43 protein-coding genes, 3 tRNA genes and 6 rRNA genes (2 of these 52 cut by a window edge) are annotated in these 57,671 nt (G+C 46.4%); 21 read left to right on the forward strand and 31 right to left on the reverse strand.

The window, feature by feature from the left end:
- The 7 genes from OCV52_RS15205 to lptM all read right to left on the reverse strand — a co-directional run.
- On the reverse strand, positions 1 to 1,083 hold the start of the coding sequence (locus OCV52_RS15205) for a bifunctional diguanylate cyclase/phosphodiesterase (RefSeq protein WP_137409059.1). The gene continues 1,416 nt to the left of window position 1, outside the view; only the first 1,083 of its 2,499 coding nucleotides appear in the window; it begins with the start codon at positions 1,081 to 1,083; its stop codon lies beyond the left edge, outside the window.
- A gap of 169 nt (positions 1,084 to 1,252) precedes the next feature.
- Positions 1,253 to 1,969, reverse strand: a complete 717-nt coding sequence (gene yigB / locus OCV52_RS15210) for a 5-amino-6-(5-phospho-D-ribitylamino)uracil phosphatase YigB (protein WP_137409060.1) — start codon at positions 1,967 to 1,969, stop codon at positions 1,253 to 1,255.
- Between the two features lie 10 nt (positions 1,970 to 1,979).
- Complete coding sequence (xerC, locus tag OCV52_RS15215) at positions 1,980 to 2,912, reverse strand: tyrosine recombinase XerC (RefSeq protein WP_061034253.1); 933 nt, start codon at positions 2,910 to 2,912, stop codon at positions 1,980 to 1,982.
- Positions 2,881 to 3,579, reverse strand: coding sequence for a DUF484 family protein (locus OCV52_RS15220; RefSeq protein ID WP_008221909.1), 699 nt, complete (start codon positions 3,577 to 3,579; stop codon positions 2,881 to 2,883). Before OCV52_RS15220 ends, xerC begins: the two co-directional genes overlap by 32 nt.
- A gap of 45 nt (positions 3,580 to 3,624) precedes the next feature.
- The gene (dapF, locus tag OCV52_RS15225) at positions 3,625 to 4,455 is read right to left on the reverse strand and encodes a diaminopimelate epimerase (RefSeq protein WP_008221911.1); all 831 of its coding nucleotides are present in this window, start codon (positions 4,453 to 4,455) and stop codon (positions 3,625 to 3,627) included.
- A gap of 11 nt (positions 4,456 to 4,466) precedes the next feature.
- Positions 4,467 to 5,720, reverse strand: coding sequence for a diaminopimelate decarboxylase (gene lysA / locus OCV52_RS15230; protein ID WP_137409061.1), 1,254 nt, complete (start codon positions 5,718 to 5,720; stop codon positions 4,467 to 4,469).
- A gap of 42 nt (positions 5,721 to 5,762) precedes the next feature.
- Positions 5,763 to 5,879, reverse strand: coding sequence for an LPS translocon maturation chaperone LptM (gene lptM, locus OCV52_RS25725; RefSeq protein ID WP_017068592.1), 117 nt, complete (start codon positions 5,877 to 5,879; stop codon positions 5,763 to 5,765).
- 75 nt (positions 5,880 to 5,954) lie between these two features.
- Here lptM and cyaY point away from each other — a divergent pair, with 75 nt between their 5' ends.
- Positions 5,955 to 6,269: an iron donor protein CyaY gene (cyaY, locus tag OCV52_RS15240; protein WP_008221918.1), complete on the forward strand. Its 315-nt coding sequence runs from the start codon at positions 5,955 to 5,957 to the stop codon at positions 6,267 to 6,269.
- 70 nt (positions 6,270 to 6,339) lie between these two features.
- Here the strand turns inward: cyaY and OCV52_RS15245 are convergent, their stop codons facing one another.
- Complete coding sequence (locus OCV52_RS15245; protein ID WP_061034256.1) at positions 6,340 to 8,868, reverse strand: class I adenylate cyclase; 2,529 nt, start codon at positions 8,866 to 8,868, stop codon at positions 6,340 to 6,342.
- A 344-nt stretch (positions 8,869 to 9,212) separates the two neighbouring features.
- On the opposite strand from OCV52_RS15245, the gene hemC reads away from it, so the two are divergent.
- From hemC to OCV52_RS15275, 6 genes are all read left to right on the forward strand, one after another.
- A complete protein-coding gene (gene hemC / locus OCV52_RS15250; RefSeq protein WP_017633312.1) occupies positions 9,213 to 10,151 on the forward strand; it encodes a hydroxymethylbilane synthase in 939 nt (312 codons plus the stop codon).
- Positions 10,152 to 10,153: 2 nt separating this feature from the next.
- Positions 10,154 to 10,882 carry a uroporphyrinogen-III synthase gene (locus tag OCV52_RS15255; RefSeq protein WP_137409062.1) on the forward strand — a complete coding sequence of 243 codons (729 nt, stop codon included), beginning with the start codon at positions 10,154 to 10,156 and terminating at the stop codon, positions 10,880 to 10,882.
- 19 nt (positions 10,883 to 10,901) lie between these two features.
- Positions 10,902 to 12,119, forward strand: coding sequence for a uroporphyrinogen-III C-methyltransferase (locus OCV52_RS15260; RefSeq protein ID WP_137409063.1), 1,218 nt, complete (start codon positions 10,902 to 10,904; stop codon positions 12,117 to 12,119).
- Positions 12,119 to 13,300: a heme biosynthesis protein HemY gene (locus OCV52_RS15265; protein WP_137409064.1), complete on the forward strand. Its 1,182-nt coding sequence runs from the start codon at positions 12,119 to 12,121 to the stop codon at positions 13,298 to 13,300. Before OCV52_RS15260 ends, OCV52_RS15265 begins: the two co-directional genes overlap by 1 nt.
- Before the next feature lie 78 nt (positions 13,301 to 13,378).
- Entirely contained in the window at positions 13,379 to 13,885 is a 507-nt protein-coding gene (locus OCV52_RS15270; protein WP_261900853.1) for a helix-turn-helix domain-containing protein, read from the forward strand.
- A complete protein-coding gene (locus tag OCV52_RS15275; RefSeq protein ID WP_261900854.1) occupies positions 13,882 to 14,727 on the forward strand; it encodes an IS3 family transposase in 846 nt (281 codons plus the stop codon). The genes OCV52_RS15270 and OCV52_RS15275 overlap by 4 nt, the downstream gene beginning before the upstream one ends.
- Positions 14,728 to 15,819: 1,092 nt before the next feature.
- Here OCV52_RS15275 and OCV52_RS15280 read toward each other — a convergent pair.
- From OCV52_RS15280 to OCV52_RS15340, 13 genes are all read right to left on the reverse strand, one after another.
- A tRNA-Asp gene (locus tag OCV52_RS15280) sits at positions 15,820 to 15,896 on the reverse strand.
- A gap of 70 nt (positions 15,897 to 15,966) precedes the next feature.
- Positions 15,967 to 16,082: ribosomal RNA gene (gene rrf / locus OCV52_RS15285) — 5S ribosomal RNA — on the reverse strand.
- 92 nt (positions 16,083 to 16,174) lie between these two features.
- Positions 16,175 to 19,065: ribosomal RNA gene (locus OCV52_RS15290) — 23S ribosomal RNA — on the reverse strand.
- A 321-nt stretch (positions 19,066 to 19,386) separates the two neighbouring features.
- Positions 19,387 to 19,462, reverse strand: a tRNA-Ala gene (locus tag OCV52_RS15295).
- Positions 19,463 to 19,476: 14 nt separating this feature from the next.
- Positions 19,477 to 19,553: transfer RNA gene (locus tag OCV52_RS15300), tRNA-Ile, on the reverse strand.
- Positions 19,554 to 19,619: 66 nt separating this feature from the next.
- A 16S ribosomal RNA gene (locus OCV52_RS15305) occupies positions 19,620 to 21,172 on the reverse strand.
- Between the two features lie 351 nt (positions 21,173 to 21,523).
- Positions 21,524 to 21,639 (reverse strand): 5S ribosomal RNA (gene rrf, locus OCV52_RS15310).
- A gap of 163 nt (positions 21,640 to 21,802) precedes the next feature.
- Positions 21,803 to 24,693: ribosomal RNA gene (locus tag OCV52_RS15315) — 23S ribosomal RNA — on the reverse strand.
- A gap of 347 nt (positions 24,694 to 25,040) precedes the next feature.
- Positions 25,041 to 26,593, reverse strand: a 16S ribosomal RNA gene (locus OCV52_RS15320).
- The 16S, 23S and 5S rRNA genes sit together here with 3 tRNA genes alongside, the layout of an rRNA operon.
- A gap of 489 nt (positions 26,594 to 27,082) precedes the next feature.
- Complete coding sequence (gene fre, locus OCV52_RS15325) at positions 27,083 to 27,796, reverse strand: NAD(P)H-flavin reductase (RefSeq protein ID WP_004741188.1); 714 nt, start codon at positions 27,794 to 27,796, stop codon at positions 27,083 to 27,085.
- 20 nt (positions 27,797 to 27,816) lie between these two features.
- Positions 27,817 to 28,086: a 2Fe-2S iron-sulfur cluster-binding protein gene (locus OCV52_RS15330; protein WP_137409169.1), complete on the reverse strand. Its 270-nt coding sequence runs from the start codon at positions 28,084 to 28,086 to the stop codon at positions 27,817 to 27,819.
- Positions 28,083 to 29,924 carry a 4-hydroxy-3-polyprenylbenzoate decarboxylase gene (ubiD, locus tag OCV52_RS15335; protein WP_137409170.1) on the reverse strand — a complete coding sequence of 614 codons (1,842 nt, stop codon included), beginning with the start codon at positions 29,922 to 29,924 and terminating at the stop codon, positions 28,083 to 28,085. Before ubiD ends, OCV52_RS15330 begins: the two co-directional genes overlap by 4 nt.
- 97 nt (positions 29,925 to 30,021) lie before the next feature.
- Complete coding sequence (locus OCV52_RS15340) at positions 30,022 to 31,017, reverse strand: hypothetical protein (RefSeq protein ID WP_137409171.1); 996 nt, start codon at positions 31,015 to 31,017, stop codon at positions 30,022 to 30,024.
- 158 nt (positions 31,018 to 31,175) lie between these two features.
- Here OCV52_RS15340 and OCV52_RS15345 point away from each other — a divergent pair, with 158 nt between their 5' ends.
- Positions 31,176 to 32,369, forward strand: a complete 1,194-nt coding sequence (locus OCV52_RS15345; protein ID WP_261900855.1) for an ISL3 family transposase — start codon at positions 31,176 to 31,178, stop codon at positions 32,367 to 32,369.
- Positions 32,370 to 32,427: 58 nt separating this feature from the next.
- Here OCV52_RS15345 and rho read toward each other — a convergent pair whose 3' ends face one another.
- The gene (gene rho, locus OCV52_RS15350; protein WP_004741192.1) at positions 32,428 to 33,687 is read right to left on the reverse strand and encodes a transcription termination factor Rho; all 1,260 of its coding nucleotides are present in this window, start codon (positions 33,685 to 33,687) and stop codon (positions 32,428 to 32,430) included.
- Between the two features lie 199 nt (positions 33,688 to 33,886).
- Complete coding sequence (gene trxA, locus OCV52_RS15355; RefSeq protein ID WP_004741193.1) at positions 33,887 to 34,213, reverse strand: thioredoxin TrxA; 327 nt, start codon at positions 34,211 to 34,213, stop codon at positions 33,887 to 33,889.
- A gap of 111 nt (positions 34,214 to 34,324) precedes the next feature.
- Between trxA and rhlB the strand changes: the two genes are divergently transcribed.
- Both rhlB and gppA read left to right on the forward strand, forming a co-directional pair.
- Positions 34,325 to 35,635: an ATP-dependent RNA helicase RhlB gene (gene rhlB / locus OCV52_RS15360; RefSeq protein WP_137408764.1), complete on the forward strand. Its 1,311-nt coding sequence runs from the start codon at positions 34,325 to 34,327 to the stop codon at positions 35,633 to 35,635.
- Between the two features lie 6 nt (positions 35,636 to 35,641).
- Positions 35,642 to 37,138 (forward strand): guanosine-5'-triphosphate,3'-diphosphate diphosphatase, encoded by a 1,497-nt coding sequence (gppA, locus tag OCV52_RS15365; protein ID WP_102423286.1) that lies wholly within the window; start codon positions 35,642 to 35,644, stop codon positions 37,136 to 37,138.
- Positions 37,139 to 37,230: 92 nt separating this feature from the next.
- Here gppA and OCV52_RS15370 read toward each other — a convergent pair whose 3' ends face one another.
- From OCV52_RS15370 to recQ, 3 genes are all read right to left on the reverse strand, one after another.
- On the reverse strand, positions 37,231 to 37,902 hold the full coding sequence (locus OCV52_RS15370) for a 7-cyano-7-deazaguanine/7-aminomethyl-7-deazaguanine transporter (RefSeq protein WP_061034316.1): 672 nt from the start codon (positions 37,900 to 37,902) through the stop codon (positions 37,231 to 37,233).
- 257 nt (positions 37,903 to 38,159) lie between these two features.
- Positions 38,160 to 38,459: a DUF3630 family protein gene (locus tag OCV52_RS15375; RefSeq protein ID WP_061034315.1), complete on the reverse strand. Its 300-nt coding sequence runs from the start codon at positions 38,457 to 38,459 to the stop codon at positions 38,160 to 38,162.
- Positions 38,460 to 38,474: 15 nt separating this feature from the next.
- Positions 38,475 to 40,313: an ATP-dependent DNA helicase RecQ gene (recQ, locus tag OCV52_RS15380; protein WP_137408765.1), complete on the reverse strand. Its 1,839-nt coding sequence runs from the start codon at positions 40,311 to 40,313 to the stop codon at positions 38,475 to 38,477.
- Between the two features lie 180 nt (positions 40,314 to 40,493).
- Between recQ and rarD the strand changes: the two genes are divergently transcribed.
- From rarD to tpx, 5 genes are all read left to right on the forward strand, one after another.
- Positions 40,494 to 41,402 carry an EamA family transporter RarD gene (gene rarD, locus OCV52_RS15385; protein WP_102423285.1) on the forward strand — a complete coding sequence of 303 codons (909 nt, stop codon included), beginning with the start codon at positions 40,494 to 40,496 and terminating at the stop codon, positions 41,400 to 41,402.
- 86 nt (positions 41,403 to 41,488) lie between these two features.
- Positions 41,489 to 42,283, forward strand: coding sequence for a helix-turn-helix transcriptional regulator (locus tag OCV52_RS15390; RefSeq protein WP_137408766.1), 795 nt, complete (start codon positions 41,489 to 41,491; stop codon positions 42,281 to 42,283).
- Between the two features lie 89 nt (positions 42,284 to 42,372).
- Positions 42,373 to 43,035, forward strand: coding sequence for a LysE family translocator (locus OCV52_RS15395; protein ID WP_004741201.1), 663 nt, complete (start codon positions 42,373 to 42,375; stop codon positions 43,033 to 43,035).
- 91 nt (positions 43,036 to 43,126) lie between these two features.
- Positions 43,127 to 44,884, forward strand: a complete 1,758-nt coding sequence (gene ggt / locus OCV52_RS15400; RefSeq protein ID WP_137408767.1) for a gamma-glutamyltransferase — start codon at positions 43,127 to 43,129, stop codon at positions 44,882 to 44,884.
- Between the two features lie 794 nt (positions 44,885 to 45,678).
- Positions 45,679 to 46,176 carry a thiol peroxidase gene (gene tpx, locus OCV52_RS15405; RefSeq protein WP_137408768.1) on the forward strand — a complete coding sequence of 166 codons (498 nt, stop codon included), beginning with the start codon at positions 45,679 to 45,681 and terminating at the stop codon, positions 46,174 to 46,176.
- 120 nt (positions 46,177 to 46,296) lie between these two features.
- On the opposite strand, the gene uvrD is transcribed toward tpx, so the two are convergent.
- Positions 46,297 to 48,471, reverse strand: coding sequence for a DNA helicase II (uvrD, locus tag OCV52_RS15410; RefSeq protein WP_137408769.1), 2,175 nt, complete (start codon positions 48,469 to 48,471; stop codon positions 46,297 to 46,299).
- A gap of 263 nt (positions 48,472 to 48,734) precedes the next feature.
- Here uvrD and OCV52_RS15415 point away from each other — a divergent pair, with 263 nt between their 5' ends.
- The 4 genes from OCV52_RS15415 to OCV52_RS15430 all read left to right on the forward strand — a co-directional run bounded on the left by OCV52_RS15415 (position 48,735) and on the right by OCV52_RS15430 (position 51,153).
- On the forward strand, positions 48,735 to 48,995 hold the full coding sequence (locus tag OCV52_RS15415; RefSeq protein WP_004741206.1) for a BufA1 family periplasmic bufferin-type metallophore: 261 nt from the start codon (positions 48,735 to 48,737) through the stop codon (positions 48,993 to 48,995).
- A 79-nt stretch (positions 48,996 to 49,074) separates the two neighbouring features.
- Positions 49,075 to 49,929, forward strand: a complete 855-nt coding sequence (gene bufB / locus OCV52_RS15420; RefSeq protein WP_105025931.1) for an MNIO family bufferin maturase — start codon at positions 49,075 to 49,077, stop codon at positions 49,927 to 49,929.
- The gene (locus tag OCV52_RS15425; protein ID WP_102424780.1) at positions 49,926 to 50,693 is read left to right on the forward strand and encodes an HvfC/BufC N-terminal domain-containing protein; all 768 of its coding nucleotides are present in this window, start codon (positions 49,926 to 49,928) and stop codon (positions 50,691 to 50,693) included. Before bufB ends, OCV52_RS15425 begins: the two co-directional genes overlap by 4 nt.
- Before the next feature lies 1 nt (position 50,694).
- Positions 50,695 to 51,153: a DoxX family protein gene (locus OCV52_RS15430; RefSeq protein ID WP_008221525.1), complete on the forward strand. Its 459-nt coding sequence runs from the start codon at positions 50,695 to 50,697 to the stop codon at positions 51,151 to 51,153.
- A gap of 70 nt (positions 51,154 to 51,223) precedes the next feature.
- Here OCV52_RS15430 and tsrA read toward each other — a convergent pair whose 3' ends face one another.
- Together tsrA and OCV52_RS15440 are read right to left on the reverse strand one after the other, a co-directional pair.
- Complete coding sequence (tsrA, locus tag OCV52_RS15435; RefSeq protein WP_004741210.1) at positions 51,224 to 51,505, reverse strand: H-NS-like global regulator TsrA; 282 nt, start codon at positions 51,503 to 51,505, stop codon at positions 51,224 to 51,226.
- A gap of 103 nt (positions 51,506 to 51,608) precedes the next feature.
- Positions 51,609 to 52,808, reverse strand: a complete 1,200-nt coding sequence (locus OCV52_RS15440) for a multidrug effflux MFS transporter (protein WP_198779058.1) — start codon at positions 52,806 to 52,808, stop codon at positions 51,609 to 51,611.
- 101 nt (positions 52,809 to 52,909) lie between these two features.
- On the opposite strand from OCV52_RS15440, the gene OCV52_RS15445 reads away from it, so the two are divergent.
- Together OCV52_RS15445 and OCV52_RS15450 are read left to right on the forward strand one after the other, a co-directional pair.
- The gene (locus tag OCV52_RS15445) at positions 52,910 to 53,851 is read left to right on the forward strand and encodes a LysR substrate-binding domain-containing protein (RefSeq protein WP_102424782.1); all 942 of its coding nucleotides are present in this window, start codon (positions 52,910 to 52,912) and stop codon (positions 53,849 to 53,851) included.
- Positions 53,852 to 53,973: 122 nt separating this feature from the next.
- Positions 53,974 to 55,764 carry an aminopeptidase P family protein gene (locus OCV52_RS15450; RefSeq protein WP_137408771.1) on the forward strand — a complete coding sequence of 597 codons (1,791 nt, stop codon included), beginning with the start codon at positions 53,974 to 53,976 and terminating at the stop codon, positions 55,762 to 55,764.
- A 136-nt stretch (positions 55,765 to 55,900) separates the two neighbouring features.
- Here OCV52_RS15450 and thiH read toward each other — a convergent pair whose 3' ends face one another.
- Together thiH and OCV52_RS15460 are read right to left on the reverse strand one after the other, a co-directional pair.
- Complete coding sequence (gene thiH / locus OCV52_RS15455; protein WP_137408772.1) at positions 55,901 to 57,013, reverse strand: 2-iminoacetate synthase ThiH; 1,113 nt, start codon at positions 57,011 to 57,013, stop codon at positions 55,901 to 55,903.
- Between the two features lie 7 nt (positions 57,014 to 57,020).
- Positions 57,021 to 57,671: the 3' portion of a thiazole synthase gene (locus OCV52_RS15460; protein WP_061034301.1), read on the reverse strand. 114 nt of this gene lie beyond the right edge of the window; only the last 651 of its 765 coding nucleotides appear in the window; the start codon falls outside the window, past its right edge — the gene reads right to left on this strand; the stop codon is at positions 57,021 to 57,023.

A 57,671-nucleotide genomic window follows, 5' to 3' on the forward strand; every position in this document is an offset into this window, starting at 1 on the left:
CTCTCTCATCGCGATATAAGTCAGACTGTGGTGAAGGATATCTTGTCGCTCTTCAGTTCGATAAAGCTCTCCCATGCAGTAAGCACCACATGCATTTACTATCCCTTCAAATGGCTTGAGCTCTAACTTACTGTCAATGAACTCCAATCGAGAAACGCAGTTATAGATGATCACAGACTCAGGTTGATGCATGGCAAGCATCTCAGCGCCATGACGCACCTTTTCGGCAGTCAGTGATGGGTGGTTATAGCAGAACTGAGCTTCTTCACCGATCTGCCAAGGGCTATCAAACTCGATACTGCCATCGTCATTAATACGAAGTGGTGTTGATATCCCTTTCTTCCTGCCAAGTTCGCGATAAAGCGGAAAACTCATCAGTTGACTGAAAGGAAGGTCTTTACCATCGGCAAGGTAATGTTTAAATACTTCAATCGCCGGCTTGTCATTTAATGCATACAGACGGTTCCCTATCGCATGAGTCACTCGTAGTTTCATCCCTATAGGGTTCCACTCGGAGTAAGCGTCTGACCACACCTTTAAATTAGAGTTCGTCAAGGCAACCGCTACGCAGGCATGTTGGTAAGTTTGCTCGTTGTGCATAACCCAGCGGCCGAACTCATTTTCCTGGCACAAGCCACCAGCCACTGGTAATGCGTAGGAATGATTTTCGAAAGCACCATAAATTGGGTAATCACGTCCTTCAACCTGATCACACAAGCTGATAACAGTTTTGGTGTCTTCCGATAGATCAAGTTGAGATACGAGATCTTGGCTATCTTGGTTAGGGTTACCTGTAAAAGGCTGTACCGCGGAGATTAATCGAGTTTCGTTGAATTCACTAACAATGACTAAGGTGCAAGTACTCTCAAGGCAGTTATCACAAATAACATGACGAGCACTTTGACCAATCAACGTCGCATGGCTCAAACGATTGAGCGCCACGTTAGCAAGTTGGCGAGCCACATCCGGTGATTGCGTAGAGAAAAGTTGAACTAGGTATTGTTTGCTATCACACCATTCGCGCTGAGCAAATTGAGATTCTAATTGCTCCTCTGTGTTTGCGAGAAATGTATATGTTTGCATGCCAACCCTTGTTCGAAATCTAATGGAATAGAGAACCCGCAACCACCGCTATGATTGAAATGAATCGTAATAAGTAATCGCTAATTATCCTAGCCTAAACAGGCCTTTAAACACGACTAATGTAACAATTCACTATCATAAATGCGACACAATAAGCCTGCACTGGACATTAAATTAGTCGCATAAGATCGCTGAGCTGTTCTATTTCAACATCAGGAAGCACACTCGCCTTCGAAGATAGGTATAAATTGGAACCAGTGTCATTAAACCAGCATGCTTGGAAGCCATTTTTCTTGGCTCCATAGACATCCGTCCTCAAATGATCACCCACATGAAGGATATTGCTAGCATCAAAGCCTAAATGCTGTTGTGCTTTCTCAAACATGTCTGGGTAGGGTTTGGCTCTGCCGTCTGGTCCCGCTTTAAGAATGAGTTGGAAATATTGCCCAAGGCCAATTTTGTGGGGATCAACGTTACCATTGGTTATCGCAACCAAAGGAATACGCTCGGCAAGTTCCGCCATCACACGGTGGGTTTCTTGAGGAACGTCGACTTGGTTGCGTAGCCATAAGGCATGTTCGATACCATCACGAGCAGCCTGTTCCGCTTGCTGCAGAGAGTAACCCAACTGCAGTAAACCTGTCTTAATTTGGGTTTCACGCCACAAGGTGACGTCATGCTTTAGCTCAGGGTTTTCCAATGCGACTCGTTGTTTTACAGCTTGCCACTCATCCAGCGACAAAGAAGCAGACACAGGGTGCTCTTGAAAAAGCCACTGCGCCATCTCTTTCTCAACCTTCACGATCACAGGCCAGTTGTCATATAGAGTGTCATCCAAATCAAAGGTCATGGCTTTGACAGGCTGTAACCCTCGGTAAATTCGCATAGTAAAACCTTTAGTCTTTATTTTTCTTACGGGCTCTTGGGTGAGCCTGATCGTATGCTTGTGCTAGATGCTGGAAATCTAAGTGAGTGTACACTTGGGTGGTCGAGATGTTTTCATGACCCAATAACTCTTGGACCGCACGAAGGTTTTGGCTCGACTCGAGGACATGCGTTGCAAAGGAGTGACGCAGTTTGTGCGGGCTAATATGGCTCGCTACAGATTGCTTCTTGCCCCACTCTTCCATACGTTTTTGCACACTGCGGTGTGAGATGCGTGTTCCCAGCTTGGAAACAAACAGCGCATCCTCTCCTGGAGAAGCCAATTCACCGCGGACTCGCAGCCACTTATCGACCCACTCTTTGGCTAAGCCCGAAAATGGCGCCTTGCGCTCCTTGTCACCTTTACCGATCACTCGGATTTCTCCTTGGCGGCTCAGCACGTCTTTGAGGTTGATACCAACCAGTTCAGCAAGACGCAAACCAGCACCGTACATCACCTCCATCATCGCTCGATCACGAATCGACAGCGGATCGTCTTCATTCACGTCAAGCAACTGACCGACTTCATCTACATCGAGGTTTTTTGGTAACGGGCGCTGCTTACGAGGTGCAGAGACCCCTTTTGCAGGGTTTGCAGTGATTTCGCCACGTAAGACAAGAAAATCAAAGAAGCTACGCAGTGACGATAAGCGAGTCGCAATACTGCTTGCCTTCATTCCGTCACGCATGCCTTTGCTGGCAAGTTGCCTTACCCAAGCCGCATCGACTTGGCGCCAATCCTTTAGCCCCAGTGTGACTAAGTGTTCAGCCATGGTTTCAAGTTGTTGTTTGTAGTTTCGCTGGGTGTGTAGGCTGAGTCCCTTCTCGCTTCTGAGATATTCATAGAAGCGAGAAAGAGGCTTTTGAAGGCTATTAGGAAGAGGTGTTTTGGGCTCTAGGCTCATTATTTATCTGCCAAGGTAAGGTGTCCGCCAGATGAGACACAACAAGTGCTAAGTGGCGTAAAAAGAGCGTATCCATATGAGGTTGGAAATGCCCGCCATCTTCACTAGAAAAGGCGAGTAACCCCAATGGAGACTGCTTAGCGAGCGGTAGTACTACATAAGAGCCTAGCTCTGGAACCGGGAAATCACCAAACAAATCTTGTCTGTCAGCTTTTCTTAAGCGCCCAAGGTAGGCATCTTTGCCATTAAAGTGGTTGAGTGAAAACTTCGAGTAGCCCTCTTCGCTGAGCTGATAAAAACCCGTTTGCGAAAGGATTCGCAAATGAGCCTTCAACCCTAGGTCGAGTGCCTTTTGCTCAACCGCTTTAATCACCTGCATGAAGTCACTGCATTTCAGTACTTGCGCTTGCAGGTCCATAAACTCATAGAAGGTTTTATCGTTACTCGCCGCCAAAGACATCAAGCCAGTGATCTCTTCTTCTAGCTCTTCGATTCTCTGGCGTTGACGTTTAAGCTGAATCTCCACCAGAGAAACGGCACCCTGCTCAACGTTATTAATAGCAAGGCGATCCACCAAATCTTTTCGGTCTTGGAAAAAATCTGGGTTATCACGTAAATATTCCGCGACCACTTCTGCGGTGAGAGCGTCGGCTTCAACGTTAGACAAAACCTATCCTTTATTTTTTATGTATCTATCTGTTATATGTCGAAATCAGCAAGAAAGCTGACCATCAAACACATGCGTAGCAGGGCCTGTCATATACAGAGGTTTACCCGGGCCTTGCCAACTAATGTGTAAATCACCGCCCGGTAGACGAACTTTCACATTTTCAGCCAGTAAGCCTTGAGTAATACCCACAGCAACAGCACCACACGCACCGCTACCACAAGCCTGAGTTTCGCCCGCTCCACGTTCGTAAACACGTAGACGAACTTCTTCACGATTAACCACCTGCATAAAACCAGCATTGACACGCTCAGGGAAACGCTCATGTGATTCAAGCAGTGGGCCCAAGGTATCCACATCGGCCGTATCGACATCATCAACGACAGTGACCACATGCGGGTTGCCCATGCTGACCGCGCCACAGAACAGAGTGTGTGCATCGGTTCTTAGGATGTAGGTCTTTTCAGGTTGCTTCGCTTTAAATGGGATCTTGCTTGGTTCGAACTCAGGAATGCCCATGTTCACGGTGATCAGGTCATTCTCTTCAATCTTGAGAACCATTTTACCTTTCTTGGTGCTGACGTTGATGCTGTACTTATTCGTTAAGCCTTTCATACGAACAAATCGTGCAAAACAACGAGCACCATTACCACACTGCTCCACTTCACTGCCATCTGCATTAAATATGCGGTAATGGAAATCAGTTTCTGGATCATAGGGAGCCTCAACCACAAGTAGCTGGTCAAAGCCCACACCAGTGTGACGATCCGCCAAACGACGGATCAAATCTGGAGAAAAGAAAATATTTTGAGTAATGCAGTCCACGACCATGAAATCATTGCCCAAACCATGCATTTTAGAAAAGTGGAAGTGCATAACGCTTTAAATTACTCCGGAAGAATGTTTTCAAGTTCCCACAAGCTCGTAAGCTCTTCACGCTGACGAACCAAATGAGTTTTGTTGCCATCAACCATCACTTCAGCCGCACGCGAACGAGTGTTGTAGTTTGAAGACATGACAAAACCATAAGCACCAGCTGAGCGAACAGCAAGTAAATCGCCCTCTTCAAGCACTAGCTCACGATCTTTACCTAGGAAGTCACCTGTCTCACAGATAGGACCAACCAAGTCATAAGTCACAGCTTCACCCTGACGCGGGCTTACAGGAACAATGTCTTGCCAAGCTTGGTAAAGCGCTGGACGCATCAAATCGTTCATTGCTGCATCGATAATGGCAAAGTTCTTGTGTTCCGTTGGCTTGAGGAACTCAACTTTCGTTAATAGTACACCAGCGTTAGCAGCAATCGCTCTTCCAGGTTCGAAAATCAGCTCTAGATCAGAATGATTTTCTAGACGCGCCAATAGTGCTTTTGCGTAATCTGAAGGTTGTGGTGGCAATTCATCACGATATACCACACCCAAACCACCACCAACATCAAGGTGCTTAATGTTAATACCATCAGCACGTAGTTGGTCGATCAGAGCAAGCAAACGATCAGTCGCATCAATGAAAGGCTCGATGTCAGTTAATTGAGAACCGATGTGGCAATCAATACCATGGATAGACAAGTTCTCAAGTGTTTGTGCAAAAGCGTAAACGGCAGGCGCACGGTCGAAGGCAATACCAAATTTGTTATCACGCAGACCTGTCGAGATATAAGGGTGAGTGTTTGCATCAACGTCTGGGTTGATACGCAGTGAAATCGGCGCCTTAACACCCAGTTCACCAGCGACTTTATTCAGTCTCTCTAGCTCTGGCTCAGACTCTACGTTGAAACACTTAATGTTTAACTCAAGCGCACGTTTCATTTCAGCGGCTGTTTTGCCGACACCAGAGAAAACAACCTTTGCCGGATCGCCACCTGCAGCCACAACACGCTCTAGCTCACCGCCAGAAACGATATCAAAGCCAGAACCTAATCGAGCTAGGGTATTCAATACGCCAAGGTTCGAGTTCGCCTTAACGGCATAGCACACCAAGTGTGGATGCTCACCAACCGATGAATCAAACGCATTCCAGTGGCGTTCTAATGTAGCACGAGAATATACATACAGCGGTGTACCATATTGCTCTGCTAGTTGTGAAAGTGCGACGTCCTCAGCCCAAAGCTGGCCATCTTCCTGATAGTTGAAGTAATCCAAAGTTCTTATCCCTTATAAATAACGATTTCTGCGTGTTTTCACTTATTGTGATTGTTCGGTCTGCTGAACTTCATCAGGATCGTACAAAGGACCCGTTTGACCACAACCAGAAAGTCCAATAACGGACATCATAAATAGAGCAGTAATTAATTTTTTCATTTTGCATATCGTGATTATTAACTCAATGCCCCCTATAATCGCACCACACTCAGGAAAAGCAATAGGATAGAAAGGATGAACGAGACTGAATTTCATCAGCTAGTCGATATACAGATGCAAAACATCGAAGAAGCTATCGATGAATCAGAGGCAGATATTGATTACGAAGTGACGGGCAACGTGATGACGCTGGAGTTTGAGAACCGCAGCCAAATCATAATTAACCGCCAAGAACCAATGAAAGAAATCTGGTTAGCGTCTAAATCTGGTGGCTTTCACTTCAAGCTAGTTGACGACAAGTGGACATGTTCAAAGACGGGCATGGAGCTGTTTGAGATGGTTAAAGAAGAATGCGTGAAGCACGCAGGTGAAGATATCGACTGGGTCTAACCACTGATAAGCAAAACAAAAAAAGGAGTGATTCAATCACTCCTTTTTAATATCTATCTGTCTAAATCAACTAGATGTTAACTATCTTTGAGCTCCGAGAAGCTAAAGTGGCATCATTACGGTAAGGCACAACATAAGAGTTGCCCTCTTCTGGATGAACGATTTGGTAGTACTGAGGTAAGTTAAAGTTAATCAACTTTGACGACATCTTCGACTCATCTTTTACCGAGGTGTAGAAAGAGTTTACGCTCGCGATCATCTCATCTTTTTCACCGCTGTACTGGTGATACACCTCAACCTGATTCGACTCGTCCAATACATAAATATTGAAACCTTTATCGGTATCTTCAAAGAAGAACTGAATCAAGCCCTCACTCGCAAAACCATCCACCACTTCTGGCAGTTGATACTCTTGCTCTTTATCGAGCATCAGTAAAGGAGAACCCTTCAACTTATTAGTTGAGATACTACGATAGAAGTCGACTGAGTTTTCCAACATCTGTACCGACACACCACGACGTTCGAAGAACAGGCCAAACATCTTGTTGGCTAAACGAATAGCCTTAAAGCGGCGGCGTTTCTCTGGTTCAATCGGTTTCAATCGTAAGTCGATACACTCAGCAAGCAGTTGATACACCATATTGCGCATCACACCACGCAGGTTTTTGCTGTAACAGAACACATCAACCGACTCTGGCGGCAACGCATCTTGGTGCATTTTACCAAGTACCGTCTTAAGGGCATCCAGCATTGCCGTATCACCTTGGAAATGCAGCGTACGTACTTCATGCCAAGAGTTACGATAAACCAAATCGACACTGCCGACTAAGCTCTTACCTTCTTCACCAAAGCTGAAGATATCTGCATTCTTCAGATCGACCTTCAAGGCACGACCGCTTAATTCAGAAGTCGGATCGTTTTCAAAGTTGATGAACATCGCCAGCTGGCTGATCTCACAAGGGCTCGCCAGTGCTTGCATACTCGGACGGCGTTTACGTAAAGAGAAGGTATTACGTAGGTCGCTCACCATTTGATAGAACTTATCGATATCAATGTGGGCGTCACGAACTACAGAATGCAAACGTGTCGATTCAGTAATCAAACCATTAAAGAATGACCATGCAACCAGCTTACTCAAGTACTCATGGTGCTCGAGCGAAGGCTGACCAAGAATGCGGTGCGCAATAAGCGGCTGTTTGTACAAGTACCAACCCGCTTTATTCGATTGCCCTTGGCGAACCTCTATAAAGCTCAAGTCAGGTTCATGCAGATCCGGAGAGATTTGCGGATTCAGTAGCGTCACTTTGCCCGGCAACACCTCAAACGCAGCATAAAGCTTACGCGCCAAGATACTGATATCTTGTGGGCTGATTGCCGATGTGATGTCGTTACGACGTGCAAATTGAATCAGGTTACGATAGCTCAGCATCAAGGCATCAAGCAGTGCGTGGTGCACCACTTTCACCTGCTCAACCTTCCAGTTACGTCGGTTATCGAGCTCAGCAATGGTTTCCTGTCCCCAATTCCAAGACTTAGTCATCTCGGTTAGGGCTTCACGACGCCATGCTACAGAACCGATACCGGCTTCACGCGACAACTTCTCATGGGTCTTAAGGTAGAAACAGCGTCTCACCAAATCCAAACGAGTGTGGTCGTTAATACGCTCTAGGTAGCGAGTTACCTTTTCTAGCATCAGATAGTAGCTATCCATGCCATACAGATCCGGTTCATCCGCAAAAAAGCGACGCTTGGTATCGATACTCAAGAGTTGGGTGTTTGGGTATTCCCATGAATAGGCTTCTAGCAAGATCGCCTTTAACACCGATTTATACGGTGAGTCGATACTCTTATAGAGCTGCCACAAGTTAGAACCAAAGTACTCTTCTGCAGGAATGCGATTCAGCTTACCGAAATCAATCCACTGCGAACAATCAAGATAGCCATCCTGACACAAGCCTTGAACATATTCGTCATAGCACTCTTCCATTTCTGGCGGAATGATTTGCCACAACAAACGTTGACCAGCCAAGCGAACCGCTGAGCGATAGAACTCATCAAGCAGTAATAAGTGCTGTGAAGAACCACAGTTATCACCGGTCATCTCTTCTGAATGGTTCGAACGGAAACGCTCTTCATCCATTAAGAAGAAGTTAGCTTCAACGCCTAAGGTTTCAGCCCAGTCGGTAATCAACAGACATTTATTGGTAAGGCTATCGCGAGCTGGGCCGTCCATATCCGGAGATACACACACCCAGATATCGAGGTCGCTTGACGTGCTTTGACCAATAGAAGAGGTACTGCCCATGGTGTAAAGGCCAAGAATTGCGGGCTCCGCAGACTCGGTTAGCTTGCCACCTAAAGTAAGTTCAGTATCAGAGACAAATTGCTTTTGGAATTCATTAAGCGTGAAGCTACGAATTCCAAAAGGAACTTGTTGATCATAATAACCAGGCATCATTGGATGATTGAAGTGAAGCAGTGCGGGAATAAGATTGAAAACTCGTTGACCTTGCACATTCATCAACGCCAACGCACGATCAATGCGCTGTTGATTTAGATTGTCTAATCGTTGAATCAATGTTTGAGTGTAAGCCTGCAAGGTAAGTCCTTGGTTTGAGATTAAATGCACTTCTGTTTAGTTACTGAACGAAAGCAGCAACAAAACGTGATCAATTTAACACTTTCACCCCTAATGGTAAAGCAAAGGAAGCCGCCAGACCGGCTAATTCCTTAATGACAAAAAGTTAAACTCACGGCGCCGTAGTGTCCTCGTTATTGACTATTTCTAATAATAGCCCATGTTTCAAATGAGATACCAATCACACTATTTTGGTGAACTTATGAAAATCTCTCAGCTATCAAAGCATGGAATGATCAAACAGTAAGAATTTTCGCCTCACAATGGTAGGATTAGGCTATTACAGAACCTATATCGGAAACACCATGACAAATTCAGCACCAATCCGTATCGCAACCAGAAAAAGCCCTCTTGCCCTTTGGCAGGCATACTTTGTAAGGGATGCTCTTCAAGCTGCTCACCCTGGTTTAGAGGTTGAGTTGGTAACTATGGTGACCAAAGGTGACATCATCCTAGACACTCCGCTTGCCAAAGTGGGTGGTAAAGGTCTGTTCGTAAAAGAACTTGAAGTGGCAATGCTAGAAGGTCGTGCTGACCTTGCAGTTCACTCAATGAAAGATGTCCCTGTCGACTTCCCTGAAGGTCTAGGTCTAGTGACGATTTGTGAACGTGAAGATCCTCGTGACGCATTCGTATCAAACACATACAACAACATTGATGAACTACCACAAGGTGCTGTCGTAGGTACATGTAGCCTGCGTCGTCAGTGTCAGCTTCTAGAATACCGCCCTGATTTGATCATCAAAGAGCTGCGCGGCAATGTTGGCACTCGTCTGGGTAAACTCGATGACGGCCAATACGATGCTATCGTTCTGGCAGCAGCAGGCCTTAAGCGTCTGGAACTAGAAGAGCGTATCCGTAGCTTTATCGAACCAGAGCAATCTCTACCAGCAGTAGGCCAAGGCGCTGTAGGTATCGAGTGTCGTCTTGATGATGAGCGTCTGATTAAACTTCTTGAGCCACTGAACCACCAAGACACAGCCGACCGCGTACTTTGCGAACGTGCAATGAACCTGACTCTGGAGGGTGGTTGCCAGGTGCCTATCGGTAGCTACTCACTATTAGATGGCGACAACATCTGGCTGCGCGCACTTGTAGGTGAACCTGATGGTTCTAAGATGGTTCGCGGTGAGATCTCCGGTCCTCGTAAAGATGCTGAAGCACTTGGCGTTACTCTGGCTAATCAACTGCTGGATGACGGTGCGAGAGAAATCTTAACCAAGCTATACGCAGACCAAGAATAATCATGACTGTGTTGGTAACTCGTCCCGGTGTAGAGGGACAATCGCTTTGCCAACAACTAGCGGATGAAGGGGTTCAAGCGATCCATCATCCGCTTATTCGTATCATTGATAATCCAGACACAGCCAACTTAAGCGTCCGGCTCAACAACAGCGATATCATCATCGCTGTCAGCCATCATGCCGTGACCGCGGCTCAAAATATCCTTTCTAAAACTTCGTCCGTTTGGCCTACTTCGCCGCTTTATCTTGGCGTTGGTCAAAAAACTGCGCACGTTTTAAGCAAAGTCTGTAAACAAAAAGTAAACTATCCTCAAGTTAGTGATAGTGAACATCTTCTTAAACTTGCTGAACTGAGAGACGTAAATAACACATCCATTTTGATACTACGTGGGAATGGTGGGCGAGAGCTCATTCGAGATTCTTTGCTCAACCTAGGTGCACAAGTCTCTTATTGTGAGACCTACCGTAGAGAATATATTCCAATAAACGATCACAATACCTATCAAACATGGATAAACAAAAAAACGTCCAAAGTAGTCATCACAAGTCAGGAACAACTGGAGTATCTGTGCTCCATTACCCCTGGTGAGTATTCTGCTTGGCTTTCAACGAGACATTTGTTTGTTCCAAGCAAGCGCATAGCACAACGAGCACAACAGCTCGGCTTCTCTAACGTTACGAATACTCAAAGTGCTGCGAACCAAATATTACTGGCTGCTCTCCAGCCCTAGCTAGAAACAGGAAATAAGCATGACAAGCAAAAAAAATAATGAGCATATTGAACCTGAACAGAACCAAGATACTCAGCCAGTAGCGACCAAAGACGAAAGTGCTGAATCAAAAGAAGCTGAGTCAAAGCTTGAGGCCCCAGCACCGAGTACGACTCACACTGAGCAGACTCAAGCCGACCACAAAGAACAAATTGAGAAAGCAGAAAAGCAAGGCAAGCGCGGCGTGAAATTCGGCGCTATCGCTATCGCAATTTCTATTATCTTCAGCGGTGGTATTGCCTTCCAAATGCAGCAAAAGAGTGCTGAATATTCAGATCAAATCGCAGCACTTCAAGCCCAGCTACAAAATACCCAATCTGCTGTAAATAAAGACCTGCAAGCCATCAAACAAGAGACCATCCAAGAAGCATCACATGCGGTAGAGAAAACTCAGGTTGTACAATCTCAACAACAAAAGAGCATTCAAAGCCTGCAGCTAGCGGTAGCTGATGTGAAAGGTCGTCGTCCGAATGACTGGCTGCTTGCGGAAGCCGATTACCTAGTAAAACTTGCTGGCCGCAAACTATTCCTTGAGCATGATGCTGTTAGCGCAACCAAACTTATGGAAAGTGCCGATCAGCGTATCGCCGCACTCAACGATCCAAGCCTAGTATCTCTGCGCCAGTCTATGACTAACGACATCACTAAGCTTCGTACTATTCCTCTGATCGACCGCGATGGTTTGGTGCTACGTATCACAAGCCTTCAGCAACAAGTCGATAAGCTACCTCTAGCGAATGCGATTCTTCCTGAGGCTGAAATCGTCGAGAAAAAAGCCGTATCTCAGGACATCAATGACTGGCAAAGCAACCTGATGACGTCGATGAAAGACTTCTCAGAAAACTTTATCACTTTCCGTAGTCGAGATGGCGAGGTTATCCCTCTACTATCACCAGAACAGCACTTCTACCTGCGTGAAAACATCAAGGGTAAACTGGAAACTGCAATTCGTGCAGTCTACAAAGAGCAAGGTGAAGTTTATAGCGCAGCTCTAAAGACAGCTAACGAGTGGTCTAAGTCGTACCTAAACCAAGATAACAACTCGGTCATCGAATTCGAGAAGGCAATTAAGCAATTAAGCGAACAGAACATCACTGTTAAATACCCTGTGAAGCTTGAGTCTCAGAATCAGTTATCTGATGTGATTCGTGAACGTCTACGCCGTGAGGTGACGGTAATGACCTCGGAGGAGAAATAATGATTCGTTTGATTTTTCTTTTCCTTGTACTCGGTGCGGGTCTGTTTGTCGGTACTCAGTTTTCAGGTCAACAAGGTTATGTGCTGATATCAATTGCCAATAAGACGATTGAGATGAGTGTGACAACAATGGCTATCTTTGTGACTGTCCTTTTGGCTGCACTGTTTGGCTTAGAGTACCTATTTAAGAAGCTTATTTACGCTAGCTCAACAACTTGGAACTGGTTCAGTGTTCGTAAACTTAAGCGCTCTCGCCGTTATACCAATGAAGGCATAATCAAGCTTCTTGAAGGTGACTGGAAAGGTGCTGAGAAGAAAGTGACACGTTGGGCAAATCACCACGACATGCCTCTGCTTTGTTACCTAGTGGCCTCTCAAGCAGCGCATGAGCAAGGCAATACCGCTGAACGCGATAAATACATCGAACTGGCTAGCCAACAAGACGATTCTCTATTGGCCGTTGAGCTAACTAAAGCTAAACAACAGATCAGCGAATCAAACTACGAAGCCGCTTTCGATACGCTTTCAAATATTAAAGGTTCGCACCCGAACAACACTGCAGTCCTGGGCTTACTAAAAGCGACCTACATGCAGCTTAAGTTATGGCAACCATTGCTGGAACTAACGCCTAAGCTCGCTAAAAACAAGCTCCTAACATCAGATGAGCAGCGTGAACTAGAGCAGAAAGCACAATGTGGTTTGCTTCACGACGTCGCACAACAACAAGGCAGCGAAGGCTTAATCAGCCACTGGAATAAGCTTCCAAGAAAACAGAAGCAAAGCTCACACCTTGTCTCTTGCTTTGTAAAACAACTGATCGCACGCAAAGCCGATGCAGAGGCTTTCACTGTAATCAAAGAGAACATCGCTAAAACGGGTTCAAACGAGCTCTACATGCTACTTCCAGAGCTGAATCTTGCTGATCACCATCCAGTAGTTGTGATGCTAGAGCGCGCTATCAGCAAAGATAACAATAATGCAGAAGCACACAGTGCATTAGCTCAGTTCTACCTAAGAGAGCAAAAATGGGCAGAAGCGCAAAGCCATTTCGAAAAAGCACTAGCACTTCGCTCTAATGTTTCTGATTACGGATATCTGTCTGATGCACTAGAGAAGCAGAACTTAACCAAAGCAGCCCACGAGGTTTCTCGTAAGGCACTCGCTCTAATTCAACCAGCTTAAATCTCGCTGTATAAATAAGAAGCCGATGCCCATGAACTGACCCCCAATAGTTGGACACCAATTATTGGGGGTCTTTTTATGTCCAAATATAGCCGAGAGCTAAAATGTATCATTGCTAAGCAATATTTAGATGGCACGTCATCTCGCTACTTAGCAAAACAATATTCAATCCCTTCAAGACAGATACGGTATTGGGCTCAAGTCTTTGCCATCCATGGTACTGATTCATTTTTACCAACTAAGCATGCTGCTTCTGCTCAGACAAAGCGAAAAGCATTGAATTTAATGTGGACGAATGAATGGTCTCTCACGCACACTAGCGCAGTATTAAACCTCTCATCCCCTGGGATACTCTCTGTCTGGCTCAAAAGATTTAATGAGCTCGGTATCAAAGGGCTCAAAATGCGCCAGAAAGGAAGCCCCTCAATGAAACAGCACCCTCAACGTACGACTAAGCCTGATGATGAAATGACACTTGATGAGCTAAAAGAGGAGTTGGTCTACTTACGAACCGAGAATGCCGTTCTAAAAAAGTTGGAAGAGTTGGAGCAGGAAAAAAACCGACGAACAAAGAAAAAGCGATGATAGCTCTAACTCTTAAAAGCAAGTACCCGTTAAAGCACTTACTGCACACTCTACAGCTAGCAAAAAGTGTCTTTTATTACCAGGCTCAAACGAGCAAGCGCCCAAATAGCTACGAACGTGAGCTGCGGTTGATAAAGTCAATTTATCATGAGCATAAGGGACGATATGGCTACCGCCGTATTCACTTGGAACTAAAAAATCAGGGGGTCATACTTAATCACAAAACGGTTCAAAGGCTTATGGCTCAGCTCAACCTTAAATCGACGGTCAGGATTAAAAAGTATCGTTCATATCGAGGAGAGTCTGGAACAGCAGCTCCCAACGTGCTTGAAAGAGATTTTAGTGCGACTCAACCCGATGAAAAATGGGTAACTGATGTCACGGAGTTCAAAGTAAAAGAGCAGAAAGTATACTTGTCTCCCGTTGTCGACTTGTTTACTCAGGAGGTGGTTGCTTATAGAGTGGCCAAAAATGCCTGCTTGCCGCTTGTCACGGATATGCTGACGGAAGCCATATCAAAGCTTAAACCCAACTCAAAGCCAATTATACATAGCGATCAAGGTTGGCAATATCGCCATCGACAGTATCAAAAAAAGGTAGCGGAGAGTGGGTTAACACAAAGCATGTCGAGAAAAGGTAACTGCTTGGATAATGCGGTTGCTGAAAACTTTTTTGCTTTACTCAAAACAGAGATGTATCACAACCAAAGCTTTGAAGATGCAGATGCTCTGATAGAGCAAATTAAAGAATACATCGAGTACTACAATACCAAACGTATAAAAGTGAAACTAAAAGGCCTGACTCCGATAGAATATCGAACTCAGGCCTTGAAAGCCGCTTAACAGAAATGTCCAACTTTACGGGGTCACTTCACCAGCATCGGCTTTTTTGTATCTATAAATTACCTCTCAACAAGCCCCACAGAGCAAAGTCATCTAGACCAATCACATAACCAAAATCAAAGAGGGTTAAGAAATAGCACTAAAATGCAGCCCCTTACTAACGCTTAGCGAAGCATTAATGCCAATTCTAATAAGAACATCAAACTAAGAAATAGACCCTTTAGACACGGTTAGAATACGTAAACATACACTATACGAACATCTAGCCTGACTAACGTTAACCAAAAGAAAGATAGAGTACTTCAGGAGAGTTAAGAGTCCCACTATAGACTGCTAGCCACATCTTCCATTGTAGGGAAGATTATGTAGCGTCCAACCTCTGAACCCGTTTGTTACCAGAAACTACCAAGGTAAAGTCACTGTTGAGGTTAGGACTTTCATATCACGCTAGACTGAAGAAGTAATTGAAGATAAGTAACCTTATAAGACATTGCCAGAGCGATGAGAGTCTAAAACCTCGTGCTCAGTAGCGTAATAATTAGGGGAACGGCATAACCTTTTCGGGAGGGTTTCGACCGCAGCACGTGACACTATGTTTCAGATAGAAGAAAGCCCGCTATTTCTAGCGAAGCTTCTTAATAAAAATCGTAATGACTAGCTTGTAAGAGAGAGGAGAGCGTTAGTCAAAGAGCAAATTGTCGAACCCCACAAAGCACGCGACTCTACTCGTAAGACTAGAACTTCAGATAAGTTATAGAATATGGGGAAGGTTCTGGGTTGTGGACAAATCTTTTGCTTACTCTATCGACTGAAGAGTGACCACAGTGACTCAAATACAATAAAGCCCAAGCAGTTATACTTGGGCTTAGCATAGTGGTGGAATTGCTGGGCTGGTATTCCATCGGACTCGTTGGTAGAAGACCAAATTATCCAACCCCAGAAACGACGAAAGCCTAGTCGTAAGACTAGGCTATCTAAAAGGTTTGATGTAGTTGAGTTGTCATTCTATCTATTCGCCAATTGATTACTGAATATACATTTTTGATAGATGTAAAAAAGCCCTGCTATTTCTAGCAGGGCTTCTTTAATAAGTGGCGGAGTGGACGGGACTCGAACCCGCGACCCCCGGCGTGACAGGCCGGTATTCTAACCAACTGAACTACCACTCCGCAGTGGACTACTTGTCGTCGTTGATAACATTTTTTGTCTTCACTTTTGAAAAGTGAAAATAAATTTGGAGCCTGGCGATGTCCTACTCTCACATGGGGAAGCCCCACACTACCATCGGCGCTATTGTGTTTCACTTCTGAGTTCGGCATGGAATCAGGTGGGTCCACAATGCTATGGTCGCCAAGCAAATTTTAAAATTCGGAAAGCTGTTTCTATTCTCTCAAACTCATTCAAGCGTTTGTATCTTATGAGTCCATCAAAACCCCTTGGGTGTTGTATGGTTAAGCCTCACGGGCAATTAGTACAGGTTAGCTCAACGCCTCACAGCGCTTACACACCCTGCCTATCAACGTTCTAGTCTTGAACAACCCTTTAGGACGCTTAAAGCGTCAGGGAAAACTCATCTCAGGGCTCGCTTCCCGCTTAGATGCTTTCAGCGGTTATCGATTCCGAACTTAGCTACCGGGCAATGCCATTGGCATGACAACCCGAACACCAGAGGTTCGTCCACTCCGGTCCTCTCGTACTAGGAGCAGCCCCCTTCAATTTTCCAACGCCCACGGCAGATAGGGACCGAACTGTCTCACGACGTTCTAAACCCAGCTCGCGTACCACTTTAAATGGCGAACAGCCATACCCTTGGGACCGACTTCAGCCCCAGGATGTGATGAGCCGACATCGAGGTGCCAAACACCGCCGTCGATATGAACTCTTGGGCGGTATCAGCCTGTTATCCCCGGAGTACCTTTTATCCGTTGAGCGATGGCCCTTCCATTCAGAACCACCGGATCACTATGACCTGCTTTCGCACCTGCTCGAATTGTCATTCTCGCAGTCAAGCGGGCTTATGCCATTGCACTAACCACACGATGTCCAACCGTGTTTAGCCCACCTTCGTGCTCCTCCGTTACTCTTTGGGAGGAGACCGCCCCAGTCAAACTACCCACCAGGCACTGTCCGTAATCCCGATTCAGGGACCAACGTTAGAACATCAAAACTACAAGGGTGGTATTTCAAGGACGACTCCACCACATCTAGCGACGCGGTTTCAAAGTCTCCCACCTATCCTACACATGTAGGTTCAATGTTCAGTGCCAAGCTGTAGTAAAGGTTCACGGGGTCTTTCCGTCTAGCCGCGGGTACACTGCATCTTCACAGCGATTTCAATTTCACTGAGTCTCGGGTGGAGACAGCGTGGCCATCATTACGCCATTCGTGCAGGTCGGAACTTACCCGACAAGGAATTTCGCTACCTTAGGACCGTTATAGTTACGGCCGCCGTTTACCGGGGCTTCGATCAAGAGCTTCGACCGAAGTCTAACCCCATCAATTAACCTTCCGGCACCGGGCAGGCGTCACACCGTATACGTCATCTTACGATTTTGCACAGTGCTGTGTTTTTAATAAACAGTTGCAGCCACCTGGTATCTGCGACTCTCGTCTGCTCCATCCGCAAGGGACTTCACTGATAAGAGCGTACCTTCTCCCGAAGTTACGGTACCATTTTGCCTAGTTCCTTCACCCGAGTTCTCTCAAGCGCCTTGGTATTCTCTACCCGACCACCTGTGTCGGTTTGGGGTACGATTCCTTACAATCTGAAGCTTAGAGGCTTTTCCTGGAAGCATGGCATCAATGACTTCACTACCGTAGTAGCTCGACATCGTATCTCAGCGTTAAGAAGAACCGGATTTACCTAATTCTTCCGCCTACGTACTTGAACCTGGACAACCGTCGCCAGGCCCACCTAGCCTTCTCCGTCCCCCCATCGCAATTGTAAGAAGTACGGGAATATTAACCCGTTTCCCATCGACTACGCCTTTCGGCCTCGCCTTAGGGGTCGACTTACCCTGCCCCGATTAACGTTGGACAGGAACCCTTGGTCTTCCGGCGAGGGAGTTTTTCACTCCCTTTATCGTTACTCATGTCAGCATTCGCACTTCTGATACCTCCAGCAGCCCTTACAGACCACCTTCAACGGCTTACAGAACGCTCCCCTACCCCACGCACATAAGTGCGTAGCCGCAGCTTCGGTGTATAGCTTAGCCCCGTTACATCTTCCGCGCAGGCCGACTCGACCAGTGAGCTATTACGCTTTCTTTAAATGATGGCTGCTTCTAAGCCAACATCCTGGCTGTCTGAGCCTTCCCACATCGTTTCCCACTTAGCTATACTTTGGGACCTTAGCTGGCGGTCTGGGTTGTTTCCCTCTCCACGACGGACGTTAGCACCCGCCGTGTGTCTCCCGGATAGTACTTACTGGTATTCGGAGTTTGCAAAGGGTTGGTAAGTCGGGATGACCCCCTAGCCTTAACAGTGCTCTACCCCCAGTAGTATTCGTCCGAGGCGCTACCTAAATAGCTTTCGGGGAGAACCAGCTATCTCCAGGTTTGATTGGCCTTTCACCCCTAGCCACAAGTCATCCGCTAATTTTTCAACATTAGTCGGTTCGGTCCTCCAGTTGATGTTACTCAACCTTCAACCTGCCCATGGCTAGATCACCTGGTTTCGGGTCTAATCCTAGCAACTGTACGCCCAGTTAAGACTCGGTTTCCCTACGGCTCCCCTAAACGGTTAACCTTGCTACTAAAATTAAGTCGCTGACCCATTATACAAAAGGTACGCAGTCACACCACGAAGGTGCTCCTACTGCTTGTACGTACACGGTTTCAGGTTCTATTTCACTCCCCTCACAGGGGTTCTTTTCGCCTTTCCCTCACGGTACTGGTTCACTATCGGTCAGTCAGTAGTATTTAGCCTTGGAGGATGGTCCCCCCATATTCAGACAGGATATCACGTGTCCCGCCCTACTCGTTTTCACTGATGATGAGATGTCGACTACGGGGCTATCACCCTTTATTGCGGCACTTTCCAGAGCCTTCGTCTGTCTCATTAAAAGCTTAAGGGCTAATCCAATTTCGCTCGCCGCTACTTTCGGAATCTCGGTTGATTTCTCTTCCTCGGGGTACTTAGATGTTTCAGTTCCCCCGGTTTGCCTCTTGTTGCTATGTATTCACAACAAGATACTTACTTATGTAAGTGGGTTTCCCCATTCGGAAATCCCAGACTCAAATGACTTTTACTGTCTAATCTGGGCTTATCGCAAGTTAATACGTCCTTCATCGCCTCTGACTGCCAAGGCATCCACCGTGTACGCTTAGTCACTTAACCATACAACCCGAAGAGGTCTTTATGTATGGTAAACAACCAAGGTTTTTGGTTGTAATAAGAAGGGTTAGTTCTTATTACGTGTTTGCCGGACTCAATTTAATACTCTTTATTTTCACTTTTAAAAAATGAAGACAAAAAGCCAAGACACTTGAATGTGTTTGTGTTGTGTTTATCTAAAAGATAAACATTGAGAACTTTTAATTTGATTAACTCTTAGAGTTAATCAGTCAGCTTTCCAAATTGTTAAAGAGCTTGATTCAATAAATGAACCATTTTTAAAGATTCTACTTTCTATTCTAAAGAAATAAGAACACTTAAAGATGGTGGAGCTATGCGGGATCGAACCGCAGACCTCCTGCGTGCAAGGCAGGCGCTCTCCCAGCTGAGCTATAGCCCCATCTAAGTCGATATTGGTGGGTCTGAGTGGACTTGAACCACCGACCTCCCGCTTATCAGGCGAGCGCTCTAACCAGCTGAGCTACAGACCCAATATCGTCTCTTTACTTTCTAAACCGTATCAATCTGTGTGGACACTTATCGTGAATATCTTCGTATAAGGAGGTGATCCAGCCCCAGGTTCCCCTAGGGCTACCTTGTTACGACTTCACCCCAGTCATGAACCACAAAGTGGTGAGCGTCCTCCCGAAGGTTAAACTACCCACTTCTTTTGCAGCCCACTCCCATGGTGTGACGGGCGGTGTGTACAAGGCCCGGGAACGTATTCACCGTAGCATTCTGATCTACGATTACTAGCGATTCCGACTTCATGGAGTCGAGTTGCAGACTCCAATCCGGACTACGACGCACTTTTTGGGATTCGCTCACTCTCGCAAGTTCGCTGCCCTCTGTATGCGCCATTGTAGCACGTGTGTAGCCCTACTCGTAAGGGCCATGATGACTTGACGTCGTCCCCACCTTCCTCCGGTTTATCACCGGCAGTCTCCCTGGAGTTCCCGACATTACTCGCTGGCAAACAAGGATAAGGGTTGCGCTCGTTGCGGGACTTAACCCAACATTTCACAACACGAGCTGACGACAGCCATGCAGCACCTGTCTCAGAGCTCCCGAAGGCACACCTGCGTCTCCGCTGGCTTCTCTGGATGTCAAGAGTAGGTAAGGTTCTTCGCGTTGCATCGAATTAAACCACATGCTCCACCGCTTGTGCGGGCCCCCGTCAATTCATTTGAGTTTTAATCTTGCGACCGTACTCCCCAGGCGGTCTACTTAACGCGTTAGCTCCGAAAGCCACGGCTCAAGGCCACAACCTCCAAGTAGACATCGTTTACGGCGTGGACTACCAGGGTATCTAATCCTGTTTGCTCCCCACGCTTTCGCATCTGAGTGTCAGTATCTGTCCAGGGGGCCGCCTTCGCCACTGGTATTCCTTCAGATCTCTACGCATTTCACCGCTACACCTGAAATTCTACCCCCCTCTACAGTACTCTAGTTCACCAGTTTCAAATGCAGTTCCGAGGTTGAGCCCCGGGCTTTCACATCTGACTTAATGAACCACCTGCATGCGCTTTACGCCCAGTAATTCCGATTAACGCTCGCACCCTCCGTATTACCGCGGCTGCTGGCACGGAGTTAGCCGGTGCTTCTTCTGTTGCTAACGTCAAGAAATGCCGCTATTAACGACACCCCCTTCCTCACAACTGAAAGTACTTTACAACCCGAAGGCCTTCTTCATACACGCGGCATGGCTGCATCAGGCTTTCGCCCATTGTGCAATATTCCCCACTGCTGCCTCCCGTAGGAGTCTGGACCGTGTCTCAGTTCCAGTGTGGCTGATCATCCTCTCAGACCAGCTAGGGATCGTCGCCTTGGTGAGCCATTACCTCACCAACTAGCTAATCCCACCTAGGCATATCTTGACGCGAGAGGCCCGAAGGTCCCCCTCTTTGGCCCGTAGGCATTATGCGGTATTAGCCATCGTTTCCAATGGTTATCCCCCACATCAAGGCAATTTCCTAGGCATTACTCACCCGTCCGCCGCTCGACGCCGTTATCGTTCCCCGAAGGTTCAGATAACTCGTTTCCGCTCGACTTGCATGTGTTAGGCCTGCCGCCAGCGTTCAATCTGAGCCATGATCAAACTCTTCAATTTAAGATTTTGTGACTCAACGAATACTGACTTCAAAACTACAAAAAGTAATTCTAAAGCTATTATCATTCCAACAGAATGATAATGAATTGACTGTGCCGATAATAAATTATCGATTGGTCACTCAGTTCATTGAAATCAAGTTGAAACCGAAGTTTCATTTTTTGATATTCATCAACGAGTGCCCACACAGATTGATAGGTTTAAATTGTTAAAGAGCTTTGCTTTCAGTGCCTTAGCACTTAAGCAGGACGCGTATAGTACGCTTTCTACTTTGAAAGTCAACATAAAATACTAAGAAAACTTAGAACTCTATGGTGACTTGTCTACTTTGTAGACAAAGTCGAAATTAAAGCCTGGCGATGCCCTACTCTCACATGGGGAAGCCCCACACTACCATCGGCGCTATTGTGTTTCACTTCTGAGTTCGGCATGGAATCAGGTGGGTCCACAATGCTATGGTCGCCAAGCAAAATTTTGCTTTTACTTTCAGCTTTTTTAAAAACTGAAGGCAAAATAATCTGGAAAGCTATTAAAAGTTCTTACGTAAACTCATTCAAGTGTTCTTGTTTGCCTCTGCTTTTTAAAGCGGAAACAACAGTTATGAGTCCATCAAAACCCCTTGGGTGTTGTATGGTTAAGCCTCACGGGCAATTAGTACAGGTTAGCTCAATGCCTCGCAGCACTTACACACCCTGCCTATCAACGTTCTAGTCTTGAACAACCCTTTAGGACACTTAAAGTGTCAGGGAAAACTCATCTCAGGGCTCGCTTCCCGCTTAGATGCTTTCAGCGGTTATCGATTCCGAACTTAGCTACCGGGCAATGCCATTGGCATGACAACCCGAACACCAGAGGTTCGTCCACTCCGGTCCTCTCGTACTAGGAGCAGCCCCCTTCAATTTTCCAACGCCCACGGCAGATAGGGACCGAACTGTCTCACGACGTTCTAAACCCAGCTCGCGTACCACTTTAAATGGCGAACAGCCATACCCTTGGGACCGACTTCAGCCCCAGGATGTGATGAGCCGACATCGAGGTGCCAAACACCGCCGTCGATATGAACTCTTGGGCGGTATCAGCCTGTTATCCCCGGAGTACCTTTTATCCGTTGAGCGATGGCCCTTCCATTCAGAACCACCGGATCACTATGACCTGCTTTCGCACCTGCTCGAATTGTCATTCTCGCAGTCAAGCGGGCTTATGCCATTGCACTAACCACACGATGTCCAACCGTGTTTAGCCCACCTTCGTGCTCCTCCGTTACTCTTTGGGAGGAGACCGCCCCAGTCAAACTACCCACCAGGCACTGTCCGTAATCCCGATTCAGGGACCAACGTTAGAACATCAAAACTACAAGGGTGGTATTTCAAGGACGACTCCACCACATCTAGCGACGCGGTTTCAAAGTCTCCCACCTATCCTACACATGTAGGTTCAATGTTCAGTGCCAAGCTGTAGTAAAGGTTCACGGGGTCTTTCCGTCTAGCCGCGGGTACACTGCATCTTCACAGCGATTTCAATTTCACTGAGTCTCGGGTGGAGACAGCGTGGCCATCATTACGCCATTCGTGCAGGTCGGAACTTACCCGACAAGGAATTTCGCTACCTTAGGACCGTTATAGTTACGGCCGCCGTTTACCGGGGCTTCGATCAAGAGCTTCGACCGAAGTCTAACCCCATCAATTAACCTTCCGGCACCGGGCAGGCGTCACACCGTATACGTCATCTTACGATTTTGCACAGTGCTGTGTTTTTAATAAACAGTTGCAGCCACCTGGTATCTGCGACTCTCGTCTGCTCCATCCGCAAGGGACTTCACTGATAAGAGCGTACCTTCTCCCGAAGTTACGGTACCATTTTGCCTAGTTCCTTCACCCGAGTTCTCTCAAGCGCCTTGGTATTCTCTACCCGACCACCTGTGTCGGTTTGGGGTACGATTCCTTACAATCTGAAGCTTAGAGGCTTTTCCTGGAAGCATGGCATCAATGACTTCACTACCGTAGTAGCTCGACATCGTATCTCAGCGTTAAGAAGAACCGGATTTACCTAATTCTTCCGCCTACGTACTTGAACCTGGACAACCGTCGCCAGGCCCACCTAGCCTTCTCCGTCCCCCCATCGCAATTGTAAGAAGTACGGGAATATTAACCCGTTTCCCATCGACTACGCCTTTCGGCCTCGCCTTAGGGGTCGACTTACCCTGCCCCGATTAACGTTGGACAGGAACCCTTGGTCTTCCGGCGAGGGAGTTTTTCACTCCCTTTATCGTTACTCATGTCAGCATTCGCACTTCTGATACCTCCAGCAGCCCTTACAGACCACCTTCAACGGCTTACAGAACGCTCCCCTACCCCACGCACATAAGTGCGTAGCCGCAGCTTCGGTGTATAGCTTAGCCCCGTTACATCTTCCGCGCAGGCCGACTCGACCAGTGAGCTATTACGCTTTCTTTAAATGATGGCTGCTTCTAAGCCAACATCCTGGCTGTCTGAGCCTTCCCACATCGTTTCCCACTTAGCTATACTTTGGGACCTTAGCTGGCGGTCTGGGTTGTTTCCCTCTCCACGACGGACGTTAGCACCCGCCGTGTGTCTCCCGGATAGTACTTACTGGTATTCGGAGTTTGCAAAGGGTTGGTAAGTCGGGATGACCCCCTAGCCTTAACAGTGCTCTACCCCCAGTAGTATTCGTCCGAGGCGCTACCTAAATAGCTTTCGGGGAGAACCAGCTATCTCCAGGTTTGATTGGCCTTTCACCCCTAGCCACAAGTCATCCGCTAATTTTTCAACATTAGTCGGTTCGGTCCTCCAGTTGATGTTACTCAACCTTCAACCTGCCCATGGCTAGATCACCTGGTTTCGGGTCTAATCCTAGCAACTGTACGCCCAGTTAAGACTCGGTTTCCCTACGGCTCCCCTAAACGGTTAACCTTGCTACTAAAATTAAGTCGCTGACCCATTATACAAAAGGTACGCAGTCACACCACGAAGGTGCTCCTACTGCTTGTACGTACACGGTTTCAGGTTCTATTTCACTCCCCTCACAGGGGTTCTTTTCGCCTTTCCCTCACGGTACTGGTTCACTATCGGTCAGTCAGTAGTATTTAGCCTTGGAGGATGGTCCCCCCATATTCAGACAGGATATCACGTGTCCCGCCCTACTCGTTTTCACTGATGATGAGATGTCGACTACGGGGCTATCACCCTTTATTGCGGCACTTTCCAGAGCCTTCGTCTGTCTCATTAAAAGCTTAAGGGCTAATCCAATTTCGCTCGCCGCTACTTTCGGAATCTCGGTTGATTTCTCTTCCTCGGGGTACTTAGATGTTTCAGTTCCCCCGGTTTGCCTCTTGCTGCTATGTATTCACAACAAGATACTTACTTATGTAAGTGGGTTTCCCCATTCGGAAATCCCAGACTCAAATGACTTTTACTGTCTAATCTGGGCTTATCGCAAGTTAATACGTCCTTCATCGCCTCTGACTGCCAAGGCATCCACCGTGTACGCTTAGTCACTTAACCATACAACCCGAAAGGGTCTTAGTGTATGGCAACTAACCAAGGTTTTTGGTTGTAACAAGAAGGGTTAGTTCTTATTACGTGTTTGCCGGACTCAATTGTGATTCAAACAAGTTTGAATCGAATACAAGACACTTGAATGTGTTTGTGTTGTGTTTTCTTAGTTAAAAGAAAACATTGAGAACTTTTAATTTGATTAACTCTTAGAGTTAATCAGTCAGCTTTCCAAATTGTTAAAGAGCATAAAGCAAAAAGCTTTAATCAATAACGTGCGTTATTAATTAAAGCTCTGGCCTTAACTAAGTCTAAACCATCAATCTGTGTGGACACTTATCGTGAATATCTTCGTATAAGGAGGTGATCCAGCCCCAGGTTCCCCTAGGGCTACCTTGTTACGACTTCACCCCAGTCATGAACCACAAAGTGGTGAGCGTCCTCCCGAAGGTTAAACTACCCACTTCTTTTGCAGCCCACTCCCATGGTGTGACGGGCGGTGTGTACAAGGCCCGGGAACGTATTCACCGTAGCATTCTGATCTACGATTACTAGCGATTCCGACTTCATGGAGTCGAGTTGCAGACTCCAATCCGGACTACGACGCACTTTTTGGGATTCGCTCACTCTCGCAAGTTCGCTGCCCTCTGTATGCGCCATTGTAGCACGTGTGTAGCCCTACTCGTAAGGGCCATGATGACTTGACGTCGTCCCCACCTTCCTCCGGTTTATCACCGGCAGTCTCCCTGGAGTTCCCGACATTACTCGCTGGCAAACAAGGATAAGGGTTGCGCTCGTTGCGGGACTTAACCCAACATTTCACAACACGAGCTGACGACAGCCATGCAGCACCTGTCTCAGAGCTCCCGAAGGCACACCTGCGTCTCCGCTGGCTTCTCTGGATGTCAAGAGTAGGTAAGGTTCTTCGCGTTGCATCGAATTAAACCACATGCTCCACCGCTTGTGCGGGCCCCCGTCAATTCATTTGAGTTTTAATCTTGCGACCGTACTCCCCAGGCGGTCTACTTAACGCGTTAGCTCCGAAAGCCACGGCTCAAGGCCACAACCTCCAAGTAGACATCGTTTACGGCGTGGACTACCAGGGTATCTAATCCTGTTTGCTCCCCACGCTTTCGCATCTGAGTGTCAGTATCTGTCCAGGGGGCCGCCTTCGCCACTGGTATTCCTTCAGATCTCTACGCATTTCACCGCTACACCTGAAATTCTACCCCCCTCTACAGTACTCTAGTTCACCAGTTTCAAATGCAGTTCCGAGGTTGAGCCCCGGGCTTTCACATCTGACTTAATGAACCACCTGCATGCGCTTTACGCCCAGTAATTCCGATTAACGCTCGCACCCTCCGTATTACCGCGGCTGCTGGCACGGAGTTAGCCGGTGCTTCTTCTGTTGCTAACGTCAAGAAATGCCGCTATTAACGACACCCCCTTCCTCACAACTGAAAGTACTTTACAACCCGAAGGCCTTCTTCATACACGCGGCATGGCTGCATCAGGCTTTCGCCCATTGTGCAATATTCCCCACTGCTGCCTCCCGTAGGAGTCTGGACCGTGTCTCAGTTCCAGTGTGGCTGATCATCCTCTCAGACCAGCTAGGGATCGTCGCCTTGGTGAGCCATTACCTCACCAACTAGCTAATCCCACCTAGGCATATCTTGACGCGAGAGGCCCGAAGGTCCCCCTCTTTGGCCCGTAGGCATTATGCGGTATTAGCCATCGTTTCCAATGGTTATCCCCCACATCAAGGCAATTTCCTAGGCATTACTCACCCGTCCGCCGCTCGACGCCCTTAACGTTCCCCGAAGGTTCAGTTAAGTCGTTTCCGCTCGACTTGCATGTGTTAGGCCTGCCGCCAGCGTTCAATCTGAGCCATGATCAAACTCTTCAATTTAAGATTTTGTCGACTCAATGAATACTGATTACATTACATAGTAATGTTGAATTGACTGTGCCGAATCTTACGATTCGAATTGGTCACTCAGTTCATTGAAATCAAGTTGAAACCGAAGTTTCATTTTTTGATATTCATCAACGAGTGCCCACACAGATTGATAGGTTTAAATTGTTAAAGAGCTTAACTTCTTGAGCGTTCCTTTTTAGTAAGGGGCCTCTCGAAGTGGACGGCCATTCTAGCGAATTAACATTCAGTGTCAAACACTTTTTGAAAATTAATTTTTTGTCGCTTTCCGTCTTACTGATTATTGCTGAAGCCTTATGGCGCCTGCCGTCTCAGTGGGGTCGCATTATAAGGAACCCTTTCAGCTTAGCAACTACTTTTTCATAAAAAATGAATAAATAGAGGTTAAGTGTCTAATAGTTCACCTAAATATAAAAAAGAGAGCATTTCTGCTCTCTTTTTGCACTAAATCTAAAGGAATTATTAGATAAACGCGTAAGCATCTGCGTACATATGGTCACGCTTTGCTTCTTTATTTTGTGTAAATAGGTCTCTTGCTGCGCCCGCCATTTCAAAGCGACCTGCAATATAGATATCAAAATCAGCCAGTGATTCGAAGCTTTGTGTAATAGCTTCAAGCACATTACCAGTTTGGCCATGCCAAACTTCCGGCGCCTCTTCTACTACAGGTACGAAATGTACATTGCTATGCTTTTCTGCAATATCGACAAGCTCTTCTTTCGCGTATAGCTGGCACTCGTCTTTTGCACCCCAGTAAAGGTGAATCTCTTTCTTGCTGTTTTGTGCAATGCAGTGATCCAGGATCGAACGTACGTAGCTAAAACCCGTACCACCAGCAATCAATAGTAGAGGGCGTTCACTCTCTTCTTTAATCCACGCATCACCGTGTGGCGCATCAATCGCGATATCACCATCTTCAGCTTGTGCCTTTTTCATTGCTTCAACCACTTCTAATGCATAAGCATTGTGTTCAGCAGCACCAATATGTAGTTCTAGTTCACCTTCATGGCGACAAGGGCTGCTCGCAATTGAAAATGGACGCTTATCTTTCTCACCCATTTCAACCATCAGGTACTGACCAGCTTTAAAGGCAACTGGTGTCTCTGGATGAAGCAGGATTTGGTAAGTGTTACAAGCCAAAGGCTCGATAGACTTAACTTTACATTTAATAGTCATGTTCTTCCTCTCACTAACCCTTAATCGGCAAAGGTTAGAACTAAATTACTTTCTGCAAATGCTTGGCAAGCGAAAATCCAACCCTGTTGCTGCTCTTTCTCTGTGAGCATGGGTTCAAGGTGGTAACTCACTTGGCCTTCTAATTTTTTGCACATGCACATAGCACATGCGCCAACTTGGCAACGGTTAGGGAAATAGATATCGCTGTTGAGCGCAGCATCCAAGACCGTTTGCCCTTTTTCTAAGGTGAAACTGATGTTTTCTGGGTACAAGACTACTTGGTAGCTCATAAAATTCCTAGTTGTTCCCAGATGCTATCAATCTTTTTGACCAGCTCAGGATCTTTTGTGATTGGAACGCCCCACTCACGCAAACACTCACCTTCCCACTTATTGGTTGCATCGAGTCCCACTTTAGAGTGCCCCATTTCGTTCTGAAGGAATAAGGTATCTCTAGCTGGATCCATCCTGGTGGTTACCGCCCAGATGATGTCGTTCCAGTCGCTCACGTTAACATCACCATCACAGACGACAACGAACTTGTTCTCATCAAATTGAGACCAAACCGCTTCCATGATTTTCTTAGCATTCCCTGCAGCTTGTTTATCTATAGATACCACAACCATGCTGGCATTATCGTTCTGCAGGTGAATATCAATAATTTCAGGATGAACTTTGGTTAATTCAGCTAAACCACCTTCGATATGATCACTGCTTTCTGGGGTAGATTGCACATCAGGCGACAATGCCAACTCGGCATCCCACTTCTTAGTGATGTCTAAGCCCATCTTAGAACCTAACCCAACTACCGGTGATGCAAAGTCCAACGAATCAATTGGCGTGTTCTCTATCATCAAGGTATCACGTGACGGATCCATATGTTTGCACATCGCAGCCGTAACTTGTGACCAATCGCGAGCGTTAATATCCTCATCGCACACTAATACAAACTTGGTGTACATGAATTGACGTAAGAAAGACCATACGCCCATCATCACTCGTTTAGCGTGACCTGGGTATTGCTTCTTCATAGTCACCACAGCCATTCGATACGAACAACCTTCAGGTGGTAGATAGAAATCTTCTATCTCCGGAAATTGCTTTTGAAGAATAGGAACAAACACTTCATTCAATGCAACACCCAATACTGCAGGTTCATCTGGCGGGCGACCTGTGTATGTACTGTGGTAAATCGGGTTCTCACGCATGGTTACATGAGTAATGGTAAACACGTTGTGCTTTTCTTTCTCGTTGTAGTAACCAGTGTGATCGCCGTAAGGCCCTTCGTCAGCGAATTCATTCGGATCGATGTAACCTTCCATCACGATTTCAGCACTTGCTGGGACTTCTAGGTCATTACTGATCGATTTAACCACTTCAGTTTTGCTACCACGCAGCAGACCAGCAAACGCGTATTCCGATAAGGTATCTGGCACTGGCGTTACCGCGCCAAGAATCGTTGCAGGATCTGCGCCAAACGCAACAGATATTGGAAACGGCGTACCTGGGTTCTGTTCAGCCCAGTCACGTAGATCCAACGCACCACCACGGTGAGCTAACCAACGCATGATAATTTTGTTCTTACCAATCTTTTGTTGGCGGTAGATGCCCAAGTTTTGGCGTTTCTTGTTCGGGCCGCGGGTAACCGTTAAACCCCAAGTAAGTAGTGGCGCGACATCGTCAGCCCAACAGCTCATTACTGGAATTTTATCTAGGTCGACCTCGTCGCCTTGCCACACGACTTGTTGGCATGCTGCTTTACGAAGACGCTTAGCCGGCATGTTCAATACCTGTTTGAACACAGGTAACTTATCAATCGCGTCTTTAAAACCTTTCGGCGGCTCTGGCTCTTTTAAGTAAGCCAATAGCTTACCCACTTCGCGCAGTTCTTTAACTTCCTGGCGGCCCATGCCTATCGCAACACGATTGGGAGTGCCAAATAGGTTGGTCAAAACAGGCATGTCATAACCTACCGGATTCTCGAACAGAAGAGCCGGGCCACCAGCACGTAGAGTACGGTCGCTAATTTCGGTCATTTCATAGTCTGGGTCGACTGGGTGAGAAATGCGTTTCAACTGACCAATGCTTTCAAGATGGTCGATAAAATCACGTAAATCTTTAAAACTCATAGAACTTCTACATGCTGATTATTCTGCGCTCAGTATATCAAAAAGGGGCATCGTGAGATCCCCCTTTTTAGTATGGTTATTGAGAGGTAAAACCCAGTTACGGAAGCACTTGCTGTATCACTGAACTTTTGACTTGTGGGTTATCATTCACTAGGTCTTGTAGCCAGTTGGTGTGCCCTTGTTTTGCCAACTCACGAGCGACCAATGGCGCATCATCGGCGATCGCCATGCGAGAAACGAAAAAGTCTTTCACCTCTTCTGAAAGTGGGTTCACTCTCGTCAGCAAAGTAATCGCTTCTTCTTTTAATCTTGGGTTTTTCGTTGCAGCCATCACCTGCTCTAAGGCAAATGGGGATTTACTCTCAGCGAGACGAACCAGCTCAGCTTGGCTATGATAATCGGCTTTCATCTTCCAGAGGATTTGATAGACATCCTGGTCTTCGCTCACCTGTGCTAATCGAACCACTACTTCGGTAGAGGGTAACCAGCTGACTATCGGTGACTCCGTTAGCTGTTTTGCTAAGTAATTCACGGCCTCTGGCGACAAGCTATCCAATTCTCTTATGAGTAGCGCTTCTCGAGTTTGGACCTGATGCTCAGATCCAGTTAGCCACTCTTTGAGGTTGAGGTTCTGTTTCTCTGCATCGAGCACAAACACCAATGTATTTTGATCAGCACGGAATTGTTTGATTAAGCGGTTTGCTATCGAAGGATAATTAAAGGCTGGAACCGTAAACTCATAGCCATCACCACGCTCTAATACTTGGTAGGTTGGCGTAATAGCGAGCTGTTGCTCCACAAAGATAGACATCTTCGGTGTGAGTACGATTTTTTGTTGTTCTATCTTCTTCAAGAGTTGGTAACGAGCCACCTCTTGCTGGGGAAATGTCAGGCGCTCAAGTGCAAAGCGTAACGAATTCACTTCATCACGCACGACAAGCTCAAGCAATTCAGCAGTTTTTAGTTTTACTTGATCATTCTCAAGCCAAGACTCTACTGTATGTGGAGACATCTCGGTGGCATTAACGATGCCGACCGGTGAAAGTAACAGTGAAGTAGACAAGAGTAATGATGACAACAGTCCATGTTGCATTTTAACTTCCTTGTAACACTTTTGGTCATTCTGCAAGCTGTCGCTACAAAATGCAAATAAAAAGGTTCATCGCGGATTAGCGGGAACTAAAAACAAAAACGGTAGTAAGTGATATGGTTTAGTCGCCAAACAAAAATCATACACAAACTACCGTTTTCATGCCGAATCATACTTTCCTATCTTCATTCTGGGAAGGCTTTCAAGTCGTAAAGTCTCACCAGACAGCATCACTTATTACCCTGACTCTTGAACCGAACTCTGAGGCTAAGTGCCTTTGTGGTCTCGAGGCCGAGGCTATTCATGAGTATCAATGGCGTCATGTAAAAGAAGCCATGTTGCTCGGTGTTCCTGTTGTTCTTTCTGTTCAAACGCGAAGAATCAAGTGCCGTGAGTGTGGCATAAAAACAGAATCTCTATCTTGGTTGGAGCCTTATGCTCGTATAACGAAGCGCTTAAGAAGCTATATAGAACAATTACTGCCTCTTCTTCCTATTAAGCATATCTCCCGGTTAACGAACGTTCATTGGCACACCATTAAAGAGATAGATAAATCCCGACTTAGAAAAGTGGTACCGCCAGTGAAATGGGAGGAGCTAAGGCAACTCGTCATGGACGAGTTCGCCATCTTTAAAGGGCATCGATATGCCACGGTCATCGCTGACGCTAAGACACACCAAGTCATTTGGATAGGGTTAGGCCGAAGCCGTAAGGACATACGGCCGTTCTTCGAGCAACTAGGCAAGCATGGCAATAATATCGAAGCGGTCGCAATGGACATGAATACGGCTTTTGATCTTGAAGTTAAAGCACACTGTCCGAACGCAAAAATCGTTTACGACTTATTCCATGTTGTTGCTAAGTTCGGTCGAGAGGTGATGGATAGAGTCAGAGTCGACCAAGCCAACAAACTCAAGCAAGATAAAAAAGCGAGGCAATGGATCAAGCGCTCACGCTGGGTGTTGCTAAAAAACAGGGGTAATTTGAATACACAGCAAAACAGCTATCTTACCGAAATATTGAATATCAATAAGGACTTAATGACCACTTATATACTCGGAGCACAACTCAAAGAGCTTTGGTATTGTGAATCAGAAGTACATGCTAAAGGGCTCTGGGAGGCGTGGTGGGCACAAGTACAAGAGAGTGGAATTAAGCCATTGAAAGAGTTCGCACGACAACTAAGGCCTTATCTTCACGGCATTATCGCATCTGCGAGTTATCCGCTTAACACCTGCACATTGGAAGGGATAAACAACAAGATAAAGCTAATCAAGCGAATGGGATATGGGTATCGAGATACAGACTACTTCTTCTTGAAGATAAAAGCGGCTTTCCCCGGAAAGCCGCGATGAACCAATAAAAAGCGCTACCCGAGGGCAGCGCTTTCTAATAACTATCAGCTAATCAAGATTACTGACGACGCATAGCGTCAAAGAACTCATCGTTCGTTTTCGTCATTGCTAGCTTGTCGATAAGGAATTCCATTGCATCGATTTCGCCCATTGGGTGAACAATCTTACGCAGGATCCACATCTTCTGTAGTTCATCGTTCTTAGTAAGAAGCTCTTCACGACGAGTACCAGAGCGATTGAAATCAATCGCAGGGAATACACGCTTTTCAGCAATCTTACGGTTAAGGTGCAGTTCCATGTTACCTGTACCTTTGAATTCTTCGTAGATAACTTCATCCATCTTAGAACCAGTATCAACCAGTGCTGTAGCGATGATAGTTAAGCTACCGCCTTCTTCAACGTTACGAGCTGCACCGAAGAAACGCTTAGGACGGTGAAGTGCGTTTGCGTCTACACCACCAGTTAGTACTTTACCTGATGAAGGTACTACCGTGTTGTATGCACGCGCTAGACGAGTGATTGAGTCCAGAAGGATAACCACGTCTTTCTTGTGTTCAACAAGACGCTTAGCTTTTTCGATAACCATTTCTGCTACTTGCACGTGGCGAGATGCTGGCTCATCGAATGTAGAAGCAACTACTTCACCTTTAACTAGGCGCTGCATTTCTGTTACTTCTTCCGGACGCTCATCGATAAGTAGAACCATTAGTTCACACTCAGGGTGGTTGTGAGCGATGCTTTGCGCGATGTTTTGCAGAAGCATTGTCTTACCCGCTTTTGGCGGTGCAACAATCAAGCCACGCTGACCTTTACCAATTGGAGACGCAAGGTCAAGAATACGAGCTGTGATATCTTCTGTCGCACCATTACCACGCTCCATAACCATGCGTTCGTTAGCATGTAGAGGGGTAAGGTTTTCAAAAAGGATTTTGTTACGAGCGTTGTCTGGTTTGTCGTGGTTTACCGTGTTTACTTTAAGTAGAGCAAAGTAACGTTCGCCATCTTTAGGTGGGCGAATCTTTCCGGCAATTGAATCACCAGTACGTAGATTGAAACGACGAATCTGACTTGGTGATACGTAGATATCATCAGGACCCGCTAAGTACGAGCTGTCTGCACTACGAAGAAAACCAAAACCGTCTTGCAGAATTTCAAGAACACCGTCACCGAAGATGTCTTCACCACTTTTTGCATGTGCTTTAAGGATAGCGAAGATAATGTCCTGTTTTCTTAGACGAGCTAGGTTTTCAAGGCCTAGGCTTTCGCCAAGTTTAACAAGTTCAGACACAGGTCTGTTCTTCAGTTCTGTAAGATTCATTGTGGTGGATGCTTGTTTAGTCAAAATAAGATCTGTTTTCTAGTTAAGAGGGATTCGGTCACAGGATCGACCAAGAAGAGAAATTCGTTCAATTAACGTGCGATAAATTAGCACTAAAACTAAGACTAGTCCATAGCTTAGAAAAAACAAAACCGTGCATTTGTTAACTGCACGGTTTCTTTATCAAATGCTCACCTGATTATAGGTTAGCGTCTAGGAACTCTTTAAGTTGAGTTTTAGACAATGCACCAACTTTAGTTGCTGCTACGCCGCCATCTTTGAAAAGAAGAAGCGTTGGAATGCCGCGAATACCAAACTTTGGTGGTGTTCCAGCATTTTGGTCGATATTAAGTTTACCGATAGTGAGCTTGCCTTCGTACTCGTCTGCGATTTCATCAAGAATCGGCGCAATCATCTTACAAGGGCCACACCATTCTGCCCAAAAATCAACAAGAACAGGGCCTGCAGCGTTGATCACATCGTTCTCAAAACCGTCATCAGTTAGCTGCAAAATCTTATCACTCATCTTCCACTCCAATGTATTTTTTAGAACTGGTTGGATGATAACCAGTAAATAGATGCCCTATTGGAATGTATTTACTTTCGTATTGCAAGCTTAAGCTGATATTCTATAGCAATGAAAAAGACGCATATCACAGAGCAAAAGTTCGCCGACTTGGATTTACTTCCGCAAGTCATTGAAGGATTGGAGAAAAAAGGGTTCGATTATTGTACCCCTATCCAAGCCTTGGCGCTCCCGGTACTGCTCACCGGCCAAGACATTGCAGGCCAGGCCCAAACGGGTACTGGTAAAACGCTTGCGTTTCTTACTGCTACTTTTAACCACCTACTAAAAACACCTGAGCATGAAGGGCGCAAGCCTAACCAGCCACGTGCGATTATTATGGCACCTACTCGCGAACTCGCGATTCAGATCTACAACGATGCTGAATCCCTAGTCGCAAGCACTGGTATCAAAGCAGCATTGGCTTACGGTGGCGAAAGCTACGACAAGCAGCTAGGTAAGATCGAAGAAGGCGTAGATATCTTAATTGGTACCACTGGCCGTATTATCGATTTCTACAAGCAGAAGGTATTTAACCTTAACCACATTCAAGCAGTCGTGCTGGATGAAGCAGACCGTATGTTCGATCTGGGCTTCATTAAAGACATCCGCTTCTTGTTCCGTCGTATGCCTGAGCCTAAAGATCGTTTGAACATGCTGTTCTCTGCGACTCTGTCTTACCGTGTACAAGAGTTGGCTTTCGAGCACATGCATAACCCAGAGCATGTTGTTGTTGAGCCAGAGCGTAAAACAGGCCACCGTATTAAAGAAGAGTTGTTCTACCCTTCTAACGAACACAAGATGGCACTGCTGCAGACACTAGTAGAAGAAGAGTGGCCAGAGCGCGCTATCATCTTCGCTAACACCAAGCACAAGTGTGAATCAGTTTGGGGCCATTTGGCTGCCGATGGTCACCGTGTTGGTCTGCTGACTGGTGATGTACCACAGAAGAAACGTGAAAAGATTCTTGAGCAATTCACTCAAGGTGATGTTGACCTACTGGTTGCAACCGATGTTGCTGCTCGTGGCCTACACATTCCTCAAGTAACGCACGTATTCAACTTCGATCTACCAGACGATTGTGAAGATTACGTTCACCGTATCGGCCGTACAGGTCGTGCTGGTGCAAGTGGTCACTCGATCAGCTTTGCTTGTGAAGATTACGCAATCAATTTGCCACCAATCGAAGAGTACATTGAGCACGCGATCCCAGTGTCTGACTACGACGCTTCTGCACTGCTAGAAGATCTACCAGCACCATTGCGCTTACGCACACGTAACCCGCAACAACGCCGCTCAAACAACAATGGCTCACGCAACGGTAACCGTAAACCAAACCAGAACCGTCGCCCACGCCAACCGCGTCACAACAAGGAAGCTTAGTCGCTTATGAGTCAAACAGTGTCACCCCCGCTTTACGCTGCAATCGACCTCGGGTCGAACAGTTTTCATATGCTCGTTGTGCGTCATATCGATGGCAGCGTACAAACCATGGCTAAGATTAAGCGCAAAGTGCGTTTAGCTGCAGGCTTAGATGAAAATAATGCGCTTAGTACCGAAGCTATGCAGCGCGGTTGGGACTGTTTGAGTCTCTTTGCAGAGCGACTACAGGACATTCCAAAAGAAAATATCCGCATTGTTGGTACAGCGACCCTACGTACCGCGACTAATGTGGATATCTTTCTTGAGAAAGCGAACCAGATCCTTGGCTACGACATCAATGTTATCTCCGGTGAAGAAGAAGCTGCGACTATCTATAAAGGCGTGGCACACACTTCTGGTGGCAGCGGCCGCCGACTGGTAGTGGATATTGGTGGCGCAAGTACCGAGATGATCATTGGTGAAGGTTTCTCAGCAAAAGCGCTGACTAGCCTAAAAATGGGCTGTGTAACATGGCTTGAGCGCCACTTTAAAGATCGCCAATTAACCGCAACCAACTTCGACAACGCGATTGAAGCAGCGAAGTCTACCTTAGCTCCTATCTTAGAGAGCTACACCGATATCGGTTGGGATGTGTGTGTTGGTGCCAGTGGTACCGTTCAAGCACTGCAAGAAATCATGCTAGCGCAAGGCATGGATGAGGTTATCACTCATACCAAGCTTAAACGCTTACAAAAACAAGCGATGATTACTGAGCGCTTAGAAGAGCTAGAAATAGAAGGGTTAACTCTAGAGCGCGCTTTAGTGTTCCCTAGCGGTCTTTCTATTCTGATTGCTATCTTTGAGTTGCTTGAAATCGATTCGATGACGCTGGCTGGCGGCGCACTTCGTGAAGGCCTAGCCTACGAAATGGTTGATGAGCTTCGCCAAGACGATATCCGTGCTCGCACCATCAAGAGCGTTCAATCACGCTACCAGATGGACGTAAGCTACGGTGACCAAGTCGCAGCAGCAGCGCAGGCTCTGTTAGAGCAGGCAGGCGGCGAAACTTGGGTGTCAGAACCTCAAGCCAGCGTCCTACTGCAAACCGCAGCCAAACTTCATGAAATCGGTTTGACCATCGACTTCAAAAAAGGCGGTGAACACAGTGCTTACCTACTGCAGAACCTAGATTTACCCGGTTTCACCCGCGCCCAGAAACACTACCTAGGTGAATTAACGCGACGCTACCGTGAACAACTAACGTCACTGCCGGAACAACACGCAGTATCAGGCACAAGCAGTAAACGTATCCTACGCATTCTTCGCCTAGCGATTCTATTAACGCACCGTCGTAACCCAGAGCTAGAGCCTGAGTTTACGCTAACGGCTGACGATAATAATCTGACTCTAACACTCTCTAAGCAATGGCTAGCCGACAACCCGCTGACCGCTGCAGAGCTAGAGATTGAATCGAATCGACAAACAGACATTGGCTGGCCACTTTCTATTGAATGCCTCGTATAATAATATCTGACACTAAAAGTAAAATAGCCCAAGTTAGTCTACTAACTTGGGCTGTTTATTATCTTTGCACTAATGCCTTTCTAATCTGATCCTCACACATTAACACCTGTCGCTTTAAAGTCAGGGTTCACAGCGGTTAACTTCTTAACGATGTAGTTCAGAAGCACGCCGTACATAGGAACAAACAAGCCTAGACTGATGATAAGTTTGAAACCGTAATCAACCAGTGCAATCTCAGTCCAATGTTCAGCCATGAATGGATCTGGGCTTTGGTAGAAAGCGATCGCAAAGAATGCGATGGTATCAATAGCATTACCAAAAAGCGTTGAACAGGTTGGCGCAATCCACCACTGCTTAAGCTGACGCAAGCGGTTGAAAACATGAACATCTAAGATTTGGCCAAGCAAGTAAGCCATGAAGCTTGCGGCTGCGATACGGGCTACAAATAAGTTGAATTCACCCAGATGGCTAAAGCCTTGGAATTGCCCTTCAAAGAACACCACCGACAAGAAGTAAGAAACCGCGAGTGCAGGCAACATCACTAAGAAAATGATTTTACGAGCAAGCTGAGCACCAAAAATGCGAACGGTCAGATCTGTTGCTAAGAAGATAAATGGGAAAGTGAAAGCGCCCCAAGTGGTATGCATACCGAAGATGGTAAAGGGTAGCTGAACCAAGTAGTTGCTTGACGCAATAATCACTAAATGGAACAAGACTAATAATGCTAGGGCTTTGCGCTGTTGCGCAGGGGTAAAGTTACTCATGCTGTACCTTTTTAGTTTGGTTTGGGGGTGAGGGAACCCAAATCGAGTCATTTCTCTATCGAAACAAAGAAAGCTCTTACCAATAATGTGAATGAAAAATGTATCTATCATTTGCTCTTTTGAGCGGCGGGCGATTATACATTAATCAATTTTAGCTGCAATGGTGAGAACAGACGCAAACGTTTATTCTCATTTTTATTGCTAGAAGGTGTTTGAAGCTCGGTTTCTAGAAACCAAGTTTGAGGCAATGTTAACCGTTAGAAGCCACGCTTGAACAAAGCGGCTAGATAATCGAACTCTTCACGGCTCGCCTCTGGACTAAGAGATTCAAACCACACAGATTCACTGTAGTGCTCAGATTTTAAGAACAGCTGGCACCCTTCAAAGTCCACCAGCCATGAGTGCATGTCTGCATCCCACTGCTTTTCAACAACTGTAGCCGATAGCAAGTTCACTAGGCGTTCGCCAATTTCAGGGTAAGAGTCGAAGTCAAAGCTCGGTGTTGTCACCAATAAGCGCCCTTCTTCTGCTAAATACTCTCGTAAACCAAATTCCATTTATTACCTCTGTTATTAGCCGTGTGTTGTGATGTGTTCTTGAATCAAATCTAGAAATGGGTCGGCGTATTTGTCGAGCTTACGCTGGCCTACACCATTTACCGCCAACATTTCACCGTAAGACGTCGGCAGAACTTCTGCCATATCAATCAATGTTGCGTCACTGAATACCACGTATGGGGGTAAGCCATCTTCGTCGGCAATCGACTTACGCAGCTTACGCAGTTTGGCAAATAGCTTTTTATCGTAATTCTTGCTGCTTAGCTTATCTGACTTAGCATTACGTACCGCAGTGTCGAGACGAGGTACCGCTAACTCTAGTGACATCTCACCTCGCAGCAGTGGACGCGCCTCTTCAGTTAACTGCAAGGTTGAGTTACGGGTGATGTTCTGGAACAACAAGCCTTTGTGAATGAGCTGACGGAAGATACTGATCCAGTAATCATGGCTGTGGTCGCGGCCAATACCGTACGTTGAGAGCTTATCGTGACCATTATCGCGCACGCGGATGTTCTGCATGCCACGCATCACTTCAACGACGTAGCCCATACCAAACGACTGATTCACACGGTACACACAAGACAGCGCCTTCTGCGCCTCTTGGGTCGCATCAAAGTGTTTTGGCGGATCTAAGCAGATATCGCAGTTACCACATTGCTTCTCACGATATTCGCCAAAGTAGTTAAGCAGTACCTGACGACGACAAGTTTGCGCTTCAGCAAAGGCACTCATCGCATTCAGCTTGTGCATCTCAACCTGCTTTTGCGGACCTTCTTCTTTTTCATCTAGCATACGACGCAGCCACCCCATATCAGCAGGGTCAAACAGCATCATCGCTTCAGCAGGCAAGCCATCACGACCCGCTCGGCCAGTCTCTTGATAGTAAGACTCGATGTTGCGTGGAATATCAAAGTGAACCACAAAGCGTACATTAGGTTTGTTGATGCCCATACCAAACGCCACCGTCGCGACAACGATCTGAATATCATCGCGTTGGAAGGCTTCTTGAACGTAAGCGCGCTCATCGGTGTCCATACCCGCGTGATAACCCGCAGCACGAATACCGTTGTTGCACAGCTTCTCGGTGACCATCTCGACTTTTTTACGGCTACCACAGTAGATGATGCCACAATTGCCCTTCTGAGTTTCTAGGTAGCGAACCACCTGAGACACTGGTTTGTGTTTCTCAACAAGGTTGTAGCGAATATTAGGACGGTCAAAGCTGCCCAAATAGGTATGCGGTTCCACCAACTGTAGACGCGAGACAATATCTTTGCGCGTTGCATCGTCAGCCGTTGCCGTCAGCGCCATGTAAGGAACGTGCGGGAAATACTGTTTAAGCTGACCAAGTGACGCGTATTCCGGGCGGAAGTCGTGTCCCCATTGAGAGATACAGTGCGCCTCATCGACCGCAATCATCGAAAGCGGTAAACCTTGTAGGCGTTCAATGAAATCACGCATCAACACACGTTCTGGTGATACATAAACCATCTTGAGCTGGCCTGAGTTCATGCGATTAAACACACTCAGTAGCTGGTCACGTGGCATGGAAGAGTTAATGCACTCCGCTGCTACACCATTGGCTTTCAACTGATCGACTTGGTCTTTCATCAACGAGATAAGCGGTGAGATAACCAAAGTTAGCCCTTCACGAACTAAAGCCGGGATCTGGTAACACAAAGATTTACCACCACCCGTCGGCATTATCACCAAGCTATCTCGGCCTTGAACAGCCAAATCAATGACCTCTTGCTGACCATCGCGAAAGCTTTGATAGCCAAATACATCTTCGAGGATGTTTTGCGCATCATTCGCGGGAGTTGGTGTTTGCTCAGCAATCAGAGTGGCGGTCATTGTGGTTCCTAATCGAGGTATAAAGTCAGCATGCAGCATCGGCAAGCAAGTCGCACATTGTAGAGTGGAATGCTGGCGAATTAAACCGCAAATTGTTAGGTGAAAAGGGTTAACGCTCCTATACTGACCAACTCTCAATATAAATCCTATTAATAAGCACTTCGTGCCAGAGAAAGTGACATGACACAAGACGAACAACAGCGCACACGCCAAGGAATACTGCTTGCGATTGGCGCGTACACCATGTGGGGAATCGCTCCCATATACTTCAAATCTCTCAGTGAAGTATCCCCTCTCGAGATCCTGAGCCACCGTGTAGTATGGTCCTTTTTCCTACTCGCTTTACTGCTACACGTTGGTCGTGGCTGGCGCAAAGTGCGCGATACTCTGACTTCAAAACCGAAAATGATGTTTTTGGTGGCAACCTCTCTCTTGGTGGGTGCAAACTGGCTGATCTTCATCTGGGCAGTCAATGCCAATCATATGCTGGATGCCAGCCTCGGCTACTACATCAACCCTTTGATTAACGTATTGCTTGGAATGTTCTTCCTTGGTGAACGTCTGAGAAAACTTCAATGGTGTGCGGTGGCGCTTGCGGCTATCGGTGTGCTTATCCAGTTAATCGCCTTTGGTTCGATTCCAGTTGTCGCTATCGCACTGGCCTTTTCTTTTGGTTTCTACGGCTTGTTACGTAAGAAAGTGAATCTAGAAGCTCAGACCGGCTTGTTTATTGAGACCTTAGTGATGCTGCCAGCGGCGGCAATCTACTTATTATTCATTGCAGACACAGCAACGTCAGACTTTTTGGCGAATCCAATGCAGCTAAATTTACTGCTGGTCGCTGCGGGGGTAATTACCACTCTGCCACTGCTGTGCTTCACGGGAGCAGCAACCAGACTCAAGCTTTCGACACTGGGCTTCTTCCAATACATTGGCCCTAGCTTGATGTTCTTGCTTGCGGTGTTGATCTACGGTGAAGCCTTTACCATGGATAAGGCGATTACCTTTGCTTTCATTTGGGGTGCACTGGTGATCTTCAGCTTCGACGGTCTGCGCAATAACAAGAAGAGTAAGCAAGCGAAAAGCTAACACTGATCGTTTTTTACAAGACAATCTATAGATACAGAGATAAGCTTGGTTGAATTGATGATAATTTAACCAAGCTTTTTTATACCATGGATAAAGTCCACTACTACTCGACATCTAGCCAAGATATCAGCCTGATCCAAGCTCAATACCAAGAGTTTGCCTTTCAGCGCCACTATCATTTGGACTTTCATATCGGCCTAATCACCCAAGGGCAGCAGAAGTTTGTCTATAAAGGGACGAGTTACCACGCAGGCGCCGGACAAGTGGTGATGATGCCACCTGATGAGCTGCATGATGGTCATTCAAAGCTCGAATCGGGTTACCAAGTAAGTGTATTTTCTGTCTCACCTCAATGGTTTGGCGATCTTGCCGATCACAGCGCAAATGGTCACGCTTTGAGCTTTTCTGAGTTGATCCTCTCCGATCAAGCGACTTTTTTACAATTACGTAACCTTCATGGGCTACTTATCAATCCAAATATCAGTCAACTCGCCCAAGATTGCCTGCCGTTCGAAGGTTTTTCGACGATTGTTGATCGTTACGCGCAGTTTGGATCGAAAACTCAGGTGAAGCTTGGTACTCAATCGGTGAATACACTCAAAGACTATTTAATGGCAAACCTCGACCAACCGGTGCGCTTAGAGCAACTTTCTGAGCTATGTGACCTGACAACAACTAAATTTCAGCGTCACTTTAAGAACAAAATGGGCATCACCCCTTATGCATGGTTAAGTCGCTTACGCATGGAGCAAGGCATGCGATTGATTAAATCAGGTGTCGGCGGAACCGAGGTCGCTCATCAAGTGGGCTTCTACGATCAAGCCCATTTCTCAAAGGCATTTAAGACTGCATTTGGTGTTTCTCCATCGAAAATTAACTAAGTGTTGATAATTTACAATTGAGAGAATCGAAATCACGGTAAGCTGCGCTCAACAACTCTCAACAGAACAACCCAGTTATTGGAACAGATATGAATGAAGTCACCATATTAGTCACCCTCGCCTCTATCCACTTTATCGCTTTGATGAGCCCGGGCCCTGACTTTGCACTTGTGGTACAAAACGCAACACGCCACGGGCGACAAACTGGCTTATACATTGCTCTCGGACTCTCTTGCGGGATCTTGTTGCATTCATTGCTGAGCCTGACGGGCATCAGTTACCTAGTCCACCAGCACCCAACTCTTTTTGCGCTCATGCAATTAGCTGGCGGCAGCTACTTACTGTATCTAGGTTTTGGTGCATTAAAAGCAACATGGCAGCTCATTAGCCACCATGAAGAAGAGACAGACACGGTCAATTCGAAAGACCTGATTCTGACCAATAAGCGTCAGGCATTTTCAAAAGGCTTTGCGACCAATATTCTTAATCCAAAGGCGTTAGTGTTCTTCATCAGTTTGATGTCGAGCTTGGTACCGGCCGACATGTCGCTTTCAGGGAAAGGGTTTGCACTGCTGATCCTATTCGGCCTATCACTATTCTGGTTCTCTCTATTAGCGTGGATGCTTTCTACGAAGGCACTGCAAAAGAAACTGAGTGAAGCGACAGTCTACATTGATGGCTTATGTGGTGTTGTATTCAGCCTTATTGGCGTCAGTATTCTTTGGCAGTCGCTGTCTGGTTTAATCGCTTAAATTCGAATCAAGATTACAATTCGTTAACAACGCACTGGCTATCTTATCTTTCCACTGCCAATCTAGCTCTGCATATTAAAAGGAGAAGATCATGCAGTGGAAAACAAAACTAACAACCCTCGCCACTTCTACCCTACTTTTTGCCTCTCACGTCAGTTGGGCAAATCAAGCTGCCGATTCCGTCGCTCCCGAACAAAGTAGTGGTTTAGAAACCAAGCAACTCGTAAAAGCTAACGATTGGATGGTTACCGCGGCCAACCCTCTGGCAACCCAAGCTGGCGCCGATGTACTTGCTCGTGGTGGTAACGCAATTGATGCCATGGTTGCTGTGCAGCTGATGCTTGGCTTAGTTGAGCCACAGTCATCCGGTATTGGCGGTGGCGCCTTCCTTGTTTATTTTGATGGAAAAGACAAACAGCTTAAAACCTACGACGGTCGTGAAACCGCACCACTTGATGCAACACCACGCCTGTTCCAAGACGAAAACGGTCAACCGCTTAAGTTTTATGATGCTGTTGTTGGTGGTCGCTCTGTTGCTACACCGGGCACAGTGCAATTGTTGTGGGACACTCACCAGAAATACGGCAAGTTAGAATGGGCATCGCTGATCAAACCTATTGCTCAACTGGCTGAGAAAGGTTTTACCATCAGCCCACGTTTGGCCACCTTAATTGAAAATGACCAAGAACGACTGAGCCGTTTTGCCACAACCAAAGCTTACTTCTTTAATGCCGATGGCAGCCCAAAAGCCGCAGGCACACTACTTAAGAACCCAGAATACGCTGCAACATTGAATGCAATTTCAAAGGATGGTGCTAAGGCATTTTACCAAGGTGAGATTTCTGCCGACATCATCAATACGGTACAAACTGCCAAAGGCAATCCGGGTGTATTGGCACAAAAAGACTTCGACACCTACTCAATCAAACAACGTGAACCGGTTTGTTCAGCTTATGAAAGCTACGATATCTGTGGCATGGGACCACCAAGTTCAGGCGCATTAACGGTTGGACAAATCTTAGCGATGACAGAGCAGTTTGACCTCAAATCCTGGGGGCCAAACGATGCGAGATCTTGGCAAGTGTTAGCGGACGCTTCTCGCCTAGCCTTTGCAGACCGCGGTATGTACATGGCAGACCAAGATTACGTACCAATGCCAACTCAAGGGTTAGTGAATACTGACTATTTGCAGGAACGTGCCCAGTTAATTACCGCAGGTAAAGCACTAGAGAGTGCGCCTTCAGGCACCCCGCCGTGGGATCACGCAATGCTGCGCAGCCAAGATGTATCTATTGAACTGCCGTCCACCAGCCACTTCAATATTGTCGATAGCGAAGGCAATGTCGTGTCGATGACCACCACCATTGAGAATGCATTTGGCTCACGCTTGATGGTAAGAGGCTTCCTACTGAACAATGAGCTGACCGACTTCTCGTTCAAGACCCACAACGATGGCAAACCTATCGCAAACCGACTTGAGCCAGGTAAGCGTCCACGCTCTTCAATGGCACCGACTATCATCATGCAAGACGATAAGCCTTACATGGCGATTGGTTCTCCGGGTGGTAGCCGCATCATAGGTTATGTAGCACAAGCGATCATTGCTCATACCCAATGGGACATGGATATCCAGCAAGCGATCAACCAACCGCACTTCCTAAACCGCTTCGGCACGCTAGATCTGGAAAAAGAAACATCGGCGGAAAACTTTAAACCTGAGCTCGAAAAGATGGGATTTGAAGTTAACATTCGCGATCTTAACTCCGGTTTACACGCCATTCGCATCACAAAAGATGGTCTAGAAGGTGCAGCAGACCCTCGTCGTGAAGGCGCTGCCATCGGCCAATAAGGGAAAATACTCCCTTTTTACTCCCTGTCTTGTGCGAGATCTCTCACAAGGCAGTGAGTAAATATCGATATTTAACTGCGAATTTAAGCACGAAGATATCATAACTAATTGAAATAAAACAAAACGTACATTTATCGTTCAAATAATTATATAGAAATTCGCTTATGCACCATTGCTGATAAATAAGGAATCGGTAGTATGGATGGTGTCGGAAGGATGCTGACACGGAACAGGAAACGCCAAGGACTTGGTTATCTTCAGGATGAAGATTCGATTACTCAGTATGAATAATCGGCATGGATAGCGAAATGGACATTGAATGGACGCAATAGTAACTAGGATGGTTGCTACTAAGGAAAGACAATGGACACCTCTGGATGAGGAAAGGACTGAACATCAGGATGATGTAAAGGACACCGCTCAAGGAACAAGTGACGCGCGCTAACGAGGATTGTTGGCAGATCAGGATAAGATCAAGGACACCGCTAGGAAGGCGACGAAAGGAATACGCTGAAGGATAACAGCACACTATCATGGATTTGATGCATGGAGCACACTTAGTAGCCGGATTGCTGCGAGTAAGACTATAGACCCCGATGAGCGCAAGCTCTCGGGGTTTTTCTTTATCTGCCTCTTATCGATTGATGTTTTCACCCCTCCTCGAATCTAAGAAACACTTCAACTTAATTACAATTCTGACATTTAAATCATTCACTTCTTAACCACTTCCGAGTAACGTAAGCCTTACTAGCCTCAACTAGTTTCATAACCATAATTAAATTAAGGACAAATTCATGTCACACGTTACCTTCAAAGGCGCAGCTGTACCGTTATCTGGCACATTCCCACAAACTGGCGAGCAGGCACCAAGCTTTGCACTAACTGCAGGCGATCTTTCTGAACTGACTCTTGCTTCTCTTGCAGGCAAGAAAGTGGTTCTAAACATCTTCCCAAGCATCGACACAGCAACTTGTGCAACGAGCGTACGTACGTTCAACGCAAAAGCGGCTGAACTTGAGAACACAGTTGTTGTTTGTATTTCTGCTGACCTCCCATTTGCTGCAGGTCGCTTCTGCGAGCTTGAAGGCATTGAAGGCGTTCAACACGCTTCGACTTTCCGTTCACCTAAGTTCGCTTCAGACTACGGCGTAGCAATTGCTGAAGGCCCACTAGCAGGCCTGACAACACGTGCGGTTGTTGTTGTTGATGAAAAAGGTGTAGTAACACACAGCGAGTTGGTTGCAGAGATCACTGAAGAGCCAAACTACGAAGCGGCACTGGCTGCGCTGTAAGCTCTCTTTCAGTCGATAATGCATTGTGAACGTTTAAGCGATACGCAATAAAAAAGAGCAGCTATTAGCTGCTCTTTGTGTTTTTAACCGTCAATGGTTGTTAGATTCAGGAGTAACTATTTAGAGCTGTTCTAAACGCGCGTAAGCCGTTACTAACCACTTAATCCCTTCCCCATTAAACGCCACTTGCACCCGGCTCTGTGGACCACTTCCTTCAAAGTTGATGATCGTGCCTTCACCAAACTTAGGATGTTTCACGCGAGAGCCTAAGCTAAAACCTGTTTCATTAAAGTTCTCTTTGACTGCAGTTTGGCTAAAGCGACCACTGCTCGTAGGGCGACTCACCTGTGCTTTCATACGCACTTCATCCAGACAGGTTTCTGGCAACTCACGAATAAAGCGTGATGGTTTGTGGTATTTGTCTTGTCCGTACAAGCGACGCATCTCAGCGTAAGTGATGTACAGCTTCTCCATCGCACGAGTCATGCCTACGTAACATAGGCGACGCTCTTCTTCCAAGCGCCCCGCTTCTTCAGCAGACATCTGGCTTGGGAACATGCCTTCTTCGACACCCACCATGAATACCATTGGGAACTCTAGACCTTTAGCACTGTGTAGAGTCATAAGCTGAACCGCATCATCAAACTCATCAGCCTGACCTTCACCCGCTTCTAAAGCCGCGTGCGTTAAGAATGCTGTTAGCATGCTCATCTCATCGGCTTCTTCTGGCTTCTCGAACTGACGAGTTGCCGTTACCAATTCTTCCAAGTTCTCAATACGCGCTTTCGATTTCTCGCCTTTCTCTTGCTCGTACATCGCAAATAGACCTGAAGATTTAATCACATGGTCAGTTTGCTCATGTAAATTCAGCTCTAACGTGTCGTCTTCAAGCGCATTAATTAACTCGATAAAGCGGCTTAAGGCACCCGCTGCACGACCTGGCAGTACTTGTTCTTCCAACAAAGCGATACTCGCTTGCCACATCGTCGCACCACGGTCACGCGCTGCAAATCGAATCGTCTCTAGAGTCTTGTCACCCAAGCCACGTGTTGGCGTATTAACCACACGTTCAAAAGCGGCATCATCGTTACGGTTACCCATTAAACGCAGGTAGCTCAATGCATCTTTGATCTCCTGACGTTCGAAGAATCGCATACCACCGTAGATTCGGTATGGTAAGCCCGCTTGAATCAACGCTTCTTCCAGAACACGAGATTGGGCGTTATTACGATAAAGCATCGCCGTATCTTCGAGTGCACCACCTTTCTCTTGCCACTCTTTAATCTTACTTACCGTGAAGCGAGCTTCATCAAGCTCGTTGTAAGCTGAGTAGACGGAGATTGGCTCACCATCGTTACCATCGGTCCACAACTCTTTACCCATTCGCTCAGTGTTGTTTGAGATAAGCTCGTTCGATGCTTGCAAGATGATTTTGGTTGAGCGGTAGTTTTGCTCTAATCGAATCGTTGAAGCGCCAGGGAATTCGTCCAAGAACTTCTGAATATTCTCGATTTTTGCACCACGCCAGCCATAGATAGATTGATCATCATCACCTACGATCATCACTCGACAATCAGGGCCAGCCATCATACGCAGCCAAGCATATTGGATGTTGTTGGTATCTTGGAATTCGTCGACCAAAATATGCTTAAAGCGCGCTTGGTAGTGCTCACGAATGTGTTTCTTGTCGCGCAATAGCTCGTGTGATCTCAGCAAAATCTCCGCGAAGTCCACCAATCCAGCACGGTCACACGCTTCTTGATAAGCCGAGTAAATCTTTAACCATGTTTGAGTTACTGGATCATGGTAGGCATCAATGTGGTTCGGGCGCAGGCCTTCATCTTTCTTGCCGTTGATCCACCACGAAGCTTGCTTAGCAGGCCACTGCTTTTCATCGAGGTTTTGTGCTTTGATTAAGCGGCGTAATAGACGAATCTGATCATCGGAATCAATGATCTGGAAGTCTTCTGGCAATTTTGCATCTAGGTAGTGAGCACGCAGAATACGGTGACAAATACCATGGAAGGTACCGTTCCACATGCCTGACGAGCTGCCCATCATCAACTCTTCAATACGACCACGCATCTCTGCCGCCGCTTTATTGGTGAAGGTTACTGACATTATAGAGAACGGGGATGCTTGCTCGACACTCTGCAGCCAAGCGATACGATGCACCAAAACTCGCGTTTTACCACTACCAGCACCAGCCAGAATAAGTAGGTTTTCTAAAGGTGCTGCGACCGCCTCACGTTGTTTGTCGTTTAGGCCATCGAGTAAAAGCGAAGGATCTATCATTGGATATGCTCACTACTGGGTATTTATACATAAAAGTTGATTATAACCTAAACACTAGGCTGCGTTTAGAATATTAAGAAGAAAAAACCATCAAAAAATAACATCACCTAATCAAACACTTAATAGCTAAATTATCACTTATTTTGATAATTATTATAATACTGTGAAATTATTTTCGGGTTGTTCCTATCCCTTTTAGTAAGCAAGTTAACAACTCATTAACCTGCGATGTGTAAATACTATTAAGTCTAGAGGGAATGACTATGAAAAATTCTAATCTTGCTGTTACAGCTGCAATCACAAGTGTACTAGCGTTTGGCGGTGCCGTTCTTACATCAGCACCTGCGGAAGCAGCAGCGAAAGAAAAATGCTATGGCGTATCAAAAGCTGGCCAAAATGACTGTGCAACTAAAACAAGTTCATGTGCTGGTACAGCAAAAGAAGACAACCAATCCGATGCATTCGTGGTCGTTCCTAAAGGGCTATGTGGCAAGTTAACTGGTGGTAGCACTCAATCATCATAGTGCCTGAGGGCATAACTGAACCACTCAGTATGGTGAGCTGAATACCAGCTCACCTCCACTACCCATTAGGAGAATCGTTGTGACTCAAACTCTTCACCCCAATGCAGGGGTTGGCCTTAGAACACCGCACTTAGATTTCTTCAGCCAGAATTCTGATTTGGTAAGTTGGTTAGAGGTTCACAGCGAAAACTACTTCTTACCCCATTCTTCACAGCGCCAACAACTCCGAGAGATTCGTAATCATCACCACATAAGTTGTCATGGTGTAGGGTTGTCTCTTGGTTCTGTTGAACGAATCAACCAACAGCACTTACTGCAACTCAAAACACTTATTGATGATATCGAACCTTTCTTGGTTTCTGATCATTTGAGTTGGAGCCAAACTGGCGGTCACTACTTCAATGACCTGCTACCACTACCTTATACCGAAGAAGCGTTGGACGTCTTCTGCCGTAACGTCATCGAGGTTCAAGACAGTTTGCAACGTCCTATGTTAATTGAGAATCCATCAAGCTACCTTGCCTTCAAGCACTCAACGATTCCAGAATGGGAGTTTTTGGCTGAGGTACAAAAGCGTACCGAGTGTCGCCTACTGCTCGATTTCAATAATATTTTCGTCTCATCGTTTAATCATGGCTTTAGCTGTGAAGAGTATCTAAATGGCATACCAGCCAACCAAGTGGAAGAGATTCACTTGGCAGGTTTTACCAAAAAGAAGCTCGAGCAAGGTGAGATTTGGATAGACACGCACAGCAAACCGGTCTGTGATGAAGTGTGGCAACTTTACACTCAGTGGATAGAGCAACATGGCTCTCGCTATACCTTGATTGAGTGGGATTTAGATATTCCAGAGCCACAAATTCTATTGGCAGAGGCTGCCAAAGCCAGTGAAAAGCTGTATCAACATGACAATCAAAGGAGTCGCGCCTCATGAGCTACTCCCTAGCGGATGTTCAATCCGAGTTTGCGAATGCCCTGCGCTATCAAAATGACGGTGAGCACTGCGACATCGTGAGCGATCATTTTAGCGATCAGCAACGCATTCAAATTTACCGCAATAACTTTGTTATTAGCTTAAGCGAAGTTCTCGCTGCGACTTACCCACTGACTGAGGTGTTAGTTGGTGAAGAGTGCTTCCAACAAATGGCGCGTCAACATGTTCTTAGTTATCCATCGACCTCTGGAGATGTCAGTGGTTATGGCGAGCACTTCGAACAAACCATACAAGCCTTTCCTTCGGTTGTAGAGGCTGCACCTTACCTTAGTGAAGTGGCACGCTATGAATGGCAAAAGGACAGTTTAGCGAGACTCGCATGTGCAACTCCCCCGCATCAACAGCCACTCTCCTGTTTAGCTTCCGTGCCACAAGAGCGGCAAGGCGCCTTGGTTTTCCACATCAAGGGTTCGATAACGCTATTCGATTCTTACTATGCCGTAATAGCGCTTGAACACGCTATCGACCAACAGCAACTGGAAGGGTTAGACATCAATCGCGCAGAGCTTGGAATAATAATCCGAGCCGAGAATTCACAGCTCGAAAGCCACAGCCTAACCAAGGAGTGCCACCAACTGCTCATTGAGCTTCAATCTGGTAAAGCGCTCGGAGAAGTAACGCCTTCGCTACTGCAACATCTGAATGCTGTCATGGCGCTCAACGTCATCTCAGGTTTTTCAATCAATGATGAATTGGAGACATAATATGGATAACAACACAGTCACAAACATGATGGCTCAATACGACAATTTGATTGAGAAATCTCAGGCACTTTTCGTCCCAGTGCTGCTTCTTTTCTGTCGCCTTTGGGTGGCGTGGGTATTCTTCAACTCTGGGCTGACCAAGATAGCGACCTGGGATAGCACCCTCTACTTGTTCGAATTGGAATATCAGGTGCCTCTATTACCGTGGGAATTAGCGGCCTATATGGGAACAGCTGCTGAATTAATCCTACCGGTATTCTTAGCGCTTGGTTTGTTAACACGCCCGATGGCCGCCGCACTTTTTGTTTTCAACATTATTGCTGTCGTGTCTTACCCAGTACTGTGGGACCAAGGCTTCTACGACCATCAACTTTGGGGATTGATGATTCTTATCGTCATCGTATGGGGTGCTGGACCGTTTTCATTAGATAGAGTTTTGAAAGCGCAATTCAGAGGCTAACTAAAAGATCGATAACCCCAAACGCAAAAAACCACTCAATTGAGTGGTTTCTTTTTTAACTGGGGTAAGCTTACTTTTCTAGAAAAGCCTGAAGCTCTTCAGCCGAGATGCCTTGCTCTGCTAGCTCTTTTGCTAATAGCTGAACTTGCTCACCTTTACGAGACTCTACCACACGCTGAAATTGGTAGATGATATCTCGTAAAGTATCGATTGGAACTTGTTTTGCCGCACTGCGAATACGCTCTTCACTTTGGTTCCCTAGCTCTTTAAGCAATTTACCAAACATAACCTTTTCAGGTGCATCTTCCATTTGTTCTAAGACGCGCGCCATTTCATAGGTTGTTAATGACATTACAGTATTTTTCCGTTGGGGACTTACGTTTCAATATATGACCAATATACCATGTTTTAACATTTCGCAAACCGCCATTTGTATATTTTGCTACCCTTATTGCTTATGCTTTTGCAAATGTTGCATGCCATGACTTGCCTGCCTTACTAAATAAGATTAACAATGCTGGAGCAAAGAAGAATGTTTGTAATGCAAATATCTCTTGGGAATTTAAATCAAGACGCTGCACTGTACCAACAAGTAGTCCAGAACCACTCATTTGAAACAAACCAATCAAAGCTGATGCAGTCCCTGCACGATCACCGAATGGCTCCAATGCTTTTCCCGCAGATGTACCTAGAACCCAAGCGAAGCCAACAGATGACAGGAAGATAGGAAACATGAAAGCAATCGGGCTATTTTGTCGAGCAAGTAGCAACATTATCACACCCGCTAGACCGAGCATTAAAATACCGATAACAAGAGTTTTATAAGTCCCAAAACGGTCCATAAATTTTGGTGCGGTAAACGCAGCGGCAATATTGAATACCGCGTTAAAACTGAACCAAAAAGTAAATTCCTTCATAGTCAAACCGAGGTTTTCCATCAATACAACCGGTGCTGAGGTTACATAAGCGAGGATCACAGCCATCGCCATCAAACACAAAGTGGCGTGAAAAAGGAATGAAGGTGTTTTCAATATAGACCAGTAGCGCTCTAGTTTGAACACCGCTACCTTTTCCATCGCCGGGTTCGATTCTTTCATTCGGAAGAATAAGATAGTACCGACAACGACAGCGAAGCCTGTCATAAAGCTAAAGTTCGAACGCCAGCCAAATTGATGAGTTAACCAAGCGCCAAGAATCGGTGCCAATGCAGGAATAAAGCAAATAGCGCCATTAAGGTAGCTGATCATTCGGCCACTCTTCTCTGGACCAAATAGATCGCGAACCGTTGCAAAGGCTGCCACAGAAGTCGCACAAGCTCCTAAGCCTTGTAGCAGCCGAGCTATTAGCATCATATCAATCGATTGAGCTGCCCACGCCAAGCAAGCACTCAATGCATAGATACTAACACCTCCCAATGCAACGGTTCGACGTCCTAGCTTATCCGCCAAAGGGCCGGCAAATAGTTGGCCGACACCCATAGCAAACAAAAACCAAGTGATCGTATCTTGTGCTAATGCATGTTCCACGTGAAACGCTGTCGAAATCTGTGGCAGAGCTGGCAGGTAGATATCAATAGCCAAAGGGCTAAAAAGAACCAGCATTGCCAATAAAGCAACCTGCAGTTTACTAGGGGTTGGAAGCGCGTTAGAAGGCACAAGATTCTCCGGATGAGTTAATTTAGGTGCATAATAACCAACTAAAGATATGAACAAAAATGGCATATAATCATTAGCATTATTCCAATAAGGAAACTCACATGAATATCGAGAAACTATCGCGCCTCGACCTCAATCTACTAGTTTGCTTGCAGGTGCTAATGGAAGAGCAGAGTGTTACACGCACTGCACATCGATTGTGCCTGAGCCAGTCAGCAGTGAGTAAATCATTGGCCAAACTTCGCGAACAATTTAATGACCCTCTTTTTACGCGAAGTGCACACGGCCTACGCCCGACACCAAAAGCAGTGTTCCTTAAGCCACGGTTGGAAACACTGATCAATCAACTTGATGTGCTTACCCAACCGGAGACATTCATTCCCAACAACAGTGACCACAGTTTTCACATTGCAGCGGTTGAAAGTGTCTACCCGTTGATTCTTCCTCACTTCTTACCTGCGATTTTTCGCCAAGCACCGAAGGTAAATATCAACACTCACGCTTGGACGGAGCAAACCTTTAAGAAATTACAGCTTGGTGAACTCGATATCGGCCTCACGGGTAAAGACATCGACATCAACGACGCGCGTTTAACCATGTTGCCGCCAGATGATATTTGCGAACAAGAGATCTACCGAGATGCACAGATGTGTGTATTGAGACGCAACCACCCTGCTCTGAGTGGTCAATGGGATCTGGAAACCTATCTGGCACAACGTCATGTTCAAGTAAGGTGTGATGGTAATGATCGTTGGTTACTCGACTACAAACTTGCCGACCTTGGTCATCAACGTGATATCGCTATTTCTGTTCCCGACTTCAACAGTGCCGCAAGCCTGTGTACCTACACCGACTTTGTATTTACCGCACCAAGCCACTTCACTCATCTGGTTGCGAAGCAGCTCGACTTAGTGGTTGTGCCTCTGCCAATGGAATTTCCACCAATGGCTTACACTCTGTTTTGGCACCGTGATAGAGAAAACGACCCAGCCTTAACTTGGTTGCGAGATATCATCAAAGAAAAAACTCTGCACCTCAGATAAAAATGGCGTACAGCGTTTGCAGCAAACGAACAAAAGCGCTAGCTTATTGACCTAATAAGTCCCCTCACAGGTATATCGGCTGTGAGTGTTAACAAGGACCCTAACAATAAGGATAAACACAGATGCACAATATCACTGCGGAACGCGTTACTGCGGTTCGAGCTTGGCTTGAAGCAAACCACTTAGATGCTGTTATCATTCCACATGAAGACGAGTACCTAGGTGAATACGTTCCAGCTCACAACGAGCGACTTCACTGGCTAACCGGTTTCACTGGCTCTGCAGGTGCGGCTGTTATCACTCGCGAAAACGCGGCTATTTTTGTTGATGGTCGCTATACCGTCCAGGTTCGTAAACAAGTACCTGGTGAGCTATTTGAGTATCGCCACCTTATTGAAGAACCGGCTTTAGATTGGATCATCAATTCACTAGCGCAAGGCAGTAAAGTTGCATTCGACCCACGCATGCATACGGCGGCTTGGCTGAAAGGCGCTCAAGCTAAACTGGCAGAGAAAGTTGAACTAACAACACTATCTTCGAATTCAATTGATGAACTTTGGTCTGATCGTCCTGAGCCTGTAGTATCTGATGTTCGCCTAATGACAACCGACGCCGTAGGCCAATCAAGTGAAAGCAAACGCGCAGAAATTGCAAGCCTACTAAAAGCCAAAGGCGCTGATGCCGCTATCCTTACTGAGCTGGATTCAATCTGCTGGTTACTCAACATTCGTGGTTTAGACGTATCTCGTCTGCCGGTTGTGTTATCTAATGCAATCATTCACGCCGATGAAAGTGTCGATTTCTTCTTAGACCCAGTTCGTATCCCTGCAGGCTTTGAAGCGCACGTTGGTAATGGTATTCGTGTTTCTCACCCATCTGAGCTTGAAGCCCGCCTTCAATCTTTAGAAGGTAAGAATGTGTCTGTTGATTCAGGCACAAGCAATGCTTGGTACACGCTTGTTCTCCAAAACGCCGGTGCTCATATCATTGAAGCAGCCGACCCATGCCTAATGCCAAAAGCCGCGAAGAACGAAACAGAAATTGCCGGCATGAAAGCGTGTCACATCCGTGATGGCGTGGCGATGGCAAAATTCCTATCTTGGATTGATGCAGAAGTGGCGCAAGGTAATCTGCACAACGAAGCGGTACTAGCAGACAAAGTACAGTCATTCCGTGAGCAAGATCCAACCCTAATGGACCTAAGTTTCGACACAATTTCAGCGGCAGGCGGAAACGCAGCCATGTGTCACTACAACCATGAGAACCAGCCTGAGCCGGGTCAGCTAGAGATGAACACTCTGTACCTAGTCGATTCAGGCGGTCAATACCTAGATGGCACAACCGACATCACACGTACTATCGCAATTGGCCAACCAAGCGAAGAAATGATTCAACAGTTCACTCTTGCACTTAAGGGCCACATCGGTATTGCACGCGCTCGCTTCCCACAAGATACTCGTGGTTTCCAACTGGATATCCTAGCGCGCCAGCACTTATGGGCAGAAGGCTTCGACTATGACCACGGTACTGGTCACGGCGTTGGCCACTTCCTAAGTGTTCATGAAGGTCCGCAAAGCATCTCTAAGAAGCTAATCGATGTCCCTCTTGTTGAAGGTATGGTGTTATCAAATGAGCCGGGTTACTACCGTGCCGATGAATTTGGTATCCGTATCGAAAACTTAGAGCTGGTTGTTGAGCTTCCAACTCAAGGTGACTTCTCAGTGCTAACATTTGAGTCGCTAACACGTTGCCCTATCGACAAGCGCAACATCAACGTCGATCTACTGACACGCCCGGAACTTGCATGGCTAAACGATTACCACCAAAAGGTGTGGAACGATGTTAGCCCACTAGTTGAAGGTGATACGTTAGAGTGGCTACGCCAAGCAACAACGCCACTAGCTCACGCTTAATGCCTAAATAGATAGGTAACTTAGTCAAACCAGTTTAGCTAAGTTAGATACGAAAACGGCTACCTAAAGGTAGCCGTTTTTATTTGTCGCTTTCACATCACTGATGTTTCACGTGGAACATCAGCCAAGCTGCAAGTTAGCCTGAGTAAGCGCTATGCCAATCTCGCCATACCGGGTCAAACCCACGTTGACGAATCATAGCCTCGACATCAGCTGCGCTTCTTTCATCACTTATCTCGAACTGCTCAAGCTCTTCCTCACCTGAAGCATAACCACCAGGTTGAGTTTTTGACGCGGCAGACATGCTAGTGATACCTAACGGCAACACGTTATCGCGGAACGTTGCTGACTCACGAGTCGAAAGAGACAACTCAACTTCAGGGTTTAATAAGCGATAGGCACAGATAAGTTGTACCAACTGCTTATCACTCATAATAGATTTAGGCTGCAAACCACCCTCACACGGACGAAGACGTGGGAGTGAAATCGAGTAACGTGTTTGCCAATAAGTACGCTCAAGATAATCTAAGTGAGCGGCCACGAAGAAACAGTCGGTACGCCAATCTTCCAAACCAATCAAAGCACCAATACCTATCTTATCAATACCCGCTTTTGCCAAACGATCAGGCGTTTCGAGCCGGTATTCAAAATCCATTTTATTGCCACGCAAGTGGTGTTCCGCGTAGGTACTTGGGCTATAGGTTTCTTGGTAAACCATCACCGCATCTAATCCGAGAGTTTTAAGCTCTGCGTAGTCATCTTGATCAAGCGGCTGCACTTCCATCGCAAGATGGTTAAATTGTGCCTTAATATTCGGTAGCACTTCACGGAAGTACTTCATCCCGACCTTGGTTTCATGTTCACCAGTCACCAACAGTACACTATCAAACTTCATCTTTTTGATAGCGGCACTTTCAGCATCGATTTCATCCAAAGTAAGTGTGCGACGCTTAATACGGTTCTCCATTGAGAAGCCACAATACGTGCACGCATTCGCACATAGGTTTGAAAGGTACAATGGAATATACAACGACATTGTATTGCCGAATCGCTTGCGTGTGAGTGCCAACGATTGTTGCGCCATCTGCTCTAAGTAAGGTTCTGCCGCTGGAGAGATCAAAGCCTTAAAGTCTTCTAAGTCGCGTTTGGGTTTACTCAGAGCACGTTCAACATCCTCTGCCGTTTTACTGAAGATCGACATACCAATGTCATCCCAGTTGAGTTGTTTAAATCGATCAACAAACGTCATGGCAATACTACTCGTCTAGGAATGAGGTTAACGGGCTGGAAGCAACCGCATGAGATACCTGACCAGCGAGACCTGCAAGGTAAGCCATACGCCCCGCTTCCACTGCCAACTTAAAGGCAATCGCCATTTCAACTGGCTGTTGAGAAGCAGCAATCGCAGTATTAACTAACACAGCGTCAGCACCCATCTCCATTGCACGCGCCGCATGTGATGGAGCACCAATACCCGCATCTACAATCACAGGGACGTTCGCTTGGTCGATAATAATCTCTAAAAAGTCCGCCGAAGCGATACCTTTGTTCGACCCAATCGGCGCACCTAACGGCATAACCGCAGCACAACCCACCTCTTCCAATCGTTTACACAACACTGGGTCAGCATGACAGTATGGCAACACAACAAAGCCATCTTTAACCAGTTGCTCAGCCGCTTTTAATGTCTCAATTGGGTCTGGCATCAAGTACTTTGGATCTGGGTGAATTTCCAGTTTGAGCCAATTTGTGCCTAGAGCTTCGCGAGCCAAGTGCGCAGCAAAGATGGCATCCTTCGCGTTCTTAGCCCCAGAGGTATTCGGAAGTAGATTTACGCCGGCATCAATAATGGGCTGTAAAATATCGTCTTGCTCAGAACGAATATCGACTCTCTTCAGTGCCATGGT

The organism is Vibrio chagasii, assembly GCF_024347355.1.
Taxonomy (GTDB): Bacteria; Pseudomonadota; Gammaproteobacteria; order Enterobacterales; family Vibrionaceae; genus Vibrio; species Vibrio chagasii.

Coding starts and splice junctions, on each gene's coding strand:
- yigB (WP_137409060.1), bottom strand. CDS start 1,969: ATGCGAATTTACCGAGGGTTACAGCCTGTCAAAGCCATGACCTTTGAT.
- xerC (WP_061034253.1), bottom strand. CDS start 2,912: ATGAGCCTAGAGCCCAAAACACCTCTTCCTAATAGCCTTCAAAAGCCT.
- dapF (WP_008221911.1), bottom strand. CDS start 4,455: ATGCACTTCCACTTTTCTAAAATGCATGGTTTGGGCAATGATTTCATG.
- lptM (WP_017068592.1), bottom strand. CDS start 5,879: ATGAAAAAATTAATTACTGCTCTATTTATGATGTCCGTTATTGGACTT.
- cyaY (WP_008221918.1), top strand. CDS start 5,955: ATGAACGAGACTGAATTTCATCAGCTAGTCGATATACAGATGCAAAAC.
- hemC (WP_017633312.1), top strand. CDS start 9,213: ATGACAAATTCAGCACCAATCCGTATCGCAACCAGAAAAAGCCCTCTT.
- OCV52_RS15255 (WP_137409062.1), top strand. CDS start 10,154: ATGACTGTGTTGGTAACTCGTCCCGGTGTAGAGGGACAATCGCTTTGC.
- OCV52_RS15260 (WP_137409063.1), top strand. CDS start 10,902: ATGACAAGCAAAAAAAATAATGAGCATATTGAACCTGAACAGAACCAA.
- OCV52_RS15265 (WP_137409064.1), top strand. CDS start 12,119: ATGATTCGTTTGATTTTTCTTTTCCTTGTACTCGGTGCGGGTCTGTTT.
- OCV52_RS15270 (WP_261900853.1), top strand. CDS start 13,379: ATGTCCAAATATAGCCGAGAGCTAAAATGTATCATTGCTAAGCAATAT.
- OCV52_RS15275 (WP_261900854.1), top strand. CDS start 13,882: ATGATAGCTCTAACTCTTAAAAGCAAGTACCCGTTAAAGCACTTACTG.
- fre (WP_004741188.1), bottom strand. CDS start 27,796: ATGACTATTAAATGTAAAGTTAAGTCTATCGAGCCTTTGGCTTGTAAC.
- OCV52_RS15330 (WP_137409169.1), bottom strand. CDS start 28,086: ATGAGCTACCAAGTAGTCTTGTACCCAGAAAACATCAGTTTCACCTTA.
- ubiD (WP_137409170.1), bottom strand. CDS start 29,924: ATGAGTTTTAAAGATTTACGTGATTTTATCGACCATCTTGAAAGCATT.
- OCV52_RS15340 (WP_137409171.1), bottom strand. CDS start 31,017: ATGCAACATGGACTGTTGTCATCATTACTCTTGTCTACTTCACTGTTA.
- OCV52_RS15345 (WP_261900855.1), top strand. CDS start 31,176: ATGCCGAATCATACTTTCCTATCTTCATTCTGGGAAGGCTTTCAAGTC.
- rho (WP_004741192.1), bottom strand. CDS start 33,687: ATGAATCTTACAGAACTGAAGAACAGACCTGTGTCTGAACTTGTTAAA.
- trxA (WP_004741193.1), bottom strand. CDS start 34,213: ATGAGTGATAAGATTTTGCAGCTAACTGATGACGGTTTTGAGAACGAT.
- rhlB (WP_137408764.1), top strand. CDS start 34,325: ATGAAAAAGACGCATATCACAGAGCAAAAGTTCGCCGACTTGGATTTA.
- gppA (WP_102423286.1), top strand. CDS start 35,642: ATGAGTCAAACAGTGTCACCCCCGCTTTACGCTGCAATCGACCTCGGG.
- OCV52_RS15370 (WP_061034316.1), bottom strand. CDS start 37,902: ATGAGTAACTTTACCCCTGCGCAACAGCGCAAAGCCCTAGCATTATTA.
- OCV52_RS15375 (WP_061034315.1), bottom strand. CDS start 38,459: ATGGAATTTGGTTTACGAGAGTATTTAGCAGAAGAAGGGCGCTTATTG.
- recQ (WP_137408765.1), bottom strand. CDS start 40,313: ATGACCGCCACTCTGATTGCTGAGCAAACACCAACTCCCGCGAATGAT.
- rarD (WP_102423285.1), top strand. CDS start 40,494: ATGACACAAGACGAACAACAGCGCACACGCCAAGGAATACTGCTTGCG.
- OCV52_RS15390 (WP_137408766.1), top strand. CDS start 41,489: ATGGATAAAGTCCACTACTACTCGACATCTAGCCAAGATATCAGCCTG.
- OCV52_RS15395 (WP_004741201.1), top strand. CDS start 42,373: ATGAATGAAGTCACCATATTAGTCACCCTCGCCTCTATCCACTTTATC.
- ggt (WP_137408767.1), top strand. CDS start 43,127: ATGCAGTGGAAAACAAAACTAACAACCCTCGCCACTTCTACCCTACTT.
- tpx (WP_137408768.1), top strand. CDS start 45,679: ATGTCACACGTTACCTTCAAAGGCGCAGCTGTACCGTTATCTGGCACA.
- uvrD (WP_137408769.1), bottom strand. CDS start 48,471: ATGATAGATCCTTCGCTTTTACTCGATGGCCTAAACGACAAACAACGT.
- OCV52_RS15415 (WP_004741206.1), top strand. CDS start 48,735: ATGAAAAATTCTAATCTTGCTGTTACAGCTGCAATCACAAGTGTACTA.
- OCV52_RS15425 (WP_102424780.1), top strand. CDS start 49,926: ATGAGCTACTCCCTAGCGGATGTTCAATCCGAGTTTGCGAATGCCCTG.
- OCV52_RS15430 (WP_008221525.1), top strand. CDS start 50,695: ATGGATAACAACACAGTCACAAACATGATGGCTCAATACGACAATTTG.
- tsrA (WP_004741210.1), bottom strand. CDS start 51,505: ATGTCATTAACAACCTATGAAATGGCGCGCGTCTTAGAACAAATGGAA.
- OCV52_RS15445 (WP_102424782.1), top strand. CDS start 52,910: ATGAATATCGAGAAACTATCGCGCCTCGACCTCAATCTACTAGTTTGC.
- OCV52_RS15450 (WP_137408771.1), top strand. CDS start 53,974: ATGCACAATATCACTGCGGAACGCGTTACTGCGGTTCGAGCTTGGCTT.
- thiH (WP_137408772.1), bottom strand. CDS start 57,013: ATGACGTTTGTTGATCGATTTAAACAACTCAACTGGGATGACATTGGT.